This window comes from Rubripirellula obstinata, from assembly GCF_001642955.1.
Taxonomy (GTDB): Bacteria; Planctomycetota; Planctomycetia; order Pirellulales; family Pirellulaceae; genus Rubripirellula; species Rubripirellula obstinata.
The window spans coordinates 1-40,405 of the sequence record NZ_LWSK01000052.1 but is presented as its reverse complement, the minus strand read 5'-3'; the positions used below and the strand labels follow the sequence as shown (position 1 = coordinate 40,405).

Sequence of the window (40,405 nt, the reverse complement as noted above, 5' to 3'; positions counted from 1 at the left end):
TTACACAATCCAGACAAGAAGCCGCTGGGCGATCCAAAGGTGAGGGCACCTGATCTCGAAGAACAACAAAAACTCAACGAAAACCGGCTCGCAAACGCAGCGTAGAATGCTTCATAGCGTTGCCCGGATGGGGCGTCAGCACGGTGCCGTGGGTCTTGACCCACGGAATCAAACGCAGCAAAAGCCGAAGCCCCGGATGGGGCGAAAGCAATGTAGGCCGGAACAAGCTTAGCGCAGTTCCGGCAATTGCATGGTACTACGTTGGATTGCCGGAACTGCGCTAAGCTTGTTCCGGCCTACTCTTCTGGCCCCGAACTCGCGAGGCGATGCCCATGCGGTTAAACGGTTTGGTTACGGCTCATCCGGCCGCGCGGCTTAACGATCTACGAACTCTTGGGCGTGTGCGCCTCAAAGCGTGTACGGCGATTCTGTTTGACTGCCTCCCTTTCGCTTTTTGCTTTCTCGAACAACACTTTCTGCGCCCGAAACGGGTTCTTCTTCTCAACCACGCGATCATAAGAACCATCGGACTTCATCACCCAAGTGTTGGTGTTGTCCTTGAAGTAGGTCCGCAGCGTCTCGCGTAGTTTTCGATGGCACTTGTCATCCTCGACCGGCACCAGCAACTCGACTCGGCGATCCAAGTTGCGAGGCATCCAATCGGCGCTGCTGATGTAGATCTTGTTGTCGCCGCCATGACGAAACTCGAACACTCTTGCGTGTTCGAGATAGCGATCAATGATCGATACCACCTCGATCGTTTCACTCAGTCCTTTGACGCCCGGCTTCAAGCAACAAATACCGCGAATGTTTAGCCGAATTTTGACTCCCGCCATGCTGGCTCGATACAACGCGTCGATGATTTTGATGTCGACCAAGGCGTTCAGCTTTGCGGTGATTTCAGCCTTTTGCCCCTGCAAAGAACGTTGAGTTTCTCCGTCGATCAAGTCGGTGATTCGCCGTCGCAGTGTCAGTGGCGCGGCGGAGAGATGCTGCATCATCTGGGGTTGGCTGGCCCCGGTGACGCAGGTGAAAAACGAGGTAGCGTCGTTGCCAAATTCTTCGTTGCAGGTGAACAACGAAATGTCGCTGTAAAGATTAGCGGTCGCTTCGTTGTAGTTGCCGGTTCCAAAGTGCATGTACCGAACAATGCCCGTCGATTCTCGCCTGACGATGATGCAAACTTTGGCGTGTGTCTTCAATCCGCGGATGCCGTAGATCACTTGGACACCCGACTGCTCCATCTCGCGTGCCCATTCAATGTTTCGGGCTTCGTCAAAACGTGCCTTTAATTCGACGATCACGGAAACGTACTTACCATGCTCTGCGGCTCGTTTAAGTGCGTTGACGATCGGGCTGTCGCGACTGGTGCGGTACAGCACCTGTTTGATTGCCATCACGTCGGGATCGGTCGACGCTTCTTCGATCATGCGAACGACGGGATCGAATTGTTCATAAGGATGTACCAACAGCAGGTCACCTTGCTGGATCGTGTTGAACATCGGTTCGGCGGGATCGATGTGCGGGTTGTGTTGGGGTCGCCAGGCCTCGTCACGCAGCGCATCGAAACCCTCGATTCCGTACAGCCCAAACAGGTAAGTCAGATCAATCGGACCGTTGATCGGATACAAGTCTTGGCTTCGCAGATCCATTCGCTCGGATAAAAAACTAAGGATTGCGTCGCTCGCGCCATCGGAATACTCCAACCGAACTGCTGGCGATTGACGACGGCTTTCCAGCACGTCTTCCATGCCCACCATCAAATCAAAAGCGTCATCTTCTCTTAGTTCCACATCAGCGCTGCGAGTGATCCGAAACACGATGCTCTCAGCGACTTCTCGCCCAGGGAAAAAATCTTCGATGTAATGCGTTACCAAGTCTTCCAACAACACATAGGCGTGCCCTCGATCAGACGGCATTGGAATGAAACGCGGCAGTGTTCGTCCCAGCGGGATGACAACAAAATCCCAAGGATTCTCTGACGCTTCATCGCCGGTTTTTGATGAATTCGTTTTCGCAACAGGCTCTGATTTCAACCGCACGCAGACATGAATCCCCAATCCCTGCAGCAGCGGAAAGGGTCGCTCAGAGAAAATTGCCTGCGGCGACAGGACCGAAATTACATCGCTGTGAAAGTGACGGTCGGCTGCATCGATGCAGGCTTGGCTGCAATTGGCAAGATCAACGCGAGCAATCCCAGCTTCGGCCATCAACGGTTCCAGCGACTCGCGGAACAAGTCGTACTGCCACTGCGTCACCAGTTGGCAACGGCTGGAGACGGCTTCCAGTTGCTCGGACACCGTCATGCCCGATGGATCACGCTGCATCGAATTCTGCTGGTACTGCATCTTCAAACTGCCGATCCGAACCATGACGAACTCGTCAAGATTCGAGCTGGTGATCGCCAGAAACTTGGCGCGTTCCAACAACGGCAGTGACGAGTCACAAGCCTGGTCCAGGACTCGGCGATTGAATTCTAGCCAGCTCAATTCGCGGTTGATAAACCGATCCTCTGGCAATGGAGCCGGTTCTTGCTTGGCCTTCTTTTTTTCAGAAACCCTTTTGTTGGGCACCGTTTTATCGTTGGTGGATTTAGATGGCACGAAAGATCAATCCAATGTTTCTGGTCGCAATGGTAGGAGTCGGAAGTCGATTTTTCCGCATAACCCAAAATACCACGACGCGATGCAACTGTCGTCGGGTCAGAAAAACGAGCGAAGGCGACATTTCTCGGTGAACGGCCTACTTTCCTCTTTTGGACAGCACAATATGAAGGAGAATCGGCTGATCGCAGGGACCGCCTGGCCTAATTTCGCGTGCTATAATAGGACGTTCCAACAGCCGATTTACCGATTCAAATGAAATCTGATCAATGCAGCGTTTGATGTTTATCCTGACGACCATCCTGATGGCAACCATGTTCGCCGCGACGGGCGTGAATGCGGTCAGTGCGTCAGGCTGGGATGATCGTGAGGTGTACATCGTCACCAGCAAGATCAACGGCACGAAACCTAAAGTAGGGCCGATGCGGCATGCGTCAATTGCGATCTGCCCGAACGGGGTTTCGCCGATCGTCTACGAAAACGGAGTACCGGTGAGCAATTGTCGCGAGTGCCAACTCTACGGCACTCAGGTGATGGAGCGAGGTTTCAAACTGGACCAGAAACGCATCGGTGCCTCGGCTAAAAAGGTTACCGGCATCTCAGCCACCGTGGTCGAGCAACGCATGCGATCGCATTCTCAGTTGAACGTGCCGCTGATTCACGATTGCCGTCACCATGTGATTCAGGTTTTGAATCTTCGCAACCAACGCGGACGTCTAAAGCGAGCCTTCACGATTCGCTAAAACGGCATTCGCTCGTTAAGCCGCGTTGGGCATCGCCCAAGGCGTTTTGTTCTGCGAGTTTCGTTCCGCGCGTCCACGCGGAACCGAACGTGCGGGGCGAAAAGTAGCATGGCGGCCCCCCGCCGTGGACTCACCCCGTGCACTGTGGGGCCGCACGACGCGCGGGGCGATGCCCACGCGGTTAAACAATTTAGAAACCCTTCACGGCCTTGGGCGATGCCCCAATGGCACTTACTTTAGCCCCGGATGGGGCGTCAGCATGGTGCCGTGGGTCTTGACCCACGGAATCAAACGCAGCAAAAACCGAAGCCCTGGATGGGGCGAAAGCGAGCCACAGAAAAAGGGAGATTAAACGCTGCCATCCGGGGATTTACATCCCCGGCAGAGGGCTTCCGACCCTCCGGGACTATTCGCGAACGTTCCGATCGCGGAGCGATCAACGACTGTTTACATTTATCTGATTGACTTCCATCGGTAGGAGTAACGACACTAATCCGGCAGCAATCAAATCGATGTCCGCCCAGGTCAGTTCAAATTGGGCAGCTCAAATTCTAAGGTAGGTGCCGTTGGGCGATGCTCACGCGGTTTGACGAGTGTTGTCAGGTCATGAAATTGGCGTCCCGGCGTAGGCCAATTTCCCCCAAGACGAATTCGCTTTTTGAGCTTTGAAGTGCGAGTCGAATACGGCCATGATTTCCTTGGGATGCGTGAGCCAGTTTTCATAGGTAACGCGTTCGCACTCAGTCATCGCAGCCAATGCGTCGCCTTTCGCGTAGAGCTTTCGCATGATCGGTTGGTCAGTGACGAAATGGACAAAGTTCAAAAACGGTGTTCGCCAAGGTTCGATGACGTAGAAGGTTCCATCGGGCTTTAAGATGCGTTTGACTTCGGCCAAACATCGATCCAGATCATCAGGGATCTTCGGCAAATGATGCAGACCACCCTGGACGATCACAATGTCGTAGCTGTCATCATCGAACGGCATGCAAAGGCAATCAGCCAAGTGTAGCGTCGCTGCGCCTCGATATTCCGCAAGCAAGGTATCCGATAAATCGGTGCCCTCGACATCGGTGAATCCAAGTCGTTCCAACGCGACCAATCCGCCGCCGCGTCCGCAGAAAATTTCATTGATGCGAGCGTCTTTGGGAAGCGATTCGAACCCGAACCGTTTCAATCGGCCAATAAATTTGGCAATCTCTTCTTCGGGGGTCTCGAACCGTTTGTAAGCTGCTTCCCAATCCGGATCACAGCACATCTGACCGCTTGCGACATGCTGAATAATCTTCGGCGTTTGATTTGATTCATTCATCAAGCGGCATCCTCGTCGCGTGATCGCTGCATCTTCAAGACTCCCGCCATCAAGCTTGCCATCGCGGTTTGAAAACCAATCGCAACCAGCGTGACGCCGGGAACGACCCATCGCATCGTCACGGGATACTGCAATTCGCCAAACTCACCTTGCCACCAACGAAAGACGATCACGCTGATCATCACAACGCCTATCCCGGCGGCAAGCAAACCAAAGATCAGTCCTTTTTCAACGGTCAAGTTCTCCAGTTTTTCGTGTTTGGGCATCATGCCTTCGCGTCCAGCAAAAATCCGTGACAAGGTCGCCAACAAAACACATTGCCAACCAAGCAGACCAGCCAAGCTTGCGACCAACAACGTATGCACATCCAATGCAGCACCGAAAACGCGGATTTGCGGAATTGCGAGTGCATAGCCAATGATTGCCATGATGATCAGCAGCAGACCGGGGCGAAAGAAAGTCCACTTGGGACTGAACACCAAGAACAACCTTAGCGTCCGCCAGCCATCACGAAACGTGCGGAGGTGTGGCCCATGCTGTTGCCGACCATCCGGGTGCAACGTGATCGGCACCTGACTCATTGATGCCCCATGCAAGCCGCTTTTGATGATCATCTCCGTGGCGAATTCCATCCCTGGTGACCGCAAATCCAATCGATCATAAAGCGTTCGCTTGAAGCCTCGCATTCCACAATAGACATCGTTGATTGGGATTCGAAACATCAACCGAACCAACCAAGACAAAACCGGATTGCCAAACCAGCGATGCAGGAACGGCATCGCGCCGGGCAGTACAGTCCCACCACCGCGTGGCAAACGGCAACCTTGGACAAGGTCGTAGTCTTTGCGAAGTTCATCGACGAATGCGGGGATCTCTAAAAAGTTGTAACTATCGTCGGCATCGCCCATCAAAACAAACCTGCCTCGGCTCGCTTCGATACCGTGCATCAATGCAGCACCGTAGCCGCGTTGTCGGACGTCAATCGTGCGAGCACCATTTTCGATGGCGATCGCTTTGGATTGGTCGGTGCTGCCGTTGTCCGCCAGAATGACTTCGCCACGGATGCCCGCGTCACTCATCGCACGAACCGCTTTGTTGACGCAAACGCCAACCGTATCGGCTTCGTTCAGGCAGGGCATGACGACGGATAGTTCGATTGAATTCGGATCAGGCGATTGCTGCTCAGGATGCATGGTCTCACTCACGCTGCGGTCTCCGATGCAGGATCTAGGTTCCGATTCTGGCTCAGCGGCCAAAGCAGTGATAATGCACTTCCCACCACCGACGCACAAACCGGCTCAACCACCATTCGGTATCGATAATCAGGGATTTCCACGACGCCAGTAATCACGCTGAAGTACACCAGGATACTCGCGATCCAAAGTCCGTAGACGCGAGTTGATTGATCGTAAACCAAGTACAACGTCGCCACGCCGATCAACACCATCAAGACGGTGTTGGCCGCCACTGATTGACTGACACGAAAACGGAACGCAAAGCTCGCCAGGCTATTTGCCGTTTGATTTTTGTTGAACCAGGTTTTTGGATAGGGCTGGAATCCGTTGTAGTCCGGGTCGGCGGTGGGTAGCTGGTTCCCTGGACAACGCCAGAAATTGACGCAGCGACGGACCGTCTTGTAAGCCACGGTTTTGGGATCCGTCATCATCGCTTCGACCGCAACTGTTTTCATCAATCGATCCGCCGCCGGATCGTTCAGCCCTGATTCCGTAAGCAGGTTCGACACCGTCCAAGTGTGACGCCAATTTGATTCGCGCCAGTCGTTGCCAGTGACTTGATTAACGCGACTTTGTAGTTCGGCCGCTGATTCCGATTCGGGCATTGCCAAGCCTGCCCCCGAACCATCTTGGAAAGTAACAATCCAAATGTTGCGTCCCAAGAACTCGGTTAAAAAGACTTCACCAAAAAGACGTTGATTTCTTGCCAGCCAAGGAATGCACAACGCGACCACAACAACGGACGCCAAGATCACGTGTCCGAAGCGATGCTTGATCGCGACCGGATCGGTTCCTTTTTCAAGTCGCGAGAAATGTTTGATCAATACAAAAATCAAATGTGGAATCCAAAGCAACAACACGATGGGCCGCGTTAGCAGCGTCAGTCCCAGCGTCAGCCCCACCCACGCCGCACTCGCAGCGGTGCTGTCGTGGGTGTATCGGACCACGGACAACAAGTGCAGCATCAACAACGCCACGAATAGGATTTCACTGACCAAGAAACCGACGTAGGTGATCGCTGAAATCGCAGGCAGCAGTGCCAGCATCGCGAACAGTCTGGCGGATGACCGACCCGAAATCTGGACAGCGAGTTCGCCCGCCAAGTAAACGCTTGCCAAATACAAACTCGCTTGAGCGACGATGATCACCAACAACGGAGAGGTCAGTGTGGATGCAGCGATGCGGAACGCAGCCAAGCACCAAGGGTAAATGGGTGTTCGGTAGGCGATGGGTTCGGCCATCATCATGACGTCGCCATCGATCACCAACGAGCTGAGCTTCCAGTATCCATTGGCATCACCAACGATTGCCGCTGGTCCCAAACTGGCCCACAACGCAACCTTTAAAGCGATCAGCAGAAAAACAGCATGGGCCAACCCTATCGAATTGCAGTGCGGATGTTTAAAGAATCCCAACATCCGGCTATTCAAGATTACGCTCGGACTTTTGCACCACGCTGGCAGCGGATACGGTCACCGCATCTGCATTTGTTTCTGGTGTTCCCAAAAGTGTTCGGAACATCTTCGGATAGAAGTCTTCGCCGTAACTCATTTCGCCGCCTTGGTGTCCCACCAACCCAACGATCGCTGCACAAACGAGTAACCCGGCCTTCCAAACGGTCGTCATTCGAGCGTTCTTGGTTCGTAACGATACCAACGCGATGATCGCGAAAACGGCGGCCAAGACTGAAACCACGACACCTGACCATCGGTGCCAGAAAACTTCTTTTTCCATGATCGCGGCGTCGAATCGATCCCACGATCCGTAACCTCGTTCGACCGCGAACGAAAACCCCATCGCCGTCGATGCGATTGCGGTAACCGCGCCGATCAACAAACATGCCAACGGAATCTGAGTTCCCACGGCGGGCCATTTCCAGCCTAGCACCACAAAGGCGGCTCCCAGCAACAACAGTGCAACGGGAAAGTGTACCGTCGCCGGGTGCAAGAAACCCTGGGCCGCCCAAACTCTGCCCAGCAACGTCGTTGGCGGCGCGACTGCAACCGCAAGTTTGTCTTCGGCACCCGCCGAGACAAGTTGAACGTCTTCGGGCCAACCCGCACCTTCGTTAATCCAAACGCGAATGATCGACAATTCCGATGCTGAAAGCGGACCGCCATGGGTTCGTGGCGGCATCAACATGTCCTCGTCATCGATGGTTAGATAATCGGCGAACAAGGTGCTGGATTCCGCGTCATCGGGTTCAACGTATCCCAGCAAAGTATCGCGATCATCGACGCGGAAATCTCCTCGTGCGTCTTCTTCGTTGTGGCATTCCAAACAACGGGTTCGCAGGATCGGCGCGACGTCGCGATCGAATCGAACCAAGCGTCCATCATCATCAAGAGCGAACGGCATCTCGGGTTCAGTTTCTTCCGCCGACGCGATGGTGGATCCAAGTAATAAAGCTGAACAGAGGATCAATCCAAACCAGGTCAGGCTTAGAGCGATCGGTGATTTCTTAACCAAGTTTTCGTGAACTCGTTTCATTGAATGGGTTGGGATTTGGTGCAATCGAATTTCATGAAGCTATTTCGGTATCATTCTTAAACCGTGATTCCAGAAAACGCTTTGCTTAATCCCAATAGAGCGATTTCTCGTTTGACGTCTTCGCTGGTTGGGCTTTTGATCGTTTCAGCGACTTCATCAGCAATCATCTGAGCAAACATCGTGCGTGACTCGGTCAGGAATTGTTGAACGGTTGCTTCATCAAGTTTCTGACCAATTTCGCCGTGGATCTTTTCGACCAGCGCAGGTGTTGTCTTGGCCTCACCGCTGGTGGCTGAAAACAGGACCGTGTAGTACGGCTTATCAGTGCTGGAATGTTCCAACCGTTCCAGTGCTCGCCAGGCTCGTTCGAGCAGTCCTTCCCGCCAGTACGTTAGCCAGGTCTTGGACTCCAGCGTTGCAACGTCCAAGTTTAGGTCGGGTCGTTTGTCATCTGGTAAATCAGCAACCGCAGTTTTTGCGGCCGACCTCACACCTCTGACCAAAAAATCTCTTAGCTTGCCACTTTTTTGGTCGCCAAAGCCTGCTGAGACCAGATGCCCGAGCAACAGCTTTAGCGCACCGTCTGCGACTTCTTGGCTTCCGACAACGTCGGTCAAGATGCGTCGCATGGGCACGATATATTTCAATACGTATCCCGCCGCGCTATCGGCTTCGGTCCAAGGATGGCTCGAACGCACCAAATTGATGGTGCTCTTGCGTCCTTGCTGTGATGAAGAGGTCAGGTCGGTCATTCATTAAGTTTAACCACTGATCCAACCCGTGGGACCGCCGGTGAGGTGCTGCTTGGAAGAAATATCCCAACTCAAATGGGTGCCAATGCTTTCAGGGCTTGCCAATTTTGGCCAGACCGCGACATTCTAGCGTAACCTCATCAACTTCTTCTGCGAGCAAACACCGTGAATCGAACTCCTGTAGCCGAATTGGCCGATGGACAACCGCTCGAACAAGCGTTCCGGGCCGCCGACAAACAGCTTCGCGTCAATCGACAGGGTGGCAAGTACATCCTGCTGCGACTGGCCGATCGGACCGGCGTGATTGCGGCAATGTTCTGGAACGCGGACGAGAAGCTCTTCGATTCTTTTGATCGAGGCGACTACGTTTTTTGCCACGGTCGAACTCAAATCCACAATGGCACTCTGCAGATCATTGTCACCGGCTTGGAACGCATGGATCCCAGCGAGGTCGAACTGAGCGAATTTGAGCGGTTTGACGCAGCCGCATCCGAGCAATTGATCGGCCGCCTGGGCGAACTGTTTTCGCAGCTCAGCAACCCGCACTTGGTTCGGCTGGGTGAAGCCTACTTGAAGGACGAGAAATTTGTTTCTCGGTTTTCAAAAGCCGCCGCCGCCGTCAACAATCATCACGCCTATCCAGGTGGCCTGCTGCGTCACACCGTGGACATGATGGAACTGGCCGGCTTGGTTGCGACTCGTTATCCGCAACTGGATTCCGATCTGCTGGTCTTTGGTGCTTTCCTGCATGACTTGGGCAAGATTGATGAACTGGCCGCCGATGGTGAAATCTCTTACACCGATCGCGGACAGATGGTCGGGCATATCGTGATCGGAGTGCAAACGTTGGGCGAAAAAATTGCGTCCATCAGCGAAGGCTCCGAGTCATCGAAACCCTTCCCGGCCGAACTGCGTTTGCACCTAGAACACATGGTCGTCAGCCATCACGGAGTCCTCGAATACGGCAGCCCAAAAATTCCCGTCACCCTGGAAGCTGTCGCTCTTCACCACATCGACAATCTGGATGCAAAGATGGCGTCCTACACTTCGGTGATCGAAGCCGACGTTTCCGCCGATGGAAACTGGACCAACTACAACCCATCGATTGGCCGCAAGCTTTGGAAGAAACGTGACTGATACAAGACCCGCGATCGTGTTGCTTTCGGGCGGCCTGGACAGTGCCACCTGCTTTGCGATCGCCAAGGACCAAGGCTTTGATGTTCACGCGATTAGCTTTCGATACGGCCAACGTCATCAGCATGAAATTCAGTGCGCCGCCGGCCTAGCCGAAAAACTTGGTGCCGCGTCTCACCGAATTGTCGGCATCGACTTGGCCGCGTTTGGTGGATCCGCATTGACCGATGGTGACATCGCGGTGCCGAAGTGCGATCGTGTGGAAGATATCGGCGGCGAAATCCCAGTGACCTACGTGCCAGCCAGGAATACGATTTTCTTGTCGCTTTCCCTCGCGATGGCGGAAGTCTTAGGGGCACGCGACATCTTCATCGGCGTCAATGCACTCGATTACAGCGGCTATCCCGATTGCCGCGCGGAATTCATCGCCGCATTCCAAACCATGGCAAACTTGGCAACCAAGCAAGGCGTCGAAGATACCGACCAACTGAAAATCCACACCCCACTGATCGACCTAACCAAAGCCCAGATCATCGCCAAAGGTTTATCGCTAGGAATCGACTACAGCCAAACAATCTCGTGCTACGACCCGATCGAAGGAAAAGCAGCCTGCGGTCACTGCGACGCCTGTTTGTTGAGAGCCAAAGGTTTCGCCGAGCTTGGACTCGACCCAACGTAAGCCGTGTGGAGTTCCGCGACTCACGGCGGAGTAGCCACCAACGCCGTGAAGGTTTTCTAAACTGTTTAACCGCGTGGGCATCGCCCCGCGCGTCGTGCTGCCCCGATCGCCCCGAACGCGCGGGGCGATGCCCACGCGGCTTAACGAACAAAGTGGTGAAAAACGCTTCGCGTGGAGTCAGACTCGGGTTTCGCGATTGACAACAAACTCTTTTGCGAAGGACGGAGGTTGACATGCTCATTCAATCTCCTTGTGGTAATATCAAAAAAGACTGTGACTCAATCCCGAATCCCAAGACTGTCCCCGGCGAAGCCCTCCACCGCGAGAAGCTCGACGGCGTCGAGCTTCGCACCCTGAGAGAAGTTCGATTATCTCAGTGAGCAGAACGATCTTCGCTGTTGGATTCAGTCTTCTGGCGGGAACAAGTCGAACAGACGTTCAGCTTGGCGTATCTTCTGACGCCTCTGGTCGTTCAAATGCAATGCGTCGATCGTTGCGATACCGATCGGCGTCTTACCCGCGATTGCGTACTCGTCCCACTCGAAGTGGTCTGACCAGAGATCGGATCGCGGATTGAACAACGTGATCGGTTCCGACGATCCCAATGGAGAGACCGCCACGCGATCGGACTTGTGCAGATTGCAGCTCGGGCAGGCCAACGCCAAATTTTCGGCGTCATCGGAACCGCCTGCCGAACGCGGGAAAACATGCTCGACGTGAAAAGTCGCACCCTGCAACGAGTGGTCCATTCGGCAGTATTCACATCGACCGCCTGATCGGGCGATCACGGTTTGTCGTGTCTCGGTGGAAACCACGACGCTAGGAAGGCTTGCGACCGAGAAGATGCAGCGCTTCGGCGCGTACAAGTGAAAGACGCTCGCTCAGCTCGGCCAATGCGGCCAGGTCGGCACGTTCTGATTCGGTGAGTTGGCCTTCATTGTTGCGATCCATTAAATCTTGCAATCGCTGGTCGGCTTGCTCGGGCAAGCGGAGCGTCGTGATGCTCTCGACCCATTGCAATGGTGCGTCAACTGTCGTGTCCATCGGCCAATCTCCGTGTTGGGTGTATCAGTCCATTGTAACCGCCGCCGCTGGCCCCTGCGAAGCCCGACTTTGAGTAATCGTCAAGATTGGCGGATGGCTCCGGCCAAGCCATCCCGGAAGTCTTAGATGCACGCGACATCTTCATCGACGTCAATGCACTGGACTACAGCGGCTATCCCGATTGCCGCGCGGAATTCATCGCCGCATTCCAAACCATGGCAAACTTGGCAACCAAGCAAGGCATCGACTACAGCCAAACAATCTCGTGCTACGACCCGATCGAAGGAAAAGCAGCCTGCGGTCACTGCGACGCCTGTTTGTTGAGAGCCAAAGGTTTCGCTGCACATGGTATGACTGAGGTTTAGCTGGCTGATTAAAACATCTGGAAATCACCAGTGCACTCAAAGGCTGCTTCGTAGTGCTCGATCTTGTTTGGTTCTGGGGCGTCGGTGTGCCACCAGACGGCGATAACATCGAAACGCACCGGAGTTCCTAGTAGCTTTTTGCGTTTTAGGTACCGCATCGCGGCGCGGGATACTCTGCCCTGCTTCGCTTCGTCTACTCGCTCGGCGGGGTGTCCGGGTTTGGTGGTCGAGTGCGTTTTGACTTCGACAAAGATGATGATCTTTTTTCGCTCGTCGATGGCGATCAGATCGATTTCGCCACCTCGGTCGGATTCGCTCTCGGCGATGACGGTCAGACCCTTTCGCCGCAGCAAGCGTGCTGCGGCTTGTTCGCCTTTCTTGCCGACTTTCGCATCCAGATCAATCCGGCCGTAACGCCAATCGACGTAGGCGGCGCGGATGCGGTGGATGAAGCGTGGCATGGCGATTTGACCGATATCCCGCCGGCAATTGTGAGCCGCTGGCCGTCAGGCCTCGGGCTGGCGATGTAGGCCCGGCCGATTACGCGTCGCGGCTCACTTTTATCTACAGCCGGTCGGCGTCCGGTCACTGGCTGGTGACCAGAACCGTTAGCTGGCGCTACGTGCTACTGGGCTCACACTCGGCGACGTTCTTTCAGGCGGACTGCCTTGCCGACTCGGCCGCGTAGGAAGTACAGCTTGGCACGACGCACGATGGCGCTTCGTGTCACTTCGACCTTTTCGATCTTGGGGCTGTGAACGGGGAACTTGCGTTCCACACCTTCACCAGCAACGATTCGGCGAACGCTGAACATTTCTTTGCTGCCTGTACCGCTGCGTGCGATCACAACGCCGCTGAAGACTTGGATGCGTTCTTTGTTGCCTTCCAAAATCTTCAAGTGAACATCGACCGTATCGCCAATGTCAAATTGGGGTGGGTTCTCTTTCAGGGCGGTCTTTTCGACCAGTTCCATGATGGATTGAGTGGACATGATTTCTCGCTTCGATATCTAAAGTGTTTTTAAGGTGAGTTGAATTTTACTGGTTCACAGCAAATCGCTACGCCTGTGCTCGGTTCGCAACCGGCTCTGCTCGTCTCGCCATTTGGCGATCGCTTGGTGATCGCCGCTTAGCAAGATGTCGGGAACCTTGTGTCCGCGAAATTCGCGAGGTCGTGTGTATTGAGGAAATTCCAGAATCCGATTTCCACGGCTAAAGGAATCATCGATGTTACTTAGTTCGTCGCCCAGGACGCCGGGAATCAGCCGCACGACCGCGTCAACGATCAGCATGGCTGCTACCTCGCCACCATTGAGCACAAAATCACCCACGCTGATTTCCTCTGGTTGCAGGATCTCAGTCACCCGTTGGTCGAATCCCTCGTAACGTCCACACAGCAAAATCAATCGCTCGCTGACGGCAAAGTCTTCGGCCATCCGCTGATCGAACCGTTTGCCTTGCGGCGTCAACAGAATCGTTCGAGCGGGGGTGGTGTCTTTTTCACGAACTGCTTCAACGCATTTGACCGTCGGCTCGACCTGAATCAGCATCCCGGGGCCGCCACCGAATGGTTTGTCATCAACCGGTCGGTGAGGTGTGTTGGGAGCAAATTCGCGTAGGTCATGCCGATGGATTTGAGTCAAGTTTCGCTCGATCGCTTTGCCGAGCAGTCCTTGCGTCAAGTATCCGTCAAACAGGTCCGGGAAAAGGGTGATAATGTCAAATCGCATGGTCGCCGCAGGCGGAATTACTCGCTAGCAGTTTCTTCCGCTTTGGGCTCTTCGGTGCCGGCTTCTTCGGGCTTGGCGTCTTCAGGTTTTGCTTCGGCCGCAGGTGCTTCTTCAGCCGGTGTTTCCGCGGGTGCTTCAGCCTTGGGTTCTTCTTTCGGCTTAGGCGGCACGAAGGGTGCTGGAGTGTAATCCTTACGCTTTGACAAACGATCTTTCGCGGCCGCTTGGGCTTCCAGGTGAGTGCCTTCGGCACCGTACTTTTTGATCAGGACAGCAACCTTGTCGCTGGGCTGAGCACCGACGCCAACCCAGTAGGCGATGCGGTCAGTTTTCAGGGTGACGCGAGCGTCAGTTTCGGGGCACATCGGGTCGTAGGTGCCCAAGTTTTCAATCACGCGGCCATCCCGTGGACTTCGTTTGTCCATGGCACAGATGCGGAAGAAAGGACGGTGAGCTCGTCCCATTTTTTTCATTCGGATTCGGACTGCCATTTCGTTTCGTTGCTCCCTTTCGGATGCGAGTAAAAATTTGTCAAGCGTTAGACTTCCTGGGACTGAAACTGCGACAAGCAGAACCAATGCCGGGTCGGTGCCTGAGTAGCGGTTAGCTATTAGCACTTAGCGATTAGCTTTTTAGGATCAGCCGCTTCATTCAAAAAGCTAACGGCTAAAAGCTAATCGCTAAAAGCTATCTTCTCTTCTTCATCTTTCGTTTCAACTTATCTCGTTCTTTCTTCATCTTGGCTCGTTCGGCGTTGGACAAACGCTTGCCGGTACTCTTCTTTGTTTTGATGCCCGACATGCTTGGGTCGTTCATGGCGCCGCTGGATTGCAATTGCTGCATCATCTTCATGCGGTCGCCCACTCCGCCGCTGGCCATGCCCTGCATCATCGGCTTCATGACTTCAAACTGTTTGATCAACTGAGTGACCACTGGCATTTGAACTCCGGCACCCTTGGCGATCCGATGACGCCGCTGAGCGTCGATGGCCTTTGGGTTTTTCCGCTCGGCCATCGTCATGCTGTTGATCGCGCCGATCGTTTGACTGATCCCTTTGGCCGCTTCATCGCTTTCCATCACGTCTTTGAATTGACCCATTCCAGGCATCAAACCCATCATGCGGCCCATCAGCCCCGGTTTGGCCACCTTCAGCATCATGTTCTTGAAATCGTCGAGCGTGAAATCGCCGGAAGCCATCTTGGCTTCCATTTCTTCGCGTTCGCTTTCATCGACAATGCGGTGAGCTTCGCGTGCGGCGGCAACAATGTCGCCCATCTGCAGAATTCGTCCGGCCATGCCTTCGGGACGAAACGGCTCCAGTGCATCGAATTGTTCGCCGGTACCAATGAACTTGATCGGCACGCCAGTGACATGCTTGACCGACAGCAACGCTCCGCCGCGAGCGTCACCGTCCAGCTTGGTCATGATCACGCCGTCCAGTTCCAGTGCTTCGTTGAAAGCACCCGCACTGTTGACCGCGTCTTGCCCCGTCATTCCGTCAACGACCAAGTAAACCTGGTCGGGCGAAACCTTCTTGTCGATGCGTTTCAACTCGCCCATCAACTCTTCGTCGATGGCCAAACGTCCGGCGGTGTCCAGGATCACGACCCGAGCACCATCGGCGATCGCTTTTTTGACGCCGTTCTTGCAAACTTTGACCGGATCTTTGTTGTCGGGTTCGCTGTAGACCGGCACGTCCAATTGGCGGCCGATCACGTGCAGTTGCTCGATCGCGGCAGGACGCTGCAAGTCGGCGGCGACCAGGACCGGCTTGATGCCTTCCTCTTTGAGCATCTGCGAGAGCTTGCCGCAGGTGGTCGTTTTACCGCTACCCTGCAATCCGCAGAGCATGATGATCGTGGGGCCGTCTTTCTTCAGGTGCAGCGACGGATCGACCGGTCCCAGAATCGAGATCAATTCGCTGTGGACGATATTGACCAGTTCTTCGTGTGGCCGCAGCGACAACAGGACTCGTTTGCCCAGTGCTTTCTCAGACACTTTGCCCATGAAATCCTGGACAACGCTGTAGCTAACGTCAGCCTCCAGCATCGATTTCTGGACGATCTCGAGCCCGTCGCGCATATTCGCATCAGTCAGCTTGCCCTTGCCGGACAGGCTTTTGAAGGCGGATTGCAGACCGTCAGACAGGGATTCAAACACGGGCGATCGCTAGAACTGAGCGAAATAAGGACAAATTGCGGATTTCTGGCCCCGGAGTGTAGAGGGACACGACCGGTTTTGTAAATGGAGTCCGCGGATGAGTTTGGCGGGAATTGCGGGATTTTTTAACCACGGATGGCTTTCGCGGGACCACGGATTTCTATGCGCATTTTTCTACCCACAAAATCCGTGGTCCCGCGAAAGCCATCCGTGGTTCATTCCATCTCCACTACCCGTCCCGATCAGCAGGCAGATTCTCCAAGTCGATCCGATCGATCGGTCGGTTCGCGGCCGATTTCATCCGCCGAATCCAGCCCAGGCTCGCGAACGGTCGTCCATTTCGTTCAATCGCGGTTGCAAAAAAGTTATCAGTCGGCTCATCGGGCAATGACGGGATAAAGTCGAACAGATCGAGGAATCCCAGGTCTGTCCCCAGCATCATCAAGCGACTTTTCCGAATGTAGTCTGCCGTGACTGAGTGGATTTTTTCAATCCCCGTTGCTGGGTCTATTTCGTTGCCGATCCAATAGGAATTGACTTCGCTTAGCGCATCAGCCAATCGGCTCTCGGATTCCGAAGTGCGAAGGAAGACGATATCAACATCCTCAGTTGCCCTGGCAAATCCATGCACATTCACGGCGTGGCCGCCAATCACCACCAATGGAATCTGGTGAGCAAGCAAGTGGTCGACGATCGCCAACGCTGACAAATCACTCATCCGTTTGGCACCGCTGTCTCATCAGGGCTTCCAGTTTTTGAACTTCGCTGATTCGCCGTTTTCGGTGATTCCGAGCCATGAATGCTTGATAGGCTGCTGGATCGCTGCGGATCGCTTCCATCGCGGTTTGCTGCAAACGGTCAGAAATCTCGGCTTGCTGCTGCGGCGTACGGTCGTGAGCAATCTGGCGGCGGTGCCGGATCATCGGATCATCGTTCGCTTGGGGGTCAGGCTGGTTCATGTCACCATTATGCCTCAGATTCGTTGACGAGGGCGACGGTGAATTCGAGAAATGTTAACCACGGATGGCTTTCGCAGACCCACGGATTTTGTGGGTAGAAAATCTCGCATAAAAATCCGTGGGTCTGCGAAAGCCATCCGTGGGCCTTTTTCTTCCTCCTATCCGTCGTCTAAAGTCACGCCCATGACACTGATCCACGCTTTTGAGTTTCTGCCTAAACCGCCCGATTCGTTCCCAGACGTCGTAGGCGTTTACGGCAACGATGCGGCCCTGCGGTCGTGGGTGATGCAGGTGATATCATCGGCCGGTGACGTGACTGAATTCGACGGCGACACCGCCAAGTGGTCAGACCTTCGCGACGATTTGGCGACCGCTTCGTTGTTCGACATGGGCGACAAGCGGACGATCGTGATTCGTTCAGCCGACAAATTCCTGAGCAGCCATCGACCCGAGGTTGAAAAGTATGTTGCCAAACCGGGCGGAGCCAGCCGGTTTGTCATCGAACTCGATTCGCTGGCGTCGAACACTCGCGTCTACAAAGCGATCAACAAAGATCACCTGCTGGTCGCCTGCGGCAATGCGACCGATTCAAAGGTCGGCGTGACCGCTGCGACGCGGCGGAAATTTTTGTCCGGTTATGTCGCAGGCCGTCACAACGCCAAGCTTGAAAAGAACGCCGCCGATGCTCTGTTTGAAATGATGGGCGACGAGATCGGTATGCTCGATACCGAGATCGCAAAGCTGGCGTTGTATCGTGATCCCGGTGACAAGATCGACGAAGCATTAGTGCGAGAGGTGGTTGCGGGCTGGCAAGGCAAAACGGTTTGGCAGATCACCGACGCGATCGCTGCGGGTGACGCCGCTGAAGCACTTCGGCAATTAGACAAATTGATGAGCGGCGGTCAGAAACCGATCGCACTGCTGCCGCAGATCGCGTGGTCACTGCGCCGCCTGGGTATGGCAACCGCTTGCTTCCAACAACGCGAAGCCGAAGGTCGCAAGATGCAACTCGAAGACGCGTTGTCATCCGCCGGCATCAACCGACCGTCGGACATCCAACGTGCCAAGACGCAACTGAAAGGGTTAACTCGCGCCCGAGCATTGAACCTATTGCCCTGGCTATTGGATGCAGACCTAAGACTCAAAGGGACTCATAGCGCCGATGGCCGCGACCGGTTTCTGCTAGAACAGTTGGTCTTGAAGCTGGCCAAGGGTGCTTGAAAAGATCAAACCACAGAGATACGAAGGAACACAGGGCTTTGGATATTAAATCTAATGCAACGACTCAGTGACTCTCTGTTACCCTATGTCTCGGTGGTCAATGAATTCGTCTGGTGGAAAATAGCTTGAACGATCCCATTCCTACTGACGTTCCTTCCGGCAGCGATACATCCAATGCCCTCCGCTCGGTCCACACCAGTAACCTGCCAGAGATCCTGAGCCAGCTTGGGATAACGCTACTGGTAACGACCTACCAAGCCGGAAAACTGGTGATGTTGCGGCCAGAAAACGGCGTGCTCAATACTCACTTTCGTTTGTTCGACAAGCCGATGGGGATGGCGGTCCAGCCCAACCGGATCGCGATTGGAACCGCGATGCAGGTTTGGCAGTTCCACAACATTCCGGCGGTTTGCACTCGATTAGACACCGCTCGCGAAGCCACCGACGAACTGCCCGCCCGCGAAGCTAGCCCCCATCCACACGACGCCTGCTTTTTACCTCGAGTCGCACACTGGACCGGCGATATCGACATTCACGAGATGGTCTGGATCGATGATGATGTCGTCTTCATCAACACTCGGTTTTCTTGCTTAGCTCGCCGCAGCGGTAAGTTCAACTTTGAACCCGTTTGGCGACCGTCCTTCATCACCAACTACATCCCCGGCGATTGTTGTCACCTCAACGGCATGGCCGTTCGCGATGGAAAGGTGGACTGCGTCACCGCGCTTGGCCAAACGGACCAGCCCGGTGGTTGGCGAGCGAACAAGAAAGATGGCGGTGTGCTGATTGATGTCGCCTCGCAAGAAATCATCGCCAGCGGATTATCGATGCCTCATTCACCGCGTTGGTACAACGGCAAGCTTTACTTGCTGCATTCGGGCACCGGCGGCTTTGGCGTCATCGATCCGGCAACCGGCAAGTATGAATCAATCATCGAACTGCCCGGGTTCACGCGAGGGTTATCGTTCTGCGGACCGCTCGCGTTCATCGGCTTGTCACAGGTTCGCGAGACCGCCGTGTTCGGCGGCGTACCGATCGCCGAACGTGAACTGAAAGAACGCACCTGCGGCGTCTGGGTGATCAACATCGAAACCGGCCAGATCGTCGCCTTCGTCAAGTTCGAGGACGTCGTTCAAGAAATCTTCGCTGTCGAAGTCCTACAAGGCTCCACCTACCCCGAACTGGTCAACGAAGACCGCGAACTGCTAGGCGCAAGCTACGAGCTACCCGATTCCGCCCTAGCCGACGTGCCACCGGAACTGCGTCGGTAGAACGCATCAAGGTGTGAAGACCGTTTCCAGACGGAATCGACGCCAAACCAAAGAGTCATCACCATGGATGGCTTTCGCAGAACCACGGATGTTGTGACTGCGCGATATCCGTGGTTCTGCGAAAGCCATCCGTGGTTATTTTCTCCATCACATCCAGATGTTGATGTCACGAAGGCCGATTCGAGGTCCAGTTCTTCTTCGTGTCTTTGCCTTGACTCTCCATTTTTTGCCATCCTGCAAATGGCACGGGACCAAGCGAATGTTGGTTAACATCGTACGTTTCGATCCGACCACTTGTTGGCGTTCGCTGACAAGCGTCCTTTTCCCCAACACTGAAAGCCTGAAGACCCCAGGGAGATACTGACGTTCGTGCGGCACATGCTTTTGTCGAATGATCCGATTTTTTGTTGCCGCAAGGTCATGGATTCGTTAAAACCGAGCGTTGAGGTGGCCGAGTCTGGAGCATGGGGAACAATCAGATGATCACGCAGCGATTAGTAGTTGTAGAGCGATTGGCAATTGTAGTTTGGATGCTTTCGATTTGGATCGCTGCGGCGACCGTTCGTGCTGAAAGCAACGGGACGATCGGATGGGGTGATGTAGCGAATTTGGAAACCGCTGATTGGGGATGGGACGAAGCACGAATCAAGAGCTCTGCTACGAGTGACACAGCAGCAGCCGAGGTGACTGTGGCGTCTATGAAACAGGCAGCCAGAGGTCAGCTCGATAAGCGAACTCAATTGCTCGACGCAATCGATGCCGACACGGATTTGTTTCATTCGCTAAGCGGGCGCATCGAAGACAAACCTGGCACTTGGATTGATATTGAACAATCGATCCAAACCGCGTCGGAAGATCGCAGGCTCAGGCTTTACTACGAGCAAAGAAATGAACGGCCGGATACGCTTGCGGCCCATTGGTCGATGGCCATGTGGTGCATGAACAACAAGTTGCCCGCTCGCGCCCGCGCACACTTGGAACGAGTTTTGTTTTTCAACGCCGATCATACTCCGGCGCGACGGGCGCTCGGGTATGTCGCGATGGGCGGCGACTGGGTAGCACCCGATGAAGTCCGGCGGTTCCAAAGCGATGCCGATTTTTCCCGCAGGTCCATGCGACGTTACGGCAGAGAAGTTCATCAGATTGCGACTCGATTGGAATCAAGTTCTACGCGAGTCGTTGAAAATGCAATCAACAAACTTACATCAATCAAGGATCCGTTGGCTGGTCCGGCGATTGAATCGGTTCTTGCAAATCGTTCACCCGAAACTGCCCAGCTATCGCTGCGATGGTTTACCGAAGTGGATACGATCGGAACTTCACGGACACTGTGCAGGTTTGCTCTTTTTCATCCCAGCCCCGAGATTCGCAAGCAGGCAACCAATGCACTCGCCGAGCGTCCGCTACACGAATTTGTTCCCGAATTGCTGGGGATGATCGCGTCCAAAGTTGACGCCAGTATCCTTCCCATATTCGATCGCAATGGATTGTTCATTGGTGTCCGCAAGATTTTCTCGCAGGAAAACATCAACACGCAACGAGTCATTGTGGTGAATGAGCAGATGGTCGGCCCCAGTGAAATCCGAAATACTGAAATCCGAAATACTGAAATCCGAAATACTGAAAATCGAAATCAGGTGGGGGTTGAGACTGAGATAGCACCCGCAGGTCTTCCGGTTGAATTAGAGAATGCATTCTTCAATGCATTCAATCGAGACCTCGGGCAAGCGGCGTATGTTCAGGCGAGGATTGATGCGGAAGCGACAGCTCAAAGCGTGGCTCAACAGAACCGCGTTCAGCAGCGTCGTAATGAGAAAATTTCAAACCTGCTTAGCCACATTGCCGGCATCAATTTTGCCGGGGATTCGGGTTCCATGTGGCGGTGGTGGGATGATGTTAATGAAGTCGAATTACAAGAGAGTAAGTACTTACGAACATCACTGGTCGAGCGAAATAGTCCCGCAGTTTCTTTTCAAGCCCCACCTCCGCGATCGTGCGAGTGCTTTGTTTCTGGAACACCCGTCGTCACCCAGCGTGGTCCCCGGCCCATCGAATCCATCGTGCCTGGTGATTTTGTTCTGACCCAAAGTCTTCAAACTGGGACCCTGGATTGGAAGCCGGTCTTCCAGGCCACCCATCGTCCGCCCGCCGACACGCTTATCGTTTCGGCTGGTAAAGAAAGTCTGCAATGCACTCGCGGACATCTTTTCTGGGTCTCAGGAAGTGGTTGGAAAAAAGCCAGTGAGCTTAAGAAGGGGGATCTCCTGCACGGTGCAGCAGAACCACAAGCTGTCGTCGAAATTCAAGATGGTGGCAGGCGGCAAACCCATAACTTAAAGGTCGCCGACAACGCCAACTATTTTGTCGGCCAACAAAGAATCCTGACCCATGATGTCACGATGCGCAAACCCAATCGACAACCGATCCCTGGCTACGATCTCGCGGTCAGCCTAAAGGAATAGCCTCCTCAGAAGAAACCCTCTGCGGCCGCAACCGCGTCCGACTCTCCCGGAGGGAAAGTTACCCACTTGGTGACTAATCATCCGCCTCAATCAAAGCGACCAGCCGGTCCGTTGCCATGCTGACAAGCCATTGACTGCCTGGATCGGCTTCCGCCATCTGCCTCAATGACTCCAGAACATCGGCATCCGTTTTCGCACGGAACTGCTTGATATGGTAACCGGAACATGTCAGCCAATCGCTCCATGGGGACACTTGAATGTCGTCCAATACGTTCGTGGGAGCCTCCAAAAGCGTGCGCCGCGTTTGGGTGTCGATAACTTCGATGATGTTTGGGCGGCACTGGACGATCATTCTCTTGCCATCGTTGAACACCCGCATCACGCTAGGAACACCGGGCAGGACCATCCAGGGTTGAGGATCAGGGTTAGGCTTCCGCAATGGGTCAACACTCTGCTTGAAAACCTCGTCACCACCAATTGAATAGACCACATGAAGCGGATCGATCACTTCCATTTGCGTGATGTTCCCCTCGGAAAGTTGCAACTGCCATTTCAATTTCATTGATTCGTCGAGCACCGCAAGTTGCGATCCACCCGCCAGATAGGTGATGCCGTTGAAACGACGCAACACCGTCGGGGCAAAGGGCAGGTCGAACCAAAGCAACCCAGATGACTGCCCCGGTGTGAACTTAGCCAGCCCCTGATCCGCAACAATCCACAGTTCTTGAGGGCTTTGGTTGTCACGATAGAGCAACAACACTCGCTGGACTTCATCGATCCAGTGCAGGCTCTGGTCAGTCCAATCCACGTAACCAAGTCCACCATGGGTTGGCACAACGGCAGAGTAGCGTCCACTGCCAAAGGTCTGCAATTGCTCGACAACGATATCCTTAAAATCGAACGTTCGCGGGTCGTTCGATTCACCGAGATTGGTATCGAAGAGTAGCAATGATTTTGAGTCCCCCGCGACGCTGGCGATCTTATTGCCAAGGTGTTCAGTCGAATGGGCCGGCGTCCAGTCGTCCGGGGATCCCATCGCAAGGTTCGTTCCCCAGTCTTCCCAACGAAGCCCTTGCTCGAAGTCTCTGTCCAAATGAAAGACGCGAATTCCGTTTCCACCGCCACTGGAATAGCCTTCTTGCGAATTCCGTTTTCCAGTAGCCCCACCAAGAACCAGATGATTGCCTGATGGTGAAATGTCGCCCCACCATACGGTCAATCCTGCGGAGTGCTTACCAAGCAATCTCCAGTCGCTCACGCGATACTCCCAAATCCGACCGTCGAAACCAGCCAAGATGAGCTTGTCGCCACTGGGTGTGAACCTTGCCATCCTCCATGCTTTATCGTTTCCCTTCAGTTCAGACTCGATTTCCCAGCTATCGGTCCGCCAAATCTTGGCAACGTAGCCCAGCGGACAGGCAATAAGGTATTTTCCGTTGGGCGAAAAATCGAGGCCGATTGGAATGTAGCCGTTCTTTAGCTCCTTGACTTCTTCAGTTTTCAAATCAATGACTCGAACGAAGCGATCATTGCATGCGATCGCTAGCAGATTTCCATCGGGTGAGAACTTGGCTTTTCGATGTCTCGCCTCTGACTTGGCTCCCGAATAGAGAAGTGATCCATCTTCGGATGAGCGAACTTCAAAGTGATGGAAGTTCTCATCGTCCTCAAAGAGCACAACAAAGTGTTTCCCGTCGTGATCCGAGATGATCTCGTTGACATTTCCGCCAATCTTCACTTTGAGCCTTGGTTCCAGTGTTTCAGCATCGCCCAGCCAAAGCTCCCCGGATCGAGCAAAGGCAATCGTTTTCCCGTCTGCAAGGTAGCGAGGGGTCCTGATGTCGCGAACGGTCCGCTTCAATTCCCCAATGGAATAGTCCCAGAAAAATGCGACGTCCGTGTCTGCGAACACCAGCGTTTGATTGTCATGAGAAAGTGAAAAGTGTTGAAAAGGATCTCCAAACCAAGAACCACAGGCGTAGTGCATCCGATAGGGGCCGACGATGCGGTTCCACAGCATTCTCCATTCAATCCCGCGACGGTCTTTTTCACCCGGCTCGGGAATCAGTTCCATCGTCTTTTCAAAGGCGACCTTGAAACGACCATCTTCTAGATAACTTGCTGCGTCGCGGACGTCGGCTCCGTAGAGCTGCTGCTGCATCAACTCGTTGGCTTCTACCAGTGCAGCAGCCTTGTTGTTGATCTCTTGCTTTTGCTCCTGAAGCGTCGCTGCACGAGCACCGGCAATCTCAGCATTTTGGTTCGACTGATTCCAGAAATACGCGGCCGCAAACAGCAGTATCGATAGCGCACCGAGCACGGCCACGGCGATCGGATTCCGTTTGGCCCATCGGTAACTGCGAGTTGCTGGACCAATCGGATGGGCAGTCACGGGGATCCCGCTGGCGAACCGATCAAGATCGGCGACCAAGGCTTCGGCACTCTGATATCGCTGGCTGGGGTTCTTTTCCAAGCACTTTAGGCAAATGCTGTTAAGGTCTTTGGGGACGGATCGACGAATCGCGTTGACAGGTTCCGGGGGCTTTTTGACTACCGCATCAAGCAGCTTTAGATCCTCGTCAAATTCAAACGGTGGACCGCCTGTCAGCATCGCGTAAAGCACGCCACCAATTGCGTAAACGTCCGTCGCCGCAGACACCTCGCCGAATTCCTTCGAAATTTGCTCGGGCGACATGTAGGCGGGCGTGCCGACGGCGCTGCCCTCAAGCGTGTATTGGTGGTTGGCCTGAATATCCTTTGCTAAACCAAAGTCAACCACTTTCGCGAGACCTTCACGATCGACGATGATGTTGCTGGGCTTGATGTCACGATGCAGGATGTTTTTCTCGTGCGCAAATGCTAGCCCTGCCGAGATCCCGCGCGCTATCGATACTGCTTGTTTGATCGGAAGCACGCCACCGGCAATGATTTCGTTGAGCGGCGTGCCGATGATGCGTTCCATCGAGAACCACAGTGTCCCATCAGCCGTTTCACCTTCACGCACCACTCCGACAATGTTGGTGTGCCTTAGTTTCGCGACCGCGCGAGCTTCATTCAAGAAACGCAGGCGAGCCGAATCGGTTTCCATCAGCTTGTCACGAATCAGCTTGATCGCGACATCGATTTGCAAACCTTCATCAAATGCCTCGACCACGATCCCCATCCCGCCGCGACCAATGACCTTGCCGAGTCTGTGACCGGGGATCGTTGGCAGTGATCCAGTGCGAATTCGTGTTGTGTCTTTGTCGGTGGAAAAGCTTGCAACCGTCGTTTTGTCGACGACCTTGCTGGAACCGGACTTCGATCGAACGACGTCCCAGACTTCGATCAGGGATTGGTTTCCCGAATGCGTGTTCAGAACATCCAACACCAACGACCGGGCATCCGAATCCTGGGGGAACACTTCGTTAGCGAGTCTAATTTGCTCGACTTTCGGAACTCCTTCGGCACGCTCTAAGAATTCAGCGATCTGCAAGTCACGCTTTTCGTTGCTAGTGGTTTGCTTCACGAATCGCCCTTTCCGCAATCTTCTTTCCGATTCGCACCAAGTATTCGACTTGATGCTCGGTCTTGTCCATCATCCCCGCGATTTCCTCGAAGGTCCAATTGCCGAACGCCCAGTGGTCCAGCGCCTCGATTGCAAGCGGGTGTTTTTCGTGTAGCGAATCAAGCAGGTCGCTTACTTCAACCATTTGCTCGGGGATGTCGGAACGAGCGTCGACAAGAATGTTCCCGGTCAACGGTTGCTGTTGGAAGTCGCCACCTCGTTTGATTCGGTTGGCATCGCGGAAGTGGTTAGCAATCCGTCGCCGCATCGCAGTAGCGGCATAGGCAAAAAACGCCCGACGGTTTTCCCAATGAAACTCACCAAGATCGATCATGTCTAAGAAAATGTCGTCCGCGATCGCGGTACTTGGCGGAGCCTCATGCGGAGGCCGACCCCGCATCAAGTTCTCGGCGATTCGATGAAACTGAAAGCGAACCCGCTCATACAGTTTCTCCACATCACCCTGCCCCGTTGCCATTTCGTGGAGCAATAAAGTTATCGATCGTGGCGATTGATTCACAGGCGTATTTGTATCCATAGCGACATAGAAGCTAGCACAAGAGGAAATCGAGACACGATTGTCATTCTAGTGGAAACGCCATGGCATTGGGTCAGCGACCACAGCAAAGCAAACTCATCCAGGCTCCGGTGCGTCACCCTGGCACAAACGCGTGTACTGTCACGCCGAAACGAAATGAGCGACTCGCGGTCTACGAGTAAAACACCAAACGCCGAACGAATCAGGAAAGATTCTTTCGAAAATCACAAAGAAAATGTTTCGTTAAAAAACGCTATTTAGAATGTCTCCAAAGTGTTGCATGTGATTGCTCAGAGGGTCAAGATGCGGCTCGCCTCTGCGAAGCCGATTCAGTAGATAACCTCAAAGAAAAGCCTATCCATGCCAACGCGACGAATCGACATTTTCAAACGGTTGACCGATCGACGAAACCGTAAAACGGTAGTTTCTCGCAAACGCAATCACCAGCGCAGCCAACGGCGAAAACTGACGTTTGAGCGACAAGAGGCCAGGAATTTATTGGCCGCCGCGATTTTGACTTCTCCACCGCCGGAGACATACGTCACTGACACCACGACAACGTTCCAATGGACCCAAGAGGGGGCAGGTGAATACTGGCTGCGAATCGGCTCCACCCCTGGCGTTTACGACATCTACAACAACAGTGGTTTGACCAGTACTTCGGTTACCGTTTCCGGCATTCCAACAAACGAGAGGTTTTACGTTCAGTTAGGGACCGAAACGGATTCTGGTCTATATTTTTTTAGTGGACAGTATGTCTACAACACCGACTTTGATAGCGACGGCATCGACGACCTGATTGATCCAAACCCATCCGTTCAGGACGCGCAATCCGTCTTCCCTGGGGCTGACTCCACCCTCACTGTTCTTGGTTCGCAGCGGGTTGCTTCACTTCAAGTAAGCCAAGAACTCTACGACCAAGTTTCGGACGGAATGACATGGAATCAAATGCAGGAATTGACGGGGCAGTTTTATGAACAGGTGCAAGACGACTTTGACTTCCTGATCTTTACAAACGACCAATCTTCGTCCGCCAGCTATAGCGGGATCAATTTTGGCGTGCAAAACGATGTGACGGGAACTGGAACCAGTCTGTACGACTACACGAACAGCTTTGGGTCGAACGGCAACTTACAAAGCGCCATTCACTTATCGTCCCCAACCACGCTACGTGGTGGTCCAAGCTTACACGAGATTGCGCACCGATGGGGAATGTTCCTTGATTCAGTACCCACTGCCGTAAGCAGACATTGGGGATACTCAAGCGCCAATGGACAACTCGGCGGCTGGGACAGTTCGACGCTCGTGGATTTGGGCGACGGAACTTATCAGGCGGACGGCTTCGGCACGATTGCCAACGGTGGGAATTCCCTTCCTTACAGTCCCATCGAACTCTATCTGATGGGGCTGATACCGGCCGCCGAAGTTCCCGATCTTCAAATTGCCACTGGCGTTTCCAACAGCACCTACTCAAACGGCACGACAACGTTCACTGCCGATGCGATCACAAACATGTCGATCGAAGACATCATTGCGATCGATGGCGAACGAGTGCCAAACCATTTGAATTCGCAGAAGAACTTTAAAGCTGCGTACATTGTTATCACACCCGATCCGCTGTCACCAAATGAATGGGTCGACTTTGACCGCCAAGCGTACGAGTTTGAAGTCAACGGCGACAATGGGATTTCTTCGTTCAACTTCTACGAGGCCACTGGCGGACGGGCGACTTTGGAACTTAGCGGACTGCTTGATTCGATCAAGACAGAAGTGTCCCGACCGTTCGCCGACTCTGTCATCCGGTACGACCCGCTGTTTGGCGGCGGCCCCGCGCCAACGGAACCCAATGCGATCATCGATACGGCGGCACTCGGTGCCCCTGATTTCCCGGTAGGTGGCGGCGTTTCGGATCCGGGAACACTGGCACTGGGCAGTGGTGGATTGGTCGAACTGCAATTCGATGACAACCTGCTGACCAACTCGGGTCAAAGCGACCCTGATTTGAGGATTCACGAAATCGGTCAATTTGTCGAACGGACATTCGTCGCGGTTCGTCCCACTGGTGACACGTTGACGCTGTTGGATCCAGCACTGGACACCAATGGCGATGGCTTTTTTGAACTGGGCATCGCCGCGGGCGGGATCGCCGAGCTTGACATTGATCAAGTCTTTCCCGGTTTCGCCGAAGGAATACTGCAATTCGATGCCATTCAGTTAGTGGACGATCCGAACAATGGAGGCACTGGCGGAACCACGGTGGGCGCGGACATCGATGCGGTCGAAGCGCTGTCGACGGTCTCGCAGTTCGTTGTCACCAACTCGTTGGACGATGGCGCTGGATCTCTTCGCCAAGCAATGCTTGACGCAAATGAGACGGTCGGACGCGATCGAATTCGCTTCGACATTCCAGGCAGTGGACCTCATTCGATACCGCTGCAATGGCAACTACCGATGATTACCGATTCAGTTTCTTTAGATGCCACCACGCAAACTGGATGGAATGGCACACCGATGATCGAAATCAGTGGCGCAAGCCTTGACCAAGGTGATGGTTTCTTTGTGTACGCAACTGATTCGGTCATCCGTGGTTTTGCAATCAATCGAATGCCTGGATTGGGCATTGGGTTGGCTCAAGGCAACAATGTTATCGAATCGAACTACATCGGGACGAATCTTGCTGGCGACGCTGCGGCTACGCCAGCATCGACGGGAATTTTTATTCAACCCGGTTCCAACGGCAATCGCATTGGGACTAACGGCGACGGCATTGCCGATGAAGTGGAAGGAAACCTCATCAGTGGACATGGGGGATTTGGGATTTTTGTCCAAACAGACTTCAACGTCATCGCTGGAAATAAAGTTGGAACGGATGCAGTGGGAACCAGCGCCATTCCCAACGGAATCACAGGGGTTCTTCTTACTGCAGGAGCGTCCGATAACTTTGTTGGCTCCATTGAACCTGGCACAGGTAACATCATCGCCTTCAACGGGGCTGCGGGTGTCGGCGTTGTCTCTGGAATGGGTAACTCGATTCTTGGTAACGCCATTTTTCAAAACGGTTCGCTTGGAATTGACCTCAGTCCGGCTGGCGCGAATGTCAATGATCTTGGCGATAGTGATACGGGACCAAACGGATTACAGAATCATCCAACGATTCAGCGGGCAGTCGTCACTAGTTCAACGACGGATGTCGTTTTTGAACTGGACACCGCTGCTGGCAACGGTTTTCGTGTTGAATTCTTCTGGAGCGAACAGCAAGATCCTTCGGGCCGTGGTGAAGGTCAGGGCTTCCTAGGTGCAGTTACGATCGGTCAAGCGAATGCGGGCAAGTCCGTCCATGTGCGAAGTTTTGCCGCCCTGCCTGATCAAGCCGCGTATCTTTCAGCCACTATCACAGATTCGGCTGGCAACACTTCTGAGTTCTCCAACGCAATCGAGATTGAATCGTCGGACGACTTGGTTCTTGATTTCGGAGACGCTCCGGTTTCGACACCTATGTTTTGGTCCAATGCTAAGGCTCTGAGTCCAACTTCACCTTATGATTCGAACGATGAAGGATATCCTTCAGTGGCGACCGACGATCAGGGTAATTGGGTGGCAACTTGGTCGTCATCCAACGACACCCCCGTCGGCCCAGATTATTTCGACTGGGACATCTACTTTGCTCGGTCAAGTGATGATGGACAGACATGGTCTACGCCGCAACTGCTTGATGCCAGTGCTACTTCGCGCGTAAGCGCTGACGGCGATGTCCGAGTCAATTACCTCGGCCGGGATCAGTGGATGGCGACTTGGACTTCCGTCAAGGTCGAGAGTGGCGGCGGTGCTTACGATGTCGATGTAATGTCTGCTCGCTCGGTCGACGGAGGACAAACTTGGTCTTCACCTACGCCAATCAACTCGCAGGAAGATGGTTACACTCGCGATGACTCTCTTTATCAGATATTGCCCAATGGCGAAAACAACTGGGTTGCTCTTTGGGATTCGCGGTCTTCCACTATTGTTCCACCTTACACGCAAGCTGTGATTTCGCGTTCTTCAGACAATGGTCAGACTTGGGGTGCGCCTGAAATTCTCAACGTGGACCAGGCATATACTTATGGGCTAGTTGCGGGCGATTACATGCTCGAGATTCACCCTGGTGGCGATTGGATCTTGGTCGGTTCCACCAACAATGATCTCGGCGGCACGATTGGCACCGACCAAGATGTCATCATTTCTCGTTCGGTGGATAATGGCCAAACTTGGTCGGCACCACAACCGCTCAGCGACCTAGCTTTAAGCGATACCAACGTAGACGATCAGGGCGTCCGGCTCACGTTGGACGAACAAGGAAACGCAATCGTCGCATGGTCGGCGTATGATTTTTCTTCGTCTGATGCATCGATCATGGCTTCGTCATCGGCCGATGGTGGCCTCACTTGGTCCGATCCGCATTCTTTTGACTCCTACAATTTCACGTTCCTAAATGACGGTTCCGGCACGCCGCAATATCGAACAGTCAATGACCAATCCGACGAAAGGACCGGATTAGTGACTGCCGATGGCTTAGGCAATTGGATCGCGACATGGACATCCAATGACGTGCTTGGCTTCGCTGCTGGCGACCGCGTTTGGTTTGCTATTTCCAGCGACAATGGGCAGTCTTGGTCGATTCCCGCACCGCTGAGCCTAAGCACACAAGTCCACGATGGCTTTAGCATTGCTGCGAGTAGCTCTGGACGCTGGGTTTCAGCGTTCGGAGCAAGCGATCGATTCGTGGCCGGTGAACGTCTGGGGACCGACAGCGATATCGTATTCCAAACAGCGACGTTGGAAGGGTTCCCGACATTGGTTGCTCAGGACGGCGCGCGGCACATTGCCGTTGGCCCACGTCTTGGCAACACCCGTGATGCCGAAATTGACGGGCAACCCAGCCCGAACGCCGATGGCGACGGCAGTGATGAAGACGGGGTGTTTTTTGGCGGTATTGTGCCGGGCGAACAAGCCGGAATCAATATTGAACTGCAAAATGCAGATGACGCCTTGGTCGATGCTTGGATTGATTTCGATCAAGACGGGATGTGGGACGAGGACGAACAGATTCTTGATAGCGTTTCGGTTAGCAGCGGACTACAGACACTCAACTACAACGCTCCCCCGGACGCGACGACCGGTGCCACGTTCGCTCGGGTACGCGTCAGCAGTGCTGGTGGGCTAAGCCCAACTGGCTTAGCCGCTGATGGTGAGGTGGAAGACTATGCGGTCACGATTGGCGCATCGATTGGCAATGACTCCGTTACGATCAACGATACTCGATCTAGCCGGTCAGAACTGACATCGATCGAAGTTCTGTTTGAAGGGATCGCTGAGGTTCTGCCCACTGACTTTGAATTGCGTAACACGACCACCAATCAACTGGTCACTGGCATCGCGGTGTCGCAAGTCGTTAGCGACGGTTCAACGCTTGCAACGTTGACGTTTACCGGTGGGCCTTCCGTGATCTCGGGAACCAATCCCAGTGTCTTGCCGACGTTGGCTAATGGCAACTATGAATTGCGTTACCGCGCCAAAAGCGAGACGCTTATCGACAGTTTCTTCCGCAAGTACGGCGACGACGACGCCAGCGACCAAGTCGGCCTAGCAGACTTCGCAGCGTTCCGCGCAACGTTTGGGCTCGATTTTGACGCTCAGGATCTGAACAATGGTTTCAACAGCGGCTTGGACGCCGACCGCGACGGCAACATCGGCCTGACCGACTTCGCCGCCTTCCGTAGCGGGTTTGGGAATTGACAAGGATCTTGCATAGTCTCCTATTGGTGAGCTGAAACCACTGAGACACAGAGGGGCACAGAGTTGTTGAAAGGAATCAAATCCAAAAGCTCTGTGTCTCTGTGGTTCACCTATTCATTTCCCGCACGATTTCGTTTCTACAGCGATAAGACATCTTCTCGAAAGACTCGCTGAGTTCGACCACCTGTTCGCCATCGGTCAGGGCGGTGGGACAGGATTCGGTTTCGGTGCAACATGGACAAAGAAGCTCGGACGGAGTTTTGGCTAACCCAATGATGCATTGATCACCAAAAAGCCGTGTGCCACCAAGGTTGTCGGTAGCCTGCCTTTGAAGGATTGCCCACTTCACAACCCTTTGCGTCCAGGAGCGTGCGTGAACACCTTTGAACAATCAGCAAGATTTTTGTTGCCGCCAAGCCTAAAGTGCGTTAGACCCAAGGGTTGAGGTGGCCTAGTCTGGAGCATGGGGAACAGTCAGATGATCACGCAGCGATTAGTAGTTGTAAAGCGATTGGCAATTGTAGTTTGGATGCTTTCGATTTTGATCGCCGCGGCGACCGTTCGTGCCGAGAGTAACGGGACGATCGGAAGGGGTGATGTAGCGAATTTGGAAACCGCTGATTGGGGATGGGACGAAGCTTGATAGCGTCGGTAAGAACGCGTCTCTTGGTGTGGCGATCGTGTCCAGTCGAATCGGGGGCGAACATTCGATTCTGTAACGAAGGAAAGTTAACCACGGATGGCTTTCGCAGAACCACGGATGTTGTGACTGCGAAGTATCCGTGGTTGCGATTTTAGAAAAAGAAGTTGATCGACAGAATGTGGTTCATTCCGTCGTTTCCGCCCTGGTTGTTGATGAATTGATTGAGGTAACCGATCTCGGTGCGGACTGGGGCGTGCGGGCAAGACTTGTACCCGAACCCGAGGAAAGCGCGGTTTTGATCGAGACCCGCATCGGCTCCCCAGTCAGTGTCGTTTAAGTTGAAGAAAACTTCATCCCACGCAATCAGCGACCATTGCGGGCAGTTCGTGATGATCTTCTGCGCACGATGCAATTGACGCCAACGCAGACCGACGTCATCACCGGTCTCGACCCAGCGTTGTTCAAACCGACTTCGGTGCAGAAATCGATAATCGCCCGCGGACGGAGTCGCCGTCCATTGCTGCCAGAATCGATTCTCATCAAAGTCTGCTGAACCGCTAGTTGGCGATGTGCGAATCCACGCATATCCCGCCCACAAGGCTTGATCCTGGACCAAAGATATGCCCAGTCCTGGCCTAAGGATACTTTGGTTGAATCCGTCGCTGTCATCACGTAGTCGGTAGTGAGCGTCAAACCACCACAGAAGCGGTGTTGAACGATCAGACGTCGACTCGATCGTCCCGTTCCCAAACGCAGCGAACCAAAGCCCGTTGTCGTCGAGCGTCTGGGCAGAGGCTTGCGTCGCAGACAACGTGATGCTCAGTAGCATGCAGACGACAAACGTTACGTAGCTTGATCGGTGCATGAATTGAGTATCGTCTCGGAAACGCAGCGTAAAGGATGACATTCAGCGTATTGCCGGTGCTTCTACCTTTCGGCACGTCAGTGGTTCGAGTGTTCGCGAAACTTTCGGCACTTTCGGTTTACTAATCGCACCCTGCGGGTTTTAGCGGCTGCGGAATTAGATCGGGCAACATCGGAGAAAAATTAACCACGGATGGCTTTCGCGGAACCACGGATGTTGTGACTGCCCAATAATTCGTGGTCCCGCGAAAGCCATCCGTGGTTATCCTCGCCTATCCTCGACATCTACATTCGTGTGCTGGTGCCCTTGGTCAGCGCCATGAAGGCTGATTCGAGATCCAGCTCTTCTTCGCGGAAACTCTTTAAGTCGATTCCGTTGTGGATCAGTAATCGTGGCAGCTCGCTGTAGTCCTGCGCGTCGCTCTTTAGCACCACTCGCACCGCTCCGTCACCGGTCTCGCATCCTTGGACCAGTGCGTGATCGGAAAGTAGTCCTGAAATTTCATCCATCTTTTCAGGTAACGCTGGTTCGATCACCAACACGGTGTGCTGCCGAACCATTCGGATGACTTCCTGCTTGGTGGCGTTCTGTTTCAGTTCGCCCTTATCGATGATGCCGATCTTGTTACACACATCGGCAAGCTCGGGCAGAATGTGACTGCTAACGATCACCGTCTTCCCCATCTCACCAAGTTTGCGAAGCAGGTTTCGCATCTCAATCCGAGCCCGCGGATCCAAGCCTGACAAAGGTTCGTCAAGCAGCAGCACTTGCGGGTCATGCAGCAACGTGCGTGCGAGTCCAAGTCGCTGTGTTTGTCCGCGAGACAACGTATTGGCGTACGCGTCTCGCTTGAAATCCAAGTCAACAATGTCCAGCATTTCGTTGACACGCTTGCGGCGCGTCTCACCGCCGATGCGATACGAAGCCGCAAAGAATTCCAGATACTCGACCACCGTCATGTCGTCGTAAACGCCAAAGAAGTCGGGCATATAACCGACCAAGCGGCGAATTTCCTTGGGCGATGTGTGAACGCTGTAATCACACACGTAGGCTTCACCCCAACTGGGTTCCAACAACGTTGCGATGATCCGCATCGTCGTCGTCTTCCCTGCCCCGTTTGGCCCAATGAACCCAAACAAATCACCCGGATCCAAGTTCAAATCAATGCTCTTGATCGCGAACGCGTCGCCGTATTTCTTGGTCAGGTCAACGGTTTTGATCATGGTGGAGTTTCAGATGCGTTTGGAAAAGTGATCTCGGCGGAATTTCTACGTCGGAATCATGTTAATGGATCACCAAGTTTCCTCGAAGCGGGTTCATTGTGTCTTCTGTGCCTTTTGTGGCCAGCAAAAAACCGGCTACAACGAAGAGTTAACCACGGATGGCTTTCGCGGGACCACGGATAACAGGCGGTCACAACATTCGTGGTTATCCTCGCCATCGCATCAATTCTCAAAATGCGTTCGACCTATCGCTTGGCTGTGACCACCGGCAACACGACTCGTAACAGTGATAGTGTTTCTCCGCCCGGTTGAATCGGTTCATCAATCATCGTTGACTTGACGTTCACATTGGTCAGCGAAGTTTCCAGCCGCCCCATCAGGATGCATCGATCGCTGGTTAGGGCGTCACTTAGATCGAGATGCGATAGCGGTTCATGTTTCAGTTGTGTGTAGGTGGTTCCGCCGACGGCTTGGTGGAACATCAACACTTCGGCTAGCCGTCGCAGGTCATTGGTTTGCCCCGGGTCCCAAGCTTCGGTTTGCGATGAACTTTCAATCGCTTGCTGCCGCGACAACAACCACCTGAAATTCTTTTGACGCAGTTCCTTCAGTGAACCGACGCGTCCGCCGGCCTTGAAACGTGTGGGCAATAGGTAAACCCAATTGCGAAAGATCAACATTCCATCGAGCAAATCGACCGGCAGCGGATTGACCAGTTCGCCCTGCAGTAATTCGCTGCCACGGCGGCGACGCAATTCAACTTGTGACGACAACTCGCCGCGAAAACTAAAACGGTGAAAGAAACCCTTGCTGCTGCGCGGTGCCAACGGCAGCCCAGTTAACAACGGCAGACTAGGATCGTGATCCAGATCACTGGTTGCGTCATACGCGGGCAAGCGAGTGTCTTCGAGTCCAATTTGAATCCCACCAAAGGACTGGCCGGGATAACCAAAGGCTGCCGCGGAGGACGAGATGTTGGTCGCCATCGCTTGCATGTCGTCATCCATCGCGATGTTGACGTCATAGCTGCCCGCGTCATGCGTGTAAAAGAAGTTAATGGATTCCCCGCGTCCGATGACGGGATCGCTGACGGCGTCGATGTCGATAAACTCGACTCGATTGCACTGGATTCCTTTGGGCTGATCTTCATTCGACGAGACTCGCTTGGCGTCGGGAAGCGATTGCCACACCAGCAAGCCCGAGATCGCGATGGCGGTCACCGGGAAACTGATCCAACCGAGCAGTGGTCGGCCCAAAACTCGGTTGATCAGCAAATAATCAAGCGGCCCGATGAGCGCGATCAGTCCCAGCAAGATCAGTGCGATGACTGAAAAACCCGCGCCGCGGCGAATCGGAAATTGGTCCAGCGTCATGCGAAGTTGACCGGCCAAATCGTCGTAGGCGGTTCGCCGTGATTGAACTTTGTCGGCTGCATCGGGCGGCAAAACACTGTCGCCCGTCATCGCGGTGACGAAATCAAACCGCTGGGGCCAGTCAAGAAAAGGTTCCGCGTCCAAATCGGCTGCGACGACCACGACGGTTCCGAAACCAACATTGAACTGAGATGCAATCGGTGTGATTGTTCGCCGATTGGTTCGGCCCATCACCAACACTTTGCCGCTCTCACGCGGAAGCTTGATTCCATCGAACGAATCAAGCTGGGTTTGGGTCGCGGTGTAGGTCTCGATTGCCGAGGGATTGATCGAAACGATTTGTGAAGGATCAAAGGGCAGCAGTTCACTTAGCCAGGGTGCTGCGGCGAGTAAGTCGGGTGCTGATTGTCCAAGCGTCATTACCATGCGTCCGCCGGACTTCACCCAACCCACGACCGCGTCGGCTTGCGTCTGATCCAGTTGTGACAAGACGTCTGCGCCGCTGCCGGTGACCAGCATCACGTCGATCGCGTCATATCCGATCGCTGCATCGGGTAAGTCGCTGGCCGATTCGGGGACAGTGACCGCCACGGTTGCGGCGCGGCGAAGGAGTTCATTTTTGCCGATTTTGTCCAGCCCCAATGGGTCGCCAAAGACCACGGTCCAGGGCATGTCGACGGGAAGCATTGCGGGTCCGCGGCTGGGCGAACCCACTGTCGGCAATCGATCTTTCAAGATCGTTTCACCATCGCGAACGACCGACAACGGCGCGGCTTCGCTGCCAGGAAGAACGTAAACCCAATCCGACGGACCATCCGCAGTCATCCGGCTTTTGAAGTCGACTCGAACGCCGTCGCCATCACGAGTCTGGATCACGGTATCGGCCGAATTGATTTCTGCCAAACGAATGCCTGTCCAGCGTCCGACGCGGTAGTGCCCATCGAGGCCAGCCGATGCGATCACGTTGGCGGATTTAGCAGCCGCCTGATCTTCCGCAGCGGCCACAATTGCGGTCAGCGCAGCTCCATTCCATCCGGCCAACAGAACCGCAAAGATCCAAATTTGGCTACGATTCACGGCTAAGGTTTCTCGCTGTTGGGGCATTGGCAAACCAACCGAGAACAGCCAGGGCAACCGCTTCCGTACTTGGCGACCAATGCCGCATTGAGGTCAACGCCGGCGACGTTGGCGATTGTGGCCAACCAAGCGATCACGTCAGCGAACTCTTCGGCCAAGTTTTCTTGATCGTCGCCCCGCAGCGCCGACGCTAGCTCGCCCACTTCTTCCATTAACCACATAAAAGTACCGTCCACGCCACGTGCGGCGTCTTTTTCAAAGTACATTTCCCGGATATGTCGCTGCAAATCCACCATCGATAATTCGCGGGCTTCCGGGGAATCGGAATCGTCAGTTGAATTGTGAATGGGGATCGGGGGCATTTTGATTCGGAAAACATGGGTTCGAACGGGCAATCGGTGTGTCGAGTAATCTATCCCGCTGCACGGTCATCCGGTAGTCAACTACAGTGGGTGAGCCGATTTGGTTCCTTCGTTTTTTGATTTCTAACTCTGCTACCCTGATCAGTTTTTTGGCTGAGACATCCCAGTTCCATCGATATCCATTCTATTCGCCCCGGTTTTGGCACGGGATGCGACCGGTTGCGTGGTTTTCGTTGCTGAAATCTGGTCGTTTCAGAATTCATCCAAGCCGTTTCGGGTTGCTGATCAGCATTTCGATTGCGACTCCCTTCAATACCGTCATGGCTGGGATTCAGCGACTGTTTTTTGGCCGACGGCTCGCCCAAGCCGTTCTGCACGGGCCGCCCGTCTTCATCGTTGGGCATTGGCGAAGCGGCACCACGATGCTGCATGAATTGATGGTCCGCGACGAACGTTACAGCAGTCCGTCCACCTACCAATGTTTTGCACCGCACCATTTCCTCATTTCACAGTGGTTCTTTCGGCGGTTTGCGACATGGTTGTTGCCGGGCAAGCGACCGATGGACAACATGGCCGCCGGTTGGGACCGGCCGCAAGAAGACGAGTTTGCGCTGATGAATTTGGGGCTGCCGTCACCCTATCGTCGGATTGCTTTTCCGAATGAAGGAGCGGTCGATCTTGACTACTTGGACCTCAGCAGCATTGATCAGAAAAGTCGCCTTCGTTGGCTAACAAAACTGCGACATTTTTTTGCTGCCGTCAGCGTCTCGACGGGCCGACCGTTGATCATCAAGAGCCCAACTCACACGGGCCGAATCGCTCAACTGGCCGAGGCGTTCCCCGATGCAAAGTTCATTCACATCACTCGCGATCCAAGAGCGCTGTATCCATCGACTTGTCGATTGTGGAATAGCCTGGACGAAGTTCAAGCAATGCAGAAACCTTGCGAGGATGATTTGCCCGAGTACGTGATCGAATGCTTCTCGCGAATGTATAACGCTTTTCATCGTGATCGTGACAAGATGTCTAGCAGGCGTATGATCGATATCAGTTACGAAGAACTAACCAAGGATCCCGTCGGCACTCTGCAGCGGATCTACGACAAGCTTCATCTCGCAGACTTCGAGTCTGTTCGCCCGACGTTTCAGTCCTGGGTTGATACTGAACATCGCGGCTACGAAGTCAACAAGCACAGCCTTAGCGAAGCAGACGAGACAAAGATTAAACAAGCATGGCAAGAATACTTTCAAAGGTATGGATACGATGAAACGCAATAAGCGATCGCCGCTGGTCAGCCGCACCTCAGCCACGAAGTGGCGGCAGCACTTAGCCTGGGGCGTCAGCCCCAGGATACAAGTTCATTCCGACGCGAAGCCCCGAAGGGCCGACAGCGAATCGGCTGCGACCGCGTTGCTGTCGCCGCTTCGGCACAGGGAACCGCTCGCTGCGTGTCTGGTCCTGTTTGTCATCATTCTAGCCACCGGCTGTAAACAACAAACCATCACCGAAAACCCGACTGCCAAACCGCCAGTGATCGTGGCACCGCAGTCCTACGAAGCCAGTGCCGAGCAATTGTTGGCCGCCCGATTACCAGCCGAAGTTGCGGCCGAGGGTTGGATCCGACTTTTTGACGGCCACACGCTTTACGGTTGGGAGATCGCTGGCCCGGCGAATTGGTCCGTCAAAGATCAAACGATTGCCGTCACCGGGGGAGAAGAGTCGTTGTTGTGTACGTCGATGCCTTGGTTGAATTTTGAACTGCGACTTCAATATCGTTGCGGCAAAGACACCGATAGCGGTGTGTTTCTGCGAACGCCTCTGGAACCCGACGGTTCCGGCGTTGACTGTTTTGAAATCAATCTTGCCGACAATGCCCCTGCCTTTCCAACCGGCAGCGTCGTCGGCAAACAGAAATCGCAATCGAAAACAGTGCCAACCGACGATTGGCGATCACTGGAAATTGTTGTCAATGAAAATGACATCACGGTTTCGATCGAAGGCGAAGGAGTCTGTGAGTACACCGACGAAATCGGTTTCCCGGCAGGGCGAATTGGCTTGCAACACAAAAAGGGCAGCATTGAATTTCGTGAGATTCGGTTGCGACCGCTTGGGCTGGAAAACACGCTCGACAAAAAGCTTTCGCAGTGGACGAAGTATCCCAAAATGCCCGGCGAGTTTTCGGTCAACGACCAAGGTTGGTTACACGCCAAGGGCGGGCGGAACCAATTAGAATCCAAGCAATCGTATGGCAACTTTGTGCTGTTGGCCGAGTTCAAAATGCCCAAACCTGAAATGAATTCAGGCATCTTTTTCCGATGCATCGAGGGCTCGGAAATGATGGGCTACGAATGCCAACTCAGTAACCAAGCCGAAGGCGGAAACCCTCTTGTCCCAGCCGACTACGGAACCGGCGGTTTCTTCAAACGGCAAAACGCCCGCTTGGTTGCAGGGCTGATCGATGATTGGTCGACGCTGCTGTTGGTTGCCGACGGGCCCACCATGGCAGCCTGGGTCCAGGGGATTCAGGTCAGTAACTTTTACGATGATCGACCGCCAAACGAGAACCCTAGAAAGGGATCGAAAGTCGAATCAGGCACGCTGATGATTCAAGGCCATGACCCGGAAACAGACGCGTATTTCAAACAGTTGTCAGTCGCCAAAACGGACGATTAAAAGGGGCGTTATGATTGCCATGACGTAGGCCGTGAAGAGATTTGGTCCCGGAAAAAACGTGTTAGTTCGTTTAGCCGCGTGGGCATCGCCCCGCGCGTTCGGGCTAGCACTACGCGCGGGGCGATGCCCAACGCCGTGAAGAGATTTGGTCCCGGAAAAAACGTGTTAGTTCGTTT

The 40,405-nt window shown here is 54.0% G+C and carries 30 protein-coding genes and 1 pseudogene; 10 read left to right on the top strand and 21 right to left on the bottom strand.

Going from position 1 to position 40,405, the window contains the following annotated elements; all coding sequences use genetic code 11:
- Positions 1–383 precede the first annotated feature (383 nt).
- Positions 384–2,603: a polyphosphate kinase 1 gene (gene ppk1, locus RC85_RS14060; RefSeq protein ID WP_084422665.1), complete on the bottom strand. Its 2,220-nt coding sequence runs from the start codon at positions 2,601–2,603 to the stop codon at positions 384–386.
- A 269-nt stretch (positions 2,604–2,872) separates the two neighbouring features.
- Here ppk1 and RC85_RS14055 point away from each other — a divergent pair, with 269 nt between their 5' ends.
- Positions 2,873–3,346, top strand: coding sequence for a hypothetical protein (locus RC85_RS14055; RefSeq protein WP_068263890.1), 474 nt, complete (start codon positions 2,873–2,875; stop codon positions 3,344–3,346).
- Positions 3,347–3,950: 604 nt separating this feature from the next.
- Here RC85_RS14055 and RC85_RS14050 read toward each other — a convergent pair.
- Genes RC85_RS14050 through RC85_RS14030 form a run of 5 tightly spaced genes read right to left on the bottom strand, consistent with a single transcriptional unit; the run spans position 3,951 to position 9,132 of the window.
- Positions 3,951–4,655, bottom strand: a complete 705-nt coding sequence (locus RC85_RS14050; protein ID WP_068263887.1) for a class I SAM-dependent methyltransferase — start codon at positions 4,653–4,655, stop codon at positions 3,951–3,953.
- Positions 4,655–5,860: a glycosyltransferase family 2 protein gene (locus RC85_RS14045; RefSeq protein WP_149752799.1), complete on the bottom strand. Its 1,206-nt coding sequence runs from the start codon at positions 5,858–5,860 to the stop codon at positions 4,655–4,657. The genes RC85_RS14050 and RC85_RS14045 overlap by 1 nt, the downstream gene beginning before the upstream one ends.
- Positions 5,857–7,320 (bottom strand): hypothetical protein, encoded by a 1,464-nt coding sequence (locus RC85_RS14040; protein ID WP_149752798.1) that lies wholly within the window; start codon positions 7,318–7,320, stop codon positions 5,857–5,859. The genes RC85_RS14045 and RC85_RS14040 overlap by 4 nt, the downstream gene beginning before the upstream one ends.
- Positions 7,313–8,380 (bottom strand): c-type cytochrome domain-containing protein, encoded by a 1,068-nt coding sequence (locus RC85_RS14035; RefSeq protein ID WP_068263883.1) that lies wholly within the window; start codon positions 8,378–8,380, stop codon positions 7,313–7,315. Before RC85_RS14035 ends, RC85_RS14040 begins: the two co-directional genes overlap by 8 nt.
- Positions 8,381–8,436: 56 nt before the next feature.
- On the bottom strand, positions 8,437–9,132 hold the full coding sequence (locus tag RC85_RS14030; RefSeq protein WP_068263880.1) for a hypothetical protein: 696 nt from the start codon (positions 9,130–9,132) through the stop codon (positions 8,437–8,439).
- A gap of 165 nt (positions 9,133–9,297) precedes the next feature.
- On the opposite strand from RC85_RS14030, the gene RC85_RS14025 reads away from it, so the two are divergent.
- Complete coding sequence (locus tag RC85_RS14025) at positions 9,298–10,269, top strand: 3'-5' exoribonuclease YhaM family protein (protein ID WP_068263877.1); 972 nt, start codon at positions 9,298–9,300, stop codon at positions 10,267–10,269.
- Positions 10,262–10,945, top strand: coding sequence for a 7-cyano-7-deazaguanine synthase QueC (gene queC / locus RC85_RS14020; RefSeq protein ID WP_068263875.1), 684 nt, complete (start codon positions 10,262–10,264; stop codon positions 10,943–10,945). The genes RC85_RS14025 and queC overlap by 8 nt, the downstream gene beginning before the upstream one ends.
- 404 nt (positions 10,946–11,349) lie before the next feature.
- Here queC and RC85_RS14015 read toward each other — a convergent pair whose 3' ends face one another.
- Both RC85_RS14015 and RC85_RS14010 read right to left on the bottom strand, forming a co-directional pair.
- Positions 11,350–11,760, bottom strand: a complete 411-nt coding sequence (locus tag RC85_RS14015) for an HNH endonuclease (protein WP_160148138.1) — start codon at positions 11,758–11,760, stop codon at positions 11,350–11,352.
- A 4-nt stretch (positions 11,761–11,764) separates the two neighbouring features.
- Positions 11,765–11,989, bottom strand: a complete 225-nt coding sequence (locus RC85_RS14010) for a hypothetical protein (RefSeq protein WP_068263873.1) — start codon at positions 11,987–11,989, stop codon at positions 11,765–11,767.
- Between the two features lie 107 nt (positions 11,990–12,096).
- Between RC85_RS14010 and RC85_RS14005 the strand changes: the two are divergent.
- Positions 12,097–12,354 (top strand): annotated as a pseudogene (locus RC85_RS14005) (7-cyano-7-deazaguanine synthase); the annotation flags it as partial.
- Positions 12,355–12,362: 8 nt separating this feature from the next.
- Here the strand turns inward: RC85_RS14005 and RC85_RS14000 are convergent.
- From RC85_RS14000 to RC85_RS13970, 7 genes are all read right to left on the bottom strand, one after another.
- Positions 12,363–12,815, bottom strand: a complete 453-nt coding sequence (locus tag RC85_RS14000) for a YraN family protein (RefSeq protein WP_084422660.1) — start codon at positions 12,813–12,815, stop codon at positions 12,363–12,365.
- 173 nt (positions 12,816–12,988) lie between these two features.
- Positions 12,989–13,327: a 50S ribosomal protein L19 gene (gene rplS, locus RC85_RS13995; protein WP_420821399.1), complete on the bottom strand. Its 339-nt coding sequence runs from the start codon at positions 13,325–13,327 to the stop codon at positions 12,989–12,991.
- Positions 13,328–13,399: 72 nt separating this feature from the next.
- The gene (trmD, locus tag RC85_RS13990; RefSeq protein WP_068263862.1) at positions 13,400–14,083 is read right to left on the bottom strand and encodes a tRNA (guanosine(37)-N1)-methyltransferase TrmD; all 684 of its coding nucleotides are present in this window, start codon (positions 14,081–14,083) and stop codon (positions 13,400–13,402) included.
- A gap of 17 nt (positions 14,084–14,100) precedes the next feature.
- Positions 14,101–14,574 carry a 30S ribosomal protein S16 gene (gene rpsP, locus RC85_RS13985; protein ID WP_084422659.1) on the bottom strand — a complete coding sequence of 158 codons (474 nt, stop codon included), beginning with the start codon at positions 14,572–14,574 and terminating at the stop codon, positions 14,101–14,103.
- A gap of 196 nt (positions 14,575–14,770) precedes the next feature.
- Complete coding sequence (gene ffh, locus RC85_RS13980) at positions 14,771–16,243, bottom strand: signal recognition particle protein (protein ID WP_068263859.1); 1,473 nt, start codon at positions 16,241–16,243, stop codon at positions 14,771–14,773.
- Positions 16,244–16,472: 229 nt separating this feature from the next.
- The gene (locus RC85_RS13975) at positions 16,473–16,961 is read right to left on the bottom strand and encodes a hypothetical protein (protein ID WP_068263852.1); all 489 of its coding nucleotides are present in this window, start codon (positions 16,959–16,961) and stop codon (positions 16,473–16,475) included.
- A complete protein-coding gene (locus RC85_RS13970) occupies positions 16,954–17,202 on the bottom strand; it encodes a hypothetical protein (protein ID WP_068263851.1) in 249 nt (82 codons plus the stop codon). Before RC85_RS13970 ends, RC85_RS13975 begins: the two co-directional genes overlap by 8 nt.
- Positions 17,203–17,385: 183 nt before the next feature.
- Between RC85_RS13970 and holA the strand changes: the two genes are divergently transcribed.
- The 3 genes from holA to RC85_RS13950 all read left to right on the top strand — a co-directional run bounded on the left by holA (position 17,386) and on the right by RC85_RS13950 (position 22,156).
- Positions 17,386–18,423, top strand: a complete 1,038-nt coding sequence (gene holA / locus RC85_RS13965; protein WP_068263848.1) for a DNA polymerase III subunit delta — start codon at positions 17,386–17,388, stop codon at positions 18,421–18,423.
- 113 nt (positions 18,424–18,536) lie between these two features.
- Entirely contained in the window at positions 18,537–19,694 is a 1,158-nt protein-coding gene (locus RC85_RS13960) for a TIGR03032 family protein (protein ID WP_235033312.1), read from the top strand.
- A gap of 530 nt (positions 19,695–20,224) precedes the next feature.
- Positions 20,225–22,156, top strand: a complete 1,932-nt coding sequence (locus RC85_RS13950) for a polymorphic toxin-type HINT domain-containing protein (protein WP_160148137.1) — start codon at positions 20,225–20,227, stop codon at positions 22,154–22,156.
- A 73-nt stretch (positions 22,157–22,229) separates the two neighbouring features.
- Here the strand turns inward: RC85_RS13950 and RC85_RS13945 are convergent, their stop codons facing one another.
- Both RC85_RS13945 and RC85_RS13940 read right to left on the bottom strand, forming a co-directional pair.
- A complete protein-coding gene (locus RC85_RS13945; protein ID WP_068263836.1) occupies positions 22,230–25,664 on the bottom strand; it encodes a WD40 repeat domain-containing serine/threonine protein kinase in 3,435 nt (1,144 codons plus the stop codon).
- Entirely contained in the window at positions 25,648–26,223 is a 576-nt protein-coding gene (locus RC85_RS13940) for an ECF-type sigma factor (protein WP_160148136.1), read from the bottom strand. Before RC85_RS13940 ends, RC85_RS13945 begins: the two co-directional genes overlap by 17 nt.
- Before the next feature lie 378 nt (positions 26,224–26,601).
- On the opposite strand from RC85_RS13940, the gene RC85_RS13935 reads away from it, so the two are divergent.
- Positions 26,602–32,013, top strand: coding sequence for a GEVED domain-containing protein (locus RC85_RS13935; protein ID WP_068263828.1), 5,412 nt, complete (start codon positions 26,602–26,604; stop codon positions 32,011–32,013).
- A 794-nt stretch (positions 32,014–32,807) separates the two neighbouring features.
- Here the strand turns inward: RC85_RS13935 and RC85_RS13930 are convergent.
- The 4 genes from RC85_RS13930 to RC85_RS13915 all read right to left on the bottom strand — a co-directional run bounded on the left by RC85_RS13930 (position 32,808) and on the right by RC85_RS13915 (position 37,556).
- A complete protein-coding gene (locus tag RC85_RS13930; protein ID WP_068263825.1) occupies positions 32,808–33,521 on the bottom strand; it encodes a DUF2490 domain-containing protein in 714 nt (237 codons plus the stop codon).
- A gap of 284 nt (positions 33,522–33,805) precedes the next feature.
- Positions 33,806–34,744: an ABC transporter ATP-binding protein gene (locus RC85_RS13925; RefSeq protein WP_068263823.1), complete on the bottom strand. Its 939-nt coding sequence runs from the start codon at positions 34,742–34,744 to the stop codon at positions 33,806–33,808.
- A 245-nt stretch (positions 34,745–34,989) separates the two neighbouring features.
- The gene (locus RC85_RS13920; protein ID WP_084422656.1) at positions 34,990–37,194 is read right to left on the bottom strand and encodes a hypothetical protein; all 2,205 of its coding nucleotides are present in this window, start codon (positions 37,192–37,194) and stop codon (positions 34,990–34,992) included.
- Positions 37,195–37,196: 2 nt separating this feature from the next.
- Positions 37,197–37,556 (bottom strand): MazG nucleotide pyrophosphohydrolase domain-containing protein, encoded by a 360-nt coding sequence (locus RC85_RS13915; RefSeq protein ID WP_068263816.1) that lies wholly within the window; start codon positions 37,554–37,556, stop codon positions 37,197–37,199.
- A gap of 149 nt (positions 37,557–37,705) precedes the next feature.
- Here RC85_RS13915 and RC85_RS13910 point away from each other — a divergent pair, with 149 nt between their 5' ends.
- Both RC85_RS13910 and RC85_RS13905 read left to right on the top strand, forming a co-directional pair.
- A complete protein-coding gene (locus RC85_RS13910) occupies positions 37,706–38,833 on the top strand; it encodes a sulfotransferase family protein (RefSeq protein WP_235033311.1) in 1,128 nt (375 codons plus the stop codon).
- Positions 38,820–40,229 (top strand): 3-keto-disaccharide hydrolase, encoded by a 1,410-nt coding sequence (locus RC85_RS13905; protein WP_084422666.1) that lies wholly within the window; start codon positions 38,820–38,822, stop codon positions 40,227–40,229. The genes RC85_RS13910 and RC85_RS13905 overlap by 14 nt, the downstream gene beginning before the upstream one ends.
- Positions 40,230–40,405 lie beyond the last annotated feature (176 nt).

Excerpts from the sequence above, each read along its gene's own strand:
- rplS (WP_420821399.1), bottom strand. The coding sequence starts at position 13,327 with ATGGAACTGGTCGAAAAGACCGCCCTGAAAGAGAACCCACCCCAATTT.
- rpsP (WP_084422659.1), bottom strand. The coding sequence starts at position 14,574 with ATGGCAGTCCGAATCCGAATGAAAAAAATGGGACGAGCTCACCGTCCT.
- RC85_RS14000 (WP_084422660.1), bottom strand. The coding sequence starts at position 12,815 with ATGCCACGCTTCATCCACCGCATCCGCGCCGCCTACGTCGATTGGCGT.
- RC85_RS13950 (WP_160148137.1), top strand. The coding sequence starts at position 20,225 with ATGCTTTCGATTTGGATCGCTGCGGCGACCGTTCGTGCTGAAAGCAAC.
- RC85_RS13975 (WP_068263852.1), bottom strand. The coding sequence starts at position 16,961 with ATGAGTGATTTGTCAGCGTTGGCGATCGTCGACCACTTGCTTGCTCAC.
- RC85_RS14030 (WP_068263880.1), bottom strand. The coding sequence starts at position 9,132 with ATGACCGACCTGACCTCTTCATCACAGCAAGGACGCAAGAGCACCATC.
- RC85_RS14055 (WP_068263890.1), top strand. The coding sequence starts at position 2,873 with ATGCAGCGTTTGATGTTTATCCTGACGACCATCCTGATGGCAACCATG.
- RC85_RS13905 (WP_084422666.1), top strand. The coding sequence starts at position 38,820 with ATGAAACGCAATAAGCGATCGCCGCTGGTCAGCCGCACCTCAGCCACG.
- trmD (WP_068263862.1), bottom strand. The coding sequence starts at position 14,083 with ATGCGATTTGACATTATCACCCTTTTCCCGGACCTGTTTGACGGATAC.
- RC85_RS13915 (WP_068263816.1), bottom strand. The coding sequence starts at position 37,556 with ATGCCCCCGATCCCCATTCACAATTCAACTGACGATTCCGATTCCCCG.
- RC85_RS13970 (WP_068263851.1), bottom strand. The coding sequence starts at position 17,202 with ATGAACCAGCCTGACCCCCAAGCGAACGATGATCCGATGATCCGGCAC.
- RC85_RS13925 (WP_068263823.1), bottom strand. The coding sequence starts at position 34,744 with ATGATCAAAACCGTTGACCTGACCAAGAAATACGGCGACGCGTTCGCG.
- RC85_RS14035 (WP_068263883.1), bottom strand. The coding sequence starts at position 8,380 with ATGAAACGAGTTCACGAAAACTTGGTTAAGAAATCACCGATCGCTCTA.
- RC85_RS14050 (WP_068263887.1), bottom strand. The coding sequence starts at position 4,655 with ATGAATGAATCAAATCAAACGCCGAAGATTATTCAGCATGTCGCAAGC.
- RC85_RS14010 (WP_068263873.1), bottom strand. The coding sequence starts at position 11,989 with ATGGACACGACAGTTGACGCACCATTGCAATGGGTCGAGAGCATCACG.
- RC85_RS13935 (WP_068263828.1), top strand. The coding sequence starts at position 26,602 with ATGCCAACGCGACGAATCGACATTTTCAAACGGTTGACCGATCGACGA.
- RC85_RS13930 (WP_068263825.1), bottom strand. The coding sequence starts at position 33,521 with ATGCACCGATCAAGCTACGTAACGTTTGTCGTCTGCATGCTACTGAGC.
- holA (WP_068263848.1), top strand. The coding sequence starts at position 17,386 with ATGACACTGATCCACGCTTTTGAGTTTCTGCCTAAACCGCCCGATTCG.